Origin of the sequence: Flavobacterium cheongpyeongense (assembly GCF_003202435.1) — a bacterium.
Lineage (GTDB): Bacteria > Bacteroidota > Bacteroidia > Flavobacteriales > Flavobacteriaceae > Flavobacterium > Flavobacterium cheongpyeongense.
Genome location: NZ_QJHK01000018.1, coordinates 1 through 57,671 on the forward strand (window position 1 = coordinate 1; position 57,671 = coordinate 57,671).

Genomic DNA, 57,671 nt, shown 5'->3' on the forward strand with positions numbered 1-57,671 from the left:
GCATCCCTTATGTGATAACCGACGGTACAGCCACCGCTACCGCCAATGAATTGATTAGCGTAAGTCCTGCCAACGATGCACCGGTAGCCGTTGACGACAACTATACCGTAGCCGAAGAAGGCACCGTGACCCTGACCCCGTTAAGCTTAGATACCGATACAGATGGGGATACATTAAGCATCACCAGCATCAACGGCACAGCGTTAACCCCAGGCACGGCTCAGGTAATTGCCGTGACCAACGGAACGGTTAACATCACCGCAGCGGGCGTGATTAGTTTCACTCCCTCAGCCAACTATAACGGATCGGTAAGCATCCCTTATGTGATAACCGACGGTACAGCCACCGCTACCGCCAATGAATTGATTAGCGTAAGTCCTGTAGATGATCCTATTGTGGTAAATAATGATGGTTTGATTACGGTTGATGGAATTAATGGAGCATTGGAATTTATTAATATTTTAGATAATGATTCGTTATATCAATTACCATTAAATCTGCAAGATATCGTTGTTTCATACCCAACAAGTCTTTATTTTGAGTTTAACTCAGATGGAACAGTAAATGCAAAACCAAATATCCCGGGTGGTAATTATTCATTTACATATCAGGTATGCGAAAAAGCAAATCCATTAAATTGCGCTTCGGCAACATTAAATGTTTTTGTAGAAGTCCCAGCAATAGCAATTATAAAAACAGCCACGTTTAATGACATAGATAATAGTGGTTATGCAAATGCCGGAGAGACAATTACATATAATTTCAAAGTAACTAATACAGGTAACGTTCCATTATCCGAAGTAACGGTTACAGATCTTTTGCCAGGAATTGTATTGTCCGGAGAACCAATTAGTCTGGCAGTTAACGAATCTGATGAGCATACATTTACTGCAACGTATACTATTTTGCAAAGTGATATTAACAACAAGATGGTTACTAATCAGGCCAGTGTAACAGGAGTTAGTGCAATTGGGGTTACAGTAGAAGATAAATCAGATAATGACAACGATCTTGAAGATAATCCGACGGTTACAGATCTTGAAGGTTGTGTTATTAAAGTATTTAATGCAGTCTCTCCTAATAATGATGGTGATAATGATGAACTTTATATTCGGGGTATCGAATGTTATCCTGATAATATAGTAGAGATTTATAATCGTTGGGGCGTTTTGGTATTCGAAAAGAGTCATTATGATAATATAGATAATACTTTTAAAGGAATGTCTGAAGGTCGTACAACGATTAAAAAATCAGAAGGACTTCCTACAGGTACTTATTTCTACATTTTGAAGTATAAAGATAGTGATGCTAAGCAGCATGAATCATCAGGTTATTTATATCTAAGTAATTAATAAAATAAATGGCTTGCTGTTTTTTATATGGCAAGTCATTTAAATAAAAATAATTAAATGAAAAATTTAGTTTTAGTTTTCATGTTTTTTTCTGCTATAGGTTTTGCACAACAAGACTCGCAGTATACGCAATACATGTATAATACCATCACAGTTAATCCTGCTTATGCCGGATCCCGTGGGTTATTAAGTGTGTTTGGTTTGCATCGCTCGCAATGGATTGGTTTAGAAGGTGCTCCAAGGACAAATGCATTTTCGGTTAATACGCCTTTAAATGGCAATCATTTAGGGTTAGGAGTATCGGTTGTAAATGATAAAATCGGGCCTACAGTTGAAAATACATTTTCAGCAGATTTGTCTTATACTGTTCCTACTTCTGAAACATTTAAGCTTTCTTTTGGAATCAAAGGGACAGCGAATTTGTTTAATATTGATATGAATAAATTAGATATAAAGGATCAGGGAGATAAGAAATTTCAGGACTTAGACGGAAAGTTATCTCCCAACATTGGAGCCGGGGTATATTTGCATTCAGATAAGATGTATGTTGGATTATCTGTTCCTAATTTTATAGAGAGCGACCGATATAATGACGATCAGGTTACTATTTTTAAAGAAAAGATCAATTATTATTTTATTGCAGGGTATGTTTTTGATATAAATCCTTATGTTCAGTTTAAACCAGCATTACTCACCAAAATGGTACAAGGATCACCATTGCAGGTAGATGTTTCGGGTAATTTTATGTTTAATGAAAAGTTTGTTTTAGGACTGGGGTATCGCTGGAGTGCATCAGTAAGTGCAATGGCAGGATTTCAGGTTTCAGAAGGATTGTATATAGGATATGCTTATGACCATGAAACGACAAGGCTTCAAAAATATAATTCGGGATCACATGAGATTTTCTTACGTTTCGAGTTATTTAATAGTTACAGCAGAATTACTTCACCAAGATTCTTTTAATCAGGATAATATGAAAGTTAAAAAAACAGGATACACTGTATTATTATCATTATTTGTTTTAACAGCAGTTGCTCAAAAAACAAAGATCGAAGATGCAGATAAAAAATACGACAAATATGCTTATATAGACGCTGTTGACGTATATGAAAAGGTTGCAGAAAAGGGATATAAAGACGAAAAAATGTTTCAGCGTCTTGCAAATGCATATTATTTTAATGCAGAACTGATAAAAGCAGTAAAATGGTATGATCAGCTTTTTGCGTTGAATGTAGAACAAGATCCGGAATATTTTTATAGATATGCACAATGTCTTAAGGCAAATGGTAACTATGAAAAGGCAGATAAAATATTGGAGGAATTCAATAAAAAAGCAAGCACTGATAAGCGTGGAATATTATTTGAAGGCAATAAAAATTATTTAGAAGTAATTAAAGCAAATTCAAATCGCTTCGAAATTGCTGATGCTGGTATAAATTCGGTCTTGTCAGATTATGGAAGTGCTTTTTTTAATAATAAAGTAGTTTTTGCCTCTGCCCGTGACACAGGCGGTGTTTCCAAAAAAACGTTTAAGTGGACAAATAAATCGTTTACAAATTTATATAGTGCGGTTTTATTGGAAGACGGAAGCTTAGGTGCACCTGAACGTTTTCATAAAAACATTAATTCAAAATTTAATGAATCAACACCAGTTTTTACCCGGGATGGCAAAACGATGTATTTTACCCGAAATAATTTTTTGGACGGCAAGAGAAGAAGCGACGAAAAAAAAGTAACGCTTTTAAAGCTTTACAGTGCAACCCTGATTGATGAAAAATGGCAAAAAATAACCGAATTGCCTTTTAATAGTGATCAGTTTAGTGTGGCACATCCCGCATTGAGTCCAGATGAAAAAACGTTGTATTTTGCATCAGATATGCCGGGAACTTTCGGGCAATCGGATTTGTATAAAGTTCGTATAAACGAAGATGGTACTTTTGGAAAACCCGAAAATTTGGGTACTGAAATAAATACAGAAGGAAGAGAAACTTTTCCTTACATATCAGATGAAAATGAGCTGTTTTTTGCCAGTGACGGACGACCTGGTTTAGGCGGACTGGATATATTTGTTTCAAATATAAACCCTGATTCTAGTTTTGAAGAAGTTCAGAATGTGGGAGAGCCAATAAATACAAAGCAGGATGATTTTGCTTTTATAATCAATAGCAAAAGCAGAGAGGGTTTCTTTTCTTCAAATAGAGAAAACGGACATGGATTTGATGATATTTATCGATTTAAGGAAATTCGAAAACTTACATGCAAACAAATTCTGACCGGAATAATTTCTGATTCAGGAACCGGTGAAACACTTCCGGATTCTAAAGTAGTTTTGGTTGACGAACAATTTAAAACTATTGCAGAGGCAGTGTCTGATTCAAAAGGAAATTATACTTTTTCAGATGTGAATTGTGGAAAAAAATATTATGTAAGAGCCTCAAAAGTAGATTATGAGACAAAGGAAATTCCTGTGACAGTTATAAAATTATCAGGAGAAACCACAATCCCTATCCAATTAGAAAAAAGAATTAAGCCAATTGCAGTTGGAACAGATTTGGCAAAAATACTTGAGATTCCGATTATTTATTTTGATTTGGATAAAGCTACCATCAAAAAAGAATCTGCCTTTCAGTTAGAAAAAATAGTAGAGATACTAAACCAATATCCTAATTTTAAATTAGATGTCCGTTCTCATACAGATAGCAGGCAAACAGCAAGGTATAACGAAGTTTTATCTGAAAAGAGAGCTAAATCTACAATAAAATGGCTGGTTGAAAAAGGAATTGACCCGAAACGATTAACTGGTAAAGGTTATGGTGAAAACCAGCTTGTTAACCAGTGTGCAGATGGAGTTAAATGCAGTGAGGAAGAACATCAGCTTAACAGACGAAGCGAATTTATTATTACAAATTTATAAATGAAAGTATCGTAAAAAAGGGATTTTCTAAATGTAGAAAAGCCCTTTTTTTGTTTACAATAGTTCTGAAATTTGTGTTTAAGACAATGAGAAGACTTCGTAAATCATTTATCGCTTTCGCATTTTCAGGGTTTACAAATAAGATTTTATGAAGTTCAGTTAACAGTTCAAATTCATCAGTAGGAAACATTTTTAATACATTTCTAAGACGAGAGCTACATTCATCAGTAGATGGATTTAAGTAATGAACTAACGGTTAGCTAATTTTTTTTATCAAGTGTGTGAAAATTTTAAAGCAACATAACTATAGTGTTTTGAAGGTGATAAATAGAAAATGCAAATTGTATGAAACAAAAAAAGTGTATAAGTCAGAAGAATTAAAGTGTTTCGATACCCGAATTAAAGAACTTAGAAACCACAAAGTATTATTGCAAGCTAATTTATAGGATTACTGATACTTAAAGATTTGCAATCTATCCATAAGTGAGGCTGGGGAATTCAATCCTAATCACCCTTATCTAATTGAATGATGTAAAGCTTTAGAAATAGCTGTAAATGAACTACTTGTTTTTTCATTGCATTTACAATTAAAGCTATACACAGATGAAAAGTTAAAAATCTAACTTTTTAACAAAAAAGGGTTGTGATTTTTTTCTTTCTTTAGTGAATAGTTTTGTAAAATTAAAATATGATGTATTTTGTTTAAAATGAATAGATTGTGTATTAAAAAATGAAGGAAACCTGTTTTTTTGTGTTTAGTTTTTTTTAACTTTATAGTCCTAAAATTTTTCAGATATGACTGTAAATCAAATACTAAATGCAAAAGGGAAAAATGTTTATTCCGTAGGTTCAACAACAACTGTTTATGAAGCATTGAAAATAATGGGTGAAAAAAACATAGGTGCTATCCTGATTATCGATGGTTCTGAATTAAAAGGAATATTGTCTGAAAGGGATTATGCACGAAAAATCGTTCTAAAGGACAAATCATCTAAAGAAACTTTCGTTGATGAAATTATGGAAAGTACTGTTTTTACGGTAAAACTTTCTGATAATTTAGAAAACTGCATGGAACTCATGAGTTCAAAAAGAATAAGGCATCTACCGGTTCTGGAAGACGAGATTGTTGTAGGAATTATTTCGATTAGCGATGTTGTAAAAGCTATTATCGAATTGCAAAAAGATACCATAAATCATCTTAACTCTTATATTTCACAATAAAAATAAATAACAAGGTTTTAGAAATAGTCCGAAAGTATATCGGGCTATTTTTTTTATGAAAAATTTAAATATTCGTAGTAAAAGTACACGCAAGAACAAACAGTTTTGATCCAAGTCTTATATCTTTGTAAAGCACAATTAAAGTGAAAAGAATGAATAAAGATAGTAAAAGAAGAGAAGCGTTATTGTATCATGCAGAACCTACTCCAGGGAAAATTCAGGTAGTTCCAACAAAAAAATATGCCACCCAAAGAGATTTATCATTAGCTTATTCTCCGGGAGTTGCAGAACCATGTTTAGAAATTGCAGCAAACATTGAAGACGTCTACAAATATACAGCAAAAGGAAATTTAGTTGCCGTAATTTCAAACGGTACAGCAGTTTTGGGGCTTGGAGACATAGGTCCTGAAGCAGGAAAGCCGGTAATGGAAGGGAAAGGTTTGTTGTTTAAAATTTTCTCTGATATTGATGTTTTTGATATTGAGATAGGGACAAAAGATGTTGAAGAATTTATTCAGACCGTAAAAAATATTGCCCCAACATTTGGCGGAATTAATCTTGAAGATATTAAAGCACCAGAATCTTTTGAAATCGAAAGAAGATTGATAGAAGAGTTAGATATTCCGGTAATGCACGATGACCAGCATGGAACCGCTATTATTTCTTCGGCAGCTTTGATTAATGCACTGGAATTGGCAGGTAAAAAACCAGAGGATGTAAAAGTTGTGGTTTCAGGTGCCGGTTCTGCTGCTATAGCCTGTACAGATTTGTATGTTTTGCTGGGGGTCAAAGTTGAGAATGTTTTAATGTTCAACAGTAAAGGACTTTTAACAAAGGATAATCCTGCACTTTCAGAGTTGCAATTGAAATATGCTGTGAATGGTCCTAAAATTGAATTGGCAGAAGCAGTAAAAGGTGCAGATGTTTTTATTGGATTGTCTTCGGGAAATATTTTATCCTCAGAAATGTTGTTGTCAATGGCAGATAATCCTATTGTATTTGCGATGGCAAATCCAAATCCAGAGATTGATTACAACTTAGCGGTAGAAACACGAAAAGATGTTATTATGGCCACAGGGCGTTCAGATTTTCCTAATCAGGTAAATAATGTTCTCGGATTTCCTTACATTTTTAGAGGAGCACTTGACGTAAGAGCTACAAAAATCAATGAAGCTATGAAGATGGCGGCTGTAAAGGCATTGGCTTCCTTAGCAAAGCAATCTGTTCCGGAACAGGTAAATGTAGCGTATGGTGCTACAAAATTAGGTTTCGGGCGTGAATATATTATTCCTAAACCATTTGATCCAAGATTGATTGCAGTTGTGGCACCTGCTGTAGCAAAAGCTGCTATGGAATCAGGAATAGCTAAAAATCCAATTACAGACTGGCTTGCTTATGAGGAAAGACTTTTAGAACGTCTAGGCAACGATAATAAAATGGTTCGTTTAATTGCTAACCGTGCAAAAATGGATCCGAAAAGAATTGTTTTTCCGGAAGCAGAGCATCTTAATGTTTTAAAAGCTGCCCAAATTGTACACGAAGAAGGGATTGGCTTTCCGGTTTTATTAGGAAATAAAGAAATTATTTTAGAACTGAAAGAAGAGTTAGGTTTTGTTGCAGATGTTGAAATTATTGATCCGAAAATAAAAGAAGAAGAACAAAGAAGGGACAAATTTGCGAAGTCTTACTGGTCGACCAGAGAAAGACGTGGTATTTCATTATTGGATGCCCAGAAATTAATGCGTGAAAGAAATTATTTTGCAGCCATGATGGTTAACGAAGGTGAAGCTGATGCCTTGGTTACAGGGCATTCACGAAGCTACCCATCTGTTTTAAAACCAATGCTCCAATTAATTGGTAAGGCAAATGGAGCCTCACTTGTAGCAACGGCAAACATGATGCTTACAGCCAGAGGTCCAATGTTCTTGTCGGATACAGCCATTAATATCAATCCTTCTGCAGAAGATTTGATAAATATTGCTGTTATGACATCAAAAACAGCTAAAATCTTTGGAGTTGAACCAGTAATAGCAATGGTTTCTTATTCTAATTTTGGATCATCAACGCATCAGAATGCCTCAAAAGTAAGAGAAGCAGTTGCTTACTTGCATAAAAATCATCCTGATATGGTTGTTGACGGAGAAATTCAGGCTGATTTTGCCCTAAATCCAGAAATGCTTCAGGAGAAATTTCCTTTCTCTAAATTGGCAGGCAAAAAAGTAAATACATTAGTTTTTCCTAATCTTGAATCTGCAAATATTACCTATAAGCTGTTAAAAGAATTGTATCAGGTAAACTCTATTGGTCCAATTATGATGGGAATGGGCAAACCCGTTCATATTTTTCAATTAGGTGCAAGTGTTGAAGAAATGGTAAACATGGCTGCTATTGCAGTTATTGATGCTCAGGGAAAAGAATTGAAGAAAAATAAACAGGCTATATAACAGGATGTATAAGTAGTTATTAAGATTGTCTTAATTTTATTATATTTGGCACCACAAATAATATTATGATAGCACATTTGCAAGGAAAATTAGTAGAAAAAAACCCAACAGAGGTCATTATTGATTGCGCAGGAGTTGGTTATCAGGTCAATATCTCCCTGCATACTTTTTCGTTGATTCCAAATACTGATTTTATAAAATTATATACACATCTTTTAATCAGGGAAGATGCTCATACATTATATGGCTTTGCTGAAAAATCAGAAAGGGAAATATTTAGGATGCTAATATCTGTTTCGGGAATCGGTGCTAATATTGCCAGGACAATGCTGTCATCGATAGAACCAAGACAAATTATAAATGCAATTGCTTCGGGAGATGTAGGAATTATTCAGTCTATCAAAGGAATTGGTAATAAAACAGCTCAAAGAGTAATATTGGATTTGAAAGAGAAAGTCTTGAAATTATACGATTTAGATGAAGTTTCTATTGTTCAAAACAATACAAATAGAGATGAAGCGTTATCTGCTTTAGAAGTTTTAGGTTTTGTTAGAAAAACTTCGGAAAAAGTGGTGGAGAAAATTGTAAAAGAGGATCCGGACGCTACTGTAGAAACTATTATCAAAAAAGCTTTAAAAGCTTTATAAATCACTATTAAGACACCTGAATTGTATGCGTAAAATTTTACTTTTTTTACTGGTTTTAATGTGTGGTAATGCTTTGCATGCACAGGTAAATCCAACAATTCAGGATACTACCAAAACAGGGTTTTCTGTTGGGAAATTAGAGTTGGAAAATCCATCAAGCGTACTTTCGGCATACAAGTACGATCCAATTACAGACCGTTATATTCATACCAGTACAGTTGATGGTTTTTCTATAGACTATCCTTTGGTCTTAACACCAAAAGAATATGAGAACTTACTGCTTAAAGAATCCAGAAGGAATTATTTTAGACAAAAAATGATTGCTATTGACGGAAAAAAAGCAGGAAGTGAAGAGGCAAAGAAAGATTTGTTGCCAAGATATTATATCAATTCAAGTCTTTTTGAATCTATTTTTGGAAGTAATACAATTGATGTAAAACCGACAGGTTCTGTTGAAATGGATTTGGGGTTGCGGTATAGCAAACAAGACAATCCATCCTTTTCACCAAGAAACAGATCTAGCCTGACTTTTGATTTTGACCAACGAATTAGCATGAGCTTAATGGGGAAGGTGGGAACAAGATTAGAAGTAAATGCTAATTATGACACCCAGTCTACCTTTGCTTTTCAAAATTTATTTAAACTTGCTTACACTCCCACAGAAGATGATATTGTTCAAAAAGTAGAAGTAGGTAACGTAAGTATGCCCTTAAATAGTACTTTAATCCGTGGAGCACAAAGTTTGTTTGGTGTCAAAACCCAACTGCAATTTGGAAAAACAACAGTAACAGGTGTATTCTCTGAACAAAAGTCACAAACAAAAAGCATAGTTGCCGAAGGTGGTGGGACAATTCAGAATTTTGATTTGTATGCACTGGATTATGATAACGACAGGCACTTCTTTCTATCGCAATATTTTAGAAATAAATACGATGCTTCATTAAAAAATTATCCTTTTATTGATAGCAAGGTTCAGATTACAAGGTTGGAGATTTGGGTAACAAACAAGCAAAATCGTGTGAGTACAACAAGTAATAACCTGCGAAATGTTATTGCGCTTCAGGATTTAGGAGAAGCACAGCTTACAGGACTGTCTGATTCAGAAATAGTTATTAATACTTCTGCCGGTTTTTTTAATGTGAATGCTGACTCACCTACAGATAATGGAAATAACAAATATGATCCGGCTGTAATTGGTCAGCCCGCCTCTTATCTAAATTCAAAAATAAGAGAAATTGTAACAGCCAAATCTGGTTTTAATCCTGCAGATGTTCCTAATGTTAACGAAGGAACGGATTATTCTGTACTGGAAAATGCCAGAAAATTAACGGCGACTGAATATACTTTTAACCCTCAGTTAGGTTATATTTCTTTACAGCAGCGTTTAGCCAATGATGAAATTTTAGCAGTAGCGTATGAATATACTGTTGGTGGAGTTGTATATCAGGTAGGAGAATTTGGTAGTGACGGTGTTGATGGAACGGTGGTAACAGGAAGTACTCAGAATAATAATCAGGCTGTTATTACGCAAAGTTTGATTTTGAAAATGCTGAAAAGTAGCTTAACAAATGTTAATAATCCGGTTTGGAACCTGATGATGAAAAACATTTATCAAATACCGGGTGCTTACCAGGTAAAACAAGATGACTTTAGATTCAATATCCTTTATGCAGATCCTTCTCCAATAAATTATATAAAGCCTGTTGATGATGCAAACCCTTTTCCTTCAAATCCTGCGGTAGGTAATGAAGTAACAGAAACACCATTGTTGAAAGTTTTTAATCTGGATAAATTAAATTATAATAATGACCCGCAGGCCGGTGGTGATGGTTTCTTCGATTATCTTCAGGGAATCACCTTTGATGCACAAAACGGACGAATTATTTTTACGACTAAAGAGCCTTTTGGGAAGTTGTTATTCGATAAATTGAATACAGGAACGGGAGAAAACTACAATGTTCCGTCTACATATAACCCCAATCAAAAGAAATATGTGTTTCAAAACATGTATAAAACTACACAGTCAGGTGCTTTACAAGACAGCGATAAAAATAAGTTTTTATTAAGAGGAAAATATAAATCATCAGGAAGTGATGGAATTCCGATAGGTGCTTTTAATGTTCCGCAAGGTTCTGTAGTAGTTACTGCCGGAGGAAGAGTTCTTGTTGAAGGAGTGGATTATAGTGTCGATTATCAGTTAGGACGAGTTCAGATTTTGGATGCATCCTTACAGGCTTCTAATACACCAATAGAAGTTTCCTTAGAAAATAATTCGGTTTTCGGTCAACAGACCAGAAGGTTTATGGGATTAAATGTTGAGCATAAAATTTCGGATAAATTTATAGTTGGCGGTACCTATTTAAAAATGACAGAAAAACCGTTTACTCAAAAATCGAGTTACGGACAGGAATCTGTAAATAATACAATTTTTGGATTTAATGGAAATTATTCAACGGAAATTCCATTTTTTACCAGATTAGTAAATAAACTGCCTAACATTGATACAGATGTTCCTTCTAATCTTTCGATAAGAGGGGAAGTTGCTTTTTTAAAACCGGATGCACCAAAAGCAAGTGATTTTGAAGGAGAGGCTACTATATACGTAGATGATTTCGAAGGATCACAATCAACAATAGATATGCGATCTGCTTATGCCTGGAGCCTGTCTTCGACACCATATATTAACTCAACAGGGGATAATACTTTTGGAGCAGATTTTAATACTCTGAATTATGGATATAAAAGAGCAAAATTATCATGGTATTCTATCGATCCAATTTTTTACACTCAAAAACCATCCGGAATATCAAACGATGATTTGTCTTTGAATACTACAAGAAGAATTTACAGCAAAGAGTTATATCCAAATACAGATATTGCTCAAGGACAATTGCAGGTAATCAATACGCTTGATTTGAGCTATTATCCTTCTGAAAGGGGGCCTTATAATAATAATCCAGATTTTGGAACAAGTGCTGCAAATGGTAATTTCGGTGGAATTATGCGTTCTTTAAATTCAACGAATTTTGAGCAGAGTAATGTAGAATATATTCAGTTTTGGGTACTCGACCCGTATGTAGGAAATGCATCTGCACAGCCTTCTAATGTTGGAAAAATATATTTTAACTTAGGAGAAATCTCGGAAGATGTTTTAAAAGACGGAAGAAAGCAATATGAAAACGGACTTGGTCCGGATCAGGTCTTAGTAAACCCGCAGCCAATTTGGGGAGATGTTCCGGCTTCGCAATCCTTAATTTATGCATTTGACAACAATGCGGGTAACAGAACCAATCAGGATGTTGGTCTGGATGGTTTGCCAAATGGAAAAGAAGCTACTATTTATAATAATTATGCTTCAGAATCTGATCCGGCGGCAGATGATTATACCTATTTCTTAAATACTGACGGAGATGTTCTGAATCGGTATAAAAAATATAATGGTGTTGATGGAAACTCTGCCGTAGATATAAATTCTGCCAATAGAGGATCAACTACGCTTCCGGATGTAGAAGATATCAATCGGGACAATACCATGAACACGATTAATGCTTATTATGAATATAGTATTGATATTAAGCCCAATATGAAAATTGGAGAAAATTATATAACAGATATAAGAGAACCCGAGACAGTTGGAACTATAAATTTGCCTAATGGCGGAAACACAACAGCCAGATGGATCCAGTTTAAAATACCGGTTGCAGAATATAAAAATAAAATTGGAACTATTTCTGATTTTAGGTCTATCCGATTCATGAGAATGTTCATGACCGGTTTTAATGATCAGGTTACAGTACGTTTTGGAGCATTGGATTTGGTTAGAGGAGAATGGAGAAAATATGATGGGAATCTTGATGCAGCAGATGATAATCTGAGCAATAGTAATGATGGAACAGACTTTAATGTTCAGGCGGTAAATATTCAGGAAAATGATACTAAATGCCCAGTTAATTATGTTATGCCGCCAAATGTTCAAAGAGAACAGCTGTATAACAATAATACAGTAATCAATCAAAATGAGCAGTCATTGGCATTACGTGTTTCCGGAAATGGATTAGAAAAGCAAGATTCAAGGGCGGCGTTTAAAAACGTAAGTCTTGATATGCGTCAGTACAAAAAACTAAAAATGTTTCTGCATGCTGAATCATTAGATAATGAAGTGGCTCTTGGGGAGGACGAAATGATAGCATTTATTCGTTTTGGAAATGACTTTACAGAAAATTTCTATCAGGTTGAAATGCCATTAAAAGTTACTCCAACAGGAGGTGGTTGTACTATCAATCCAAATCAGGTTTGGCTCGACGCTAATCAAATGGATTTGGCTCTTGCGTTATTGACAAAAATGAAGATTAAGGGGATGAGTGTTGATTTTAACTCCCCTAAACGTGATATAAACGGAATTTATTATCCGGATAATGATCCTGAACTGATTCCTGAAGGAGGTGATGGAGACAGTAAATTGAAATTAGGAATAAAAGGGAATCCTAATTTTGGGTTAGTGCGAAATTTAATGGTAGGTTTAAAGAACAATACTACTGATAAAAAGATAAAGGGGGAGGTCTGGTTCAACGAACTTCGCTTGTCTGATATGGATAATAAGGGTGGTATGGCCGCCATATTAAGTATTGATACGAACATGGCGGATTTCGCTACAGTTTCAGCAACGGGCCGAAAAAGCACCATTGGTTTTGGATCTCTCGAGCAAGGTGCAAACGAAAGAGATCGTGAAGATGTTCAGCAGTATAATATTGTTACGAATTTGAATTTAGGAAAATTATTGCCACCAAAATGGGGCATTAACCTTCCGTTTAATTATGCAATTGGAGAAGAGGTAATTACACCTGAATACGATCCTTTTAATCAGGATATTAAATTAAAACAATTGCTTGATGAAACAACAGATCAGGCAACAAAAGAGAATTACAAAAACAGAGCAATAGATTATACCAAGCGAAAAAGTATCAACTTTATTGGAGTTAGAAAAGACAGGGCGCCGGAACAAAAACCACATGTTTACGATGTAGAGAATTTTACTTTTTCTCAATCCTACAATCAGGTCGAACGGCATGATTATGAGATTGAAGATTATGAAGATCAACTGTCAAATTCATCAGTAAATTATACTTATACATTTCAGCCGAAAGAAGTAGTGCCTTTCAAAAAGACTAAATTCATGAAGAAAAGCGAATATTGGAAACTGTTAAGCGACTTCAATTTTAACTATTTGCCTTCTAATATTTCATTTAATTCAAATATTATAAGACAAAGCAATAGCCAGCAATTCAGACAGGTTGAAGATGTTCCCGGAATTGGTCTGGAAACCCTTTACAGAAGAAACTTTGCACATAATTATCAATATGGATTTGGATTCAATCTGACCAAATCTTTGAAACTAAACTATACGGCTGCTTCAAATAATATTGTTAAAAATTATTTGAATGATGACAATACCCCAAAAGACGATTTTAATTTCTGGGATGATTATTTTGATCTCGGTACACCAAATCAGCATACACAACAATTAGTTTTAAATTATGATATTCCAATCAATAAATTGCCAATTTTTAGTTTTGTAAAGGCAAATTATTCGTACACGGCAGATTATAACTGGCAGCGTTCTTCATCTGCAATGTCTCAACTTGAAGTAGAAAATACTGACGGATCGACCACAATCAATAATCTGGGAAATACAATTCAAAATGCAAATTCAAATACATTAAGTACAACCTTTAATATGGGAACGTTGTACAAGTATTTAGGGCTAACGCCAGGAGTCAAAAAAACAGCAAAACCAAAATCTGTTGCCCCTCCAAAACCCGGAGAAAAAGTAGTAAATACGAATAAAGCACCAACAGCCAAAAGTCCGTTTTATGATGGTTTAATTGGAGTTTTGACCAGTGTAAAAAATATTCAGGTAAATTATACAGAAAACAGTGGGACAGTTTTACCGGGCTATACACCAAGCATTGGGTTTTTAGGAACTTCAAAACCAACGTTAGGTTTTATTTTTGGAAGCCAGGATGACGTACGTTATGAGTCAGCTAAAAATGGCTGGCTAACGACTTCTGATAAGTTCAATCAAAATTTCACACAAGTCAATAATAAACTATTAAAGATAACAGCGAATGTTGATTTGTTTCCTGATTTTAAAATAGATTTAACAATGGACAGGTCGTATTCTGAAAACACTTCAGAACAGTATAGCGTTACCAATGGAGTATATAAGCCGTTGTCCCCGTATACATATGGAATGTTTTCTATTTCTACCGTATTAATCAAAACAGCATTTTCTGCCAGTGATGAAAATGTATCAGCAGCTTTTGATGATTTTAGAGAGAATCGATTAACAATAGCTAATCGCTTAGCAGAAGATCGATATGGTACTGCTATTCCAAGATATGATGCAGCAGCTCTTCCTGTTGAAGATGTAAATGTGCCTATAGATAATCTCGCAAACCCAAATAATACTGAAAGGAAACAAATTATAGCAAATGATGGCTATCCTGTGGGATATGGTAAAAGTAATCAGGCTGTTTTATTGCCTGCTTTTTTAGCTGCTTATTCAGGCGGTGATGCCTCTAAGACCTCGACTGGGATTTTTAGAAATTTCCCGATTCCAAACTGGAGTATAAAATACAATGGACTGATGCGTTATAAGTATTTCAAAGACAGGTTTAAACGCTTTTCTTTACAGCATAATTACAGAGCTTCCTACACAATTAATCAATTCAGATCAAATTTTGATTATAATGAAAATCCAGATGGCACGGATGTAAATGGTAATTTCTTCAATAAGACGATCATGTCTAATGTGAATTTGGTAGAACAGTTTAGTCCGCTGCTTCGTGTTGATTTCGAATTGAAAGGATCTTTAAGAGTGCTTACAGAAGTTAAAAAAGACAGGGCTTTATCAATGAGTTTTGATAATAATTTATTGACAGAAGTAAAAGGTATTGAGTATGTTGTTGGTTTAGGATATCGTTTTAAAGATGTTATTTTTTCATCGACTTTGGCAGATAATCCTACCGGAATTATAAAAAGCGATATTAATATCAAGGCAGATTTCTCCTATCGAAATAACCAGACTCTGGTTCGTTATTTAGATTATGACAATAATCAATTGGCAGCCGGGCAAAATATCTGGTCATTAAAACTTACTGCCGATTATGCTTTTAGCAAAAATCTTACGGCAATATTCTATTATGATCATTCGTTCTCTAAGGCTGTAATATCGACATCATTTCCATTGACCAATATTCGATCTGGATTTACCCTTCGCTACAATTTCGGAAATTAATTTTGTGATTATAAACTAATTTTTATTAGAAGATTGTTACATTTGTTGCTTTAAAATAAATTATCAATTTCAAACATAGTAATATGAGCATACCGGCAAATTTAAAGTACACAAAAGATCACGAATGGGTTAGCATCGATGGAGATGTTGCAACTGTAGGAATTACTCATTTCGCTCAAAAAGAATTGGGAGACATCGTGTACGTTGAAGTAGAAACTTTAGATCAGACATTAGGTAAAGATGAAGTTTTTGGAACTGTTGAGGCTGTAAAAACAGTTTCTGATTTGTTTCTTCCCTTATCAGGAGAAATCATTGCTTTTAATGGAGATTTGGAAAGCACACCGGAGGCAGTAAATTCTGATCCTTACGGAGCAGGATGGATGATTAAAGTAAAAATAGCTAACGCTTCAGAAATTGATACATTATTATCAGACGAAGCATACAAACAACTAATAGGTGCCTAAACAACTTCTTTTATTGTGGGCTATAATTTGCTCAGGAATCATTACCTATTTTTGTCTGACAGACTCAGGTAATGTTCCCGCAGTAAGTTTTCCCAGTATCGATAAAATAGTACATTTTTGTTTCCATTTTGGTTTTACGTTTTCGTGGATTTTGTTTTTTAAAAAAGAATTTAAAGGAAAGGTACCAGATGATTATAAAGTCTATTTAATTTCATTTATATTTTCAGTTTTTTTTGGAATAACCATTGAAATATTACAAGGTGTTTTTACTAAAACAAGATCGGCAGATGTAACGGATATTTTAGGAAATGCAATTGGTGCCACAGCAGCTGTTTTTGCTGCAATGGTTTTTAAAAATCAGATCGATAAAATATAAAAAAAGAACTCCCACTTCGGTGGGTTTTTTATTTTCTGAATTTTAAATGTATTTTTGTCACAATACCGTAATTTTAAAATCATGAATATTAAACAATATTTAGATTCTACTTACTTAAAGACTGCCTCTCAGTCCGGTCTTTCGGAAACAGAAAATACTGTTTTGGTTAAAAATGCAATTACAGAAGCGATTACGGAAGATTTTAAGTTGATTATGATCCGGCCGGAACATGTTGGTTTAGCTAAAGAAATGATTTTGAAAGCAAATTCAAGTTTGCTTGTGGGAACTGTTATTGATTTTCCTGAGGGTAAATCAGCCCTGGAAACCAAAAGCAAAGAAGCAAATAAAGCAATTGAAGACGGTGCAGATGATTTGGACTTTGTCTGTAATTACGAAGCTTTTAAAAATGGAGATATTGAACTGGTAAAGAAAGAAATTTTAGCAGGGACACAAATAGGACTTACCCATAATAAAACAGTCAAATGGATTATTGAAGTTGTGGCTTTAGATGATAAAGAAATCATTCAGCTTTCAGCTTTAATAAAAAATATTGTTATTTCGAATTTTGATGAAGAAGATTACGCTTCGGTTTATGTGAAATCATCAACGGGATTTTATAAAACTCATCATAATTTGCCTAATAATACAACCCTTCCGGCTATTGTTATGATGCTCGAAAATGCCGCACCCTTGCCGGTAAAAGCATCCGGAGGAATTAAGTCATACACAGAAGCAATAGAGATGATCCGTTTAGGGGTTAAACGAATCGGGACTTCATCTGCAAAAGCAATAGCAAATGGTGAAAATACCACAAATCAATATTAATGAAAATCAAAAATATTTTGAATAAAAGTTTTATAGCTTTCAGTCTGGCGTTATTATCATTATCTGTTTTCTCACAGGAAACTCATAATTCTTCTGTGAAACCAGGTTTTTATGCAGAAAGGTTTCCGGTATTTCCGGGGTGTGAAAATTTAGAAACTAAGCATTTAGAAAATTGTTTTTATAAAGAAGTCCAGGATTTAGTTTATCAAAATTTTCAAATTCCTGAAAATTTAAAACAGGCAAATTACAAAGGTGAAATTAAAGTGCTGTTCGAAGTAGATGAAAACGGCGTTTTTAAAGTAATTTACGTAAATGCCTCAAATGATGATTTAGCTAAGGAAGCCAAACGTGTTTTTGAGAAATTCCCAAAAATCAAGCCTTCTACTTATAATGGTGTTGCAACTTATTCAAAATACACTATTTCAATAAATATACCTTTAAAAAGTACGGAGCAAATTGCCGAAGAGGCTTTGGCAGCAGCCGGGATTTTAAAACCAGCCAAAAAACCAATGACAGAACTGGATAGCATTGTATATAAAAAATATAATAATCCTGAATTCGAAAGTCATTTAAATATGCCCTTTTCACATAGTTATTATGCACAATTTGACGAGGCTATGAATCAGGTAGGAAGTAATAATCACACGTCTTCGAAACCTTATACTTATGCAGAAGTTTCAAAATATTATGATTTAAAAGCCGTAAACGAATCGCTTCAGAAAAAAGCTTCAGGCTGGTTGGGGAGAAAGTGGTGGAATGAGAATATGGTGCAGATTCAGGGAGAAGATTATTGGTTATCACTAAATCCAATTGTCGATTTGCAAATGGGTAAAGCTTCGGATCTGGATTCCTATACTTATGTAAATACCAGAGCTGTTAATTTTAGGGGTGGGTTAGGAAAACAAATTAATTTTACTACGACTATTTTTGAAAGTCAGGGCAGGTTTGCAGGATATTTTAATGATTATGCAAATTCTTTAAAACCTTCAGGGGGAAATCCTGCTATAATTCCGGGTATGGGGATTGCAAAACAATTTAAAACCGATTCGTATGATTTTCCTTTAGCAGAGGCCAATATAACATACACCCCAAGTAAAATTTTTGATTTTCAATTGGGTTATGGAAGAAATTTCATTGGTGATGGATACCGTTCATTACTGGAAAGTGACGGGGCAAGTCCCTATCCTTATTTTAAAATCAATACAACTTTCTGGAAAATAAAATATACGAATACGTATATGTGGCTCAAAGATGTTCGTCCGGATGCTACGGTAGATAAGACGTATGCTTCAAAATATATGGCAAATCATTATTTGAGCTGGAATGTTTCAAACAAACTGAATTTAGGTTTCTTTGAATCAGTAGTCTGGACAGATACTAATAATAGAGGATTTGATGTGAATTTTGTGAATCCGATTATTTTTTATCGTTCTGTTGAATTTGCTTCGTCTTCTAAAAGCGGAAATGCTCTTTTAGGTATCACATCAAAATTTAAATGGAATAATCAGATTAATTTATATGGGCAGTTTTTAATTGATGAATTTTCATTTGGAGATATAAAGTCAGGTGATAATAGCTGGAAAAACAAACTGGGATATCAGTTGGGGGCTAAATATTTTAATGCTTTTAAAGTTAAAGATCTGCTTCTTCAGTTAGAGTACAATCATGTAAGGCCGTATGTGTACTCTCATAGCGCAGCTATTACTAATTATGCACATAATAATCAGAGTATTGGTCATCAGTGGGGCGGTAATTTTGAAGAACTCATTGCCATAGGACGTTATCACAAAGGTCGTTATTTTGCTGATGCAAAGTTGACAGTGGGTAAAAGAGGTTTTGATTTTGATACCGCCGGAGACTCATTTAATTATGGAGGCAACATTTATAAAAGTTATGATGAAAACCGACCTTACGATAGTGGGGTAAAGGTAGGTCAGGGTAACACAACCAATATTTTTATTGCTGATGTTCAGGCAGGATATTTAATAAATCCAATGACTAATTTAAAGTTTTTTGGAAGTTTTATCTACAGGAATTTTGATCCTGTTCAAAATACGGCAACTACTTTTAAGCAAAGTACAACCTGGTTCACAATTGGATTGCGTTCGGATGTCTTTAATTGGTATTTTGATTATTAAAATTAATAAGATTTTTCAAAACAATTGTATTGAAAGATAGCAAGTCCTTATTTTATAATGGTTTTAATGAAAAAATCTAATTTTATAGGTCAGAATTCTATAATCTAATTTGTACATTTGCACCACTCAAAAAAACAGACAAATAATTACCGTATTGAACGCTATTAAAAATACAATTTCACTCAAATCAATATTTCTGGATTTCAAAGAAATTACTAAGGCTGGTTTAGCTATCAGTGTTTTGTTTTCTTCTATTGCGGGTTATTTATTAGGTGTGAACAATGAAAATCCTTTTGAATGGAGTGTTTTAGCTGTTTTAATGATTGGGGGGTATTGTATGGTTGGGGCTTCTAATGCGTTTAATCAGGTCATAGAAAAAGATATTGATTCTTTAATGGACCGTACCAAAAACCGACCAGTTCCTTCGGGGCGGATGTCTCCAAAAGTGGCTTTGCTGGTTGCTGGTTTGCTTACAGTTATTGGTATTACTTTATTGTATACGATAAATGCAAAATCGGCCATGTTTGCGGCAATTTCGATATTTTTATATACAAGTATTTATACACCTTTAAAAACGGTAACATCATTATCTGTTTTTGTAGGTGCTTTTCCCGGGGCGATACCTTTTATGTTAGGATGGGTTGCAGCAACAGGAGAATTTGGAATAGAAGCAGGTACTCTGTTTTTAATTCAGTTTTTCTGGCAGTTTCCTCATTTTTGGGCAATTGGATGGTTCTTGTATGGCGATTATGAAAAAGCCGGAATCTTTATGCTTCCAACAGGAAAAAAAGATAAAGGAACAGCTTTGCAGATTATATTATATACGATTTGGCTTATTATAGCTTCATTATTGCCAGTTTTAGGGTATACGGGGCAGTTATATATTTCGACAATCGCAGCAGTTTTGGTATTTGTACTTGGTTTGTGGATGTTGTTTTATGCAGTTCGTTTGTATCAGTTAAGGACAGCGAAATCTGCGAGAACCTTAATGCTGGTGAGTGTTTCGTATATTTCTTTATTACAGATTGTATATATAGTAGATAAATTTTTAAGATAGTTATGGAAATGACAATGAAAATAAGTGAAGAGCAAGTGCAAAAATCAAAATCTGCCAAATTGATTTTGTTGTTCGCAATGGTTAGTATGACCATGATGTTTGCAGGGCTTACAAGTGCATTTGTAGTTAGTAAATCAAGAGCAGACTGGCTGAAGGATTTTCAAATCCCAACTGCTTTTTATTTTAGTACAGCAGTCATTATTGGCTGTAGTGTTGCTTTTTATTTAGCAAAAAAAGCAATTGAAAAAGGAAATAGAAGTGCAACTACTGCATTTCTTTTAGGGACATTTGCTATGGGAATTGCTTTTGTGGTTTTACAATTCAGAGGTTTTGGACAAATCATCGAAAGTGGTTATTATATGACAGGACAGGGTAGTTCAATTACTACAACTTTTCTTTATGTAATTGCACTTATGCATCTGTTACACCTGGCCGGCGGATTAATTTCACTTTTAATTATAATTTATAATCATTTTAAACAAAAATACAATCCGGCCCAAACTCTTGGAATAGAACTAGGTGCGATGTATTGGCACTTTTTGGATTTATTATGGGTATTATTATTTTTATTTTTATATTTCTTTAAATAAGAAAAAAACGTAAATTTGGGAACTTTTTAATGAATAATTTTTATGGGAGCGACAGTTACTACTGCAAATAACGACGAAAAAACTTGGGGAGGCGGAGGAGATATCCAGCCATTAGGAGCAAGTTATGGTAAAATGATGATGTGGTTTTTTATCGTATCAGATGCCTTGACATTCTCAGGATTCCTTGCGGCTTATGGATTTTCTAGATTTAAATTTATTGAAACATGGCCCTTGGCTGATGAAGTGTTTACCCACTTTCCTTTTATGCACGGTGTTTCTGCTCCGATGTATTATGTAGCCTTAATGACTTTTATTTTGATTTTCTCATCTGTGACAATGGTTTTAGCTGTTGATGCAGGGCATCAGTTAAAGAAAACAAAAGTTGCGGTCTATATGTTCTTAACTATTATTGGAGGTTTTATCTTCGTTGGTTCTCAAGCCTGGGAGTGGAAAAACTTCATTAAAGGAGAATATGGTGCCGTTGAAACAGCAGGTGGAAGTTTGTTGCAATTTGTTGATGCAAGCGGAAAAAGAGTAGCTTTGGCCGATTTTGCAGTAAAATTACCGGAGCAAAGAGAAGCTTTGACAAGAAGTCATTCAACTTGGTTTGTTGAAGATGCTGAAACACAACCAACTTTTACAGTTGCCGAAGTTCAGGCTGGTTTTAAAGCACATCCTGAATTATTAATAAGAACCGAACAGCTTACTGCAAAAAAGAAAAAAACAGTATTGACCAGAGCAGAATCTGAGTCTCGTTTAGGTACTGCAAAATATGTTGTAGAAGGAGCTAACCTTACAAGAAATGAATACGGAAGCAAACTATTTGCAGATTTCTTTTTCTTTATTACAGGATTCCACGGTTTCCACGTGTTTTCGGGAGTTATTATCAATATCATTATTTTCTTTAATGTATTATTAGGTACTTACGAAAAGAGAAGAAGCTACGAAATGGTAGAGAAAGTTGGTTTGTACTGGCACTTTGTCGATCTTGTTTGGGTGTTTGTATTTACAGTTTTCTACTTAGTTTAATTTTACATTTTAATTATTATGTCACACGAGCACGTATCAAATACAAAAAGAATCTGGTTAGTTTTTGGTTACCTGTCAGTAATAACTACAGTAGAAGTTATTTTAGGTATCATTAAACCAGAATCATTAGAGTTTACGCATTTTATTGGTTTAAATTTGTTAAACTGGATTTTTTATATTCTAACACTTGTTAAAGCTTATTTTATTGTATGGGCATTTATGCACATGGAAGGTGAAAAAAGCAGCCTTAGATGGTCTGTTGTTTCGCCTGTTATTTTCCTGGTTTTATATTTATTGTTTATTCTGCTTACAGAAGGACATTATATTTATGGGGTTTTTAAAGATTCTACTATTAAATGGAATTTTTAACATGATATTAATTCGAAAAGAGGCTCCGTTTAACGGAGCTTTTTTTATTTTTGTACTCCAATAACTTCCCTACTTACAATGAAAAAAAATATAGTTCTCTTTGTACTTTTTGTTTTGCCAATTGTAGCCTATTTATTTTTTGCTTCAGGTGTTAATAGTTTTACAACATTACCTGTAATTACACCTAAAATTGCTGATTTTGGTAATTGGAAATCCCTAAATGGCAAAGAAGTTCTTCTGGATAAAAAGATAACTGTTTTGGGTTTTTCAGGATCTGATATTTTGAGTAACAGAGGAAATTATTTCAATCTAAATGAAAAAATTTACAAGCGTTATAATGGTTTTGAAGACCTTCAGTTTGTAGTTATATGTCCGCTTGGGACAGAGAAAGAGGCTCAGAAAATAGTGGATGCTTTATCACCTTTTACAGATGTAAAAAACTGGAATTTTGTTTTTGCATCAAATCAAGAGATTCAGAAGTTTTACGATCAATTGCATTTAAAAGGGAAACTGGATAAAAATCTTGGTACTTCTAATGTTTATATTGTAGACAAAGAACGAAACTTAAGAGGTAGAAAAGGTGTTGCTAAAGATCAAAAAGAAGAATACAAAGAAGGTTATAATACTTTTCATCCTTCTGAATTGAGCAACGAGATGTTGGATGACTTTAAGATTATTTTGTATGAATATCGTGCTGCTCTTAAAAAGAATCATAATGCTACTAAACAACTCTAAATTGAACTCATAATGTTTAAAAATAAATCATATATCGGTATTTCGTTTATTATTTTAATTTTCGGAATCTATGCAGTGCCAAAAATCGTAGACAGAATAAAAAATGGAGACGTTGTAAAAAACGATCGGCTGGATAATGCAGATTTGAAAAATTCAAAATCGGATACAAAGTTGTTGACCATTGGTTCGGCACCAAAATTTGAATTAACCAATCAGGACAATCTGAAAATTTCTAATGAAAGCTATAAAGGAAAAGTATATGTATTAGAATTTTTCTTTACTACTTGTCCGTCTATCTGTCCAAAAATGAATTTAAGCATGTTAGAGATTGAAAAAACTTTTTTCGGGAATCCTAACTTTGGTATTGTTTCCATAACGATTGATCCAACTCATGATACTCCGCAGGTTTTAAAAGATCACAGAAAATTGTTAGGCGTTAAATCATCAAACTGGAATTTTTTAACCGGAGATAAAGCAACTATTATGGATTTGTCAAACAAGGGTTTTAATTTGTACGCAGGAGAAAATGCGAAAGTAAATGGTGGTTTTGAACATTCGGGATTATTTGCATTAATTGATAAAGAAGGGAATATTCGTTGCCGTAAGGACGATTTCGGAAATCCAATTTTATATTATGACGGCTTGGACAAAAAAGGCGTTAGAGACATTCAGCAGGATATTAAAATATTATTAGAAGAATAAAAATGGAAGATCATTCATTAGAAAAAAAGTACAACAAGTTTATTATTGCTGTTTCAATCGTTATTCCTGTTGTAGTGGCTATTTTATTTGGTGTCAAACTTAAAGATTTCGGTTACAATGTAGAACCATTTTCATTTTTACCTCCTATATACGCAACTATAAATGGTATTACTGCGGTAGTTTTGATTTTGGCAGTAATTGCTATTAAAAAAGGGAATCAGAAACTACATGAAAGGTTAATGACAACTGCCATTGTATTATCTGTTGCTTTTTTGGTAATGTATGTAGCGTATCATATGACGGCTGACTCAACTAAGTTTGGAGGGGAAGGAATCATTAAATATGTTTATTTCTTTATTTTAATAACCCATATTCTATTATCAATTGCGATTATCCCTTTAGTTTTAATTACATATGTTAGAGCTTTAGCACAGCGTTTTGACAGGCATAGTAAGATAGCCAGAATAACTTTTCCGCTTTGGTTGTATGTTGCTGTGACTGGTGTTGTGGTTTATTTAATGATTTCTCCTTATTATGCATAAAATAGAAAATAGAATAAACAATAAAGAAAATAGAATAGAAAATAGAATTCTGTTTGGGAGTTTATTCTCCAATAAATATTTCTATATTCTGTTCTCTATATTCTTTTCTCTTACTGCGAATGCTCAATGTGCGATGTGTCGTGCTGCTCTTTCTGGAGAATCAAACATTAAAAAAGCTGAGGCAGTAAATGATGGAATCGTTTATTTAATGGTAATTCCGTATTTGCTGGTTGCAATCATTGGAGTTTTGATTTACAGAATGTACAAATCAAAAAAGCAAGCCCAATAAATTTTTATTCGGCTTGCTTTTTTACTTCAATCCATCAACCGAAACATTTACAGTTCCGTTTATTTTGATAAATGCAATAATTGCCTGATTGGTTAATTGAATTCTGTCAAATTGAATATCTTCCATTTTTCCATTAATGAAAACACCAGGCATTGGGGAATAATTTTTAAGATAAGCGGTCATGTTTTTTTTGCCTTCTTCTAAATTAGGTTGTATCGAATATCTGCAGTTTTCTTCCATTTTTTTCAGTATATAACCTTGGGCAAGCCAGTTTGCTGTTCGTATTAATTTGCTTTTCGTATCTAAAACATAATCCAGTTTCTCAAAATAAATTTCTTTTGTTTTAGGATTATATTGAGGAAAACCGTTTAAATAAATAGTTCCGTTTACAGATCCCAATACATCGAGTGCAATAACCATTTTACCATCTTTATGCCAAATTTCAACGTTTTTCACAGTCACTTTTTTATTGCCGGAACCAAACTCCTGTCCAGCAAAATTTTTAGTCATGATTTTTGAAGCGTCAACATAACTTGATATTGCGGCAATATTAGCAGTTATCTGATTTGGAATCTTAGCAACTGGCTTCACAGTAATTTTGGAGGTGTTAAACTTAGATTCGGGTTGTTTGCCAATTATTGTTTCCATATTGCATTTCATTCCCATATTTAGCAAAAACAAATCATTTTTTAGTTTTGCATTTGTTGAATATATTTCTAAAGGAACAATTAGTAACCAGCTATCATAAGTGTCACTCATTTGAAAAGGAGTGCATATTTTTTCTAAAGCAGATAAAACATTTGGTTTGAAATCCGTTGATTTTTCAATTGCTTCGTCTATGCTTTTTTCAATTTTTGATTTAAAAATAGAGATTGCCGGATTTGCCAAATAAGTTATAGGTATGTTTTTTCCTAAAACGGTCATGGTTGGACTTTCGCTCCAGTCAAGAGATTTAAATTCTGTTTTTGTGTTGAGTTTCCAATTCGTTAAAGCAACTTCACTCAATAAAGTTATTATGCCATTTAAGTTAAACTCACGGGTGTCATAAAGTTCAATACCCAGTTTTTTAGTGCCAATTCTATATTTGATAGTTACTTTTAAAGGTAAAATTGTTTTTATTCTTTTATCTGCATTTGTTGGATCATTTTGAATTTTTATTGGAGCCTGCTTCCAGATGCTTATTTCAATGTCATCGTCTTCAATATTGTTATCTTCGTAAATCAATCCGTTTAAAAGAGTGTTTGTTTGGTTTTCAACATCTTTTAATTTTACAGTAATTGGCAAATTAATAAAAGATGGATTGCTGTCGTAAAGTAAAGGGCTGGCATCGTCCGGTTCGGGTTTTAGAGTTGCTAATTTTTGGGAAGTTGAGCAGCTGATTAGTGTTGCTATTGTAAAAGAAGCCAAAAAAGAAAAAAATTTCATTTGTACAGTTTTGCAACAAAATTAAGAAAACAATTATATTCTTTGAAAAAAGTGTAACAATTAGTGAATAATGTAGTCTTATTCTAAAAGTCAGATTAAATTTATTAACTTTTCGTTACCATAAAATACGTAATTAAAATGGTATTATTGTCTTAAAATTCATCGGTATTATGATTGAAATCAAAGATTTGCATAAATCCTATAAAATGGGTAGTTCGGAATTGCATGTATTAAAAGGAATAAATTTTAATATAGAAGAAGGAGAACTGGTAGCCATAATGGGGTCTTCTGGCTCAGGAAAATCTACGCTTCTTAATATTTTAGGGATTTTGGATGAAGCTGATTCAGGGAGTTATGTACTTGATAAAACCCCAATAAAGAAACTTAACGAAACGATAGCATCAAAATATAGGAATAAATTTCTGGGATTTGTTTTTCAGTCTTTCAATTTAATAAATTACAAGACAGCATTAGATAATGTTGCAATGCCTTTGTATTATCAAGGTATCAAGAGAAAGGAACGTTATGAAATTGCAATGAGATACCTTGAGAAAGTTGGTTTAGGGTCCCATTCACATCATTTGCCAAACGAACTTTCAGGGGGACAAAAACAACGTGTGGCCATTGCAAGGGCTTTGGCATCCAATCCTAAAGTTTTATTGGCCGATGAACCTACCGGAGCCTTAGATACTAAAACCTCTTATGAAGTCATGGAACTTATTCAGGGAATTAACGATGAAGGAAAAACAATTTTGATCGTTACTCACGAACCTGATATTGCAGCAATGTGCAAAAGAAATGTAGTCCTGAAAGACGGATTAATTATTGACGATAAAATAGTAGAACAAGTTAGAGCTTCATCTTATGTTTAATATTGAGCGTTGGCAGGAAATTTTTGAAGCAATCTCAAAAAACAGGTTAAGAACATTTCTTACAGGGGTTTCTGTGGCTTCAGGAATTTTTATTTTAGTGATTTTACTGGGCGCTGGAAAAGGACTTCAGAACGGAATTGAAAAGCAATTCGAGAATGATGCCGAAGGAATAATTGAAGTTTGGTCCAATGTAACGACTAAAGAATATAAAGGGTTAAATCCGGGAAGACAAATTCAGTTAAGAAATAGTGATTTTGAACTTCCTGTAAAAAAATATAACGACGAGATCAGTAAAAAATCATCTACGCGAAATACCTGGGGAGGAACTGTGACTTACGGAAAAGAATCAGGAAATTATCAATTTAGAGGTGTTAGTCCTGATTATTTAGACATTGAAAATGCAACGATTATTCAAGGACGATTTTTGAATAGTAATGATTTAAAAAGTAATGAAAAAGTTGTTGCAATTGGATTAAAAGTAAAACAAGATTTGTTTAAAGAGGAGGATGCAGTTGGGAAAATAATTTTGGTTAATGGTGTTAATTTCAAAATAATTGGTGTTTTTACAGATCCTTCCGGGGAAAGGGAAGAATCAAGGGTATACATGCCAATGACGACTAATCAGCGTGCGTATGGTGCCGGAGATAAAATTAGCGGAATGATGTTCGTTTTAAATAAAAAAACGAATTATGATGAAGCACTGGCGCAATCCAAAAAATTTACTGAGGGTGTAAAAGAGTTATTAAAGAGTAAAAATATTATTGCTCCTAATGATGATAGTGCGATAGGGGTTTATAATTCTGTAGAAGAAGCAAAGCAATTTTATGATTTAAACCTTTATATCAGGTTGTTCTTTTGGTGGGTTGGTATTTGTACCATTATCGCCGGTGTTGTTGGGGTAAGTAATATTATGCTCATTATTGTAAAAGAAAGAACAAAAGAAATTGGAATTAGAAAAGCATTGGGAGCGTCACCGTTTTCTATTATTTCTATGATTCTTCATGAATCAATTTTTATTACAACCATTGCCGGTTTTTCGGGGTTGATAGCAAGTTTGTTATTACTGGAATTTGTTGGGCCAATGGTGCAAAGTGAATATTTCAGAAATCCTGAAGTCGATTTTAGTGTGGCTTTAACAACACTTGTTTTGCTTGTATTTGCAGGGGCAATAGCTGGTTTTTTTCCGGCATACAGGGCTGCAAAAATAAAACCTATTGTAGCACTTAGAGACGAATAGTTATGTTTAAAAAAGATAATTGGGATGAGATTTTACAGGCTTTGACAGCCAATGTATTCAGGACAATCCTGACTGCATTTGGTGTGTTCTGGGGAATTTTTATTTTGGTAATATTACTTGCAGCAGGAAATGGTCTAGAAAATGGTGTTAAAAAAGGCTTTGACGGAATCGCTACAAACACCATGTTTATGTGGAGCCAAACCACATCAAAGGCCTATAAGGGTTTACCAAAAGTACGTCGATATGATTTTAGAAATAGCGATGTAGCATCTTTAAAAGAGGCTTTTCCGGATTTATTATATGTTTCACCCCGAAACCAATTGGGTGATTTTAACGGAACCAATAATGTGGTCCGGGGAACAAAAACGTCAGCATTTACCATTTACGGAGACTACCCTGAACTGATCAGGCAGCAGCCCATGGACATTATAAAAGGACGTTTTGTAAACCAACAGGATATTCTTGATCAAAGAAAAACAGCTGTTATTGGAAAAGGTGTTATCTCTGAACTTTACGGAAAAGAAGAGGAGGCTGTTGGTACGTATATAAAAATCAACGGCATTAATTTTATGGTTGTTGGTGTTTATAAATCTAAGCAACAGGGAGGAAATGCTGAACAGGAACAAAAAAATATCTTTATTCCTTTTACCACTTTTCAACAGGCTTTTAATTATGGTGATAAAGTAGGATGGATGGCACTTACGGCGAAAGATGAAACATCTATTACAGATTTAAAACCAAAAATTTTAGAGAAAATAAAAGCACTTCACTCTGTTAATCCTGCTGATGAAAGAGCGGTTGGTAATTTTGATTTGTATGAACAATTCAATAAAGTGCAAAGTCTTTTTAATATTTTAAAAATCATTGCTTATTTTGTAGGAACTTTGGTTTTGATTTCAGGTGTAATCGGTATTTCAAACATTATGCTTATTGTGGTGAAAGAACGTACAAAAGAAATTGGAATTCGAAGAGCTTTAGGTGCCACTCCTGCAGCTATCAGAGGACAGATTTTATCTGAGTCTATATTTTTGACCATCATTTCAGGTATGTTGGGCATCGCAGTTGCAACCGGAATTATTGCACTTTTAAATATGGCCTTAGATTCAATGCCACCAGATAGTAATACAATGTTTGCCAACCCAAGTGTGGATTTATCAGTAGTATTTGTGGCTTTATTAATATTGGTTGGTTCAGGGTTACTGGCAGGATTAATACCGGCACAGACTGCAATTAATGTAAAACCAATTGACGCTTTACGTACAGAATAAATTATCAGTCACAATATAATCGAATTAAACAAAATCAAAATGAAAAAAGGAGTAACTGTAACCATTTTAATCTTTATAGCTATCGTTTTCTTTGGCGCACTTTACTATCTGTATGCAAAGAATCAGGAGTCGCCCATTGTTTTTAAAACAGAAAAAGCTGAGATTAAAACAATTGTTAAAAACACTATTGCAACCGGAAATATTCAGCCAGATGAGGAGGTATTAATCAAACCAAACATTTCAGGTATTATTGAAACTGTTTACATCAAAGCAGGTGAAAGAATCAAAGCAGGTGATATGATTGCGAAAATTAAAGTTGTTGCTAATGTTTCAAACGTAAGCAGTACTCAAAATCAGGTTCAGACAGCTAAAATTGCTTTAGATAATCAGGAAAAAATCTATCAGAGACAAAAAACCTTATTTGAAAAAGATGTAATTTCTGCAAATGATTTTGATGCAGCTCAATTAGCTTATAAGCAGGCAAAACAAAACTATCAAGCTGCAAAACAAAGTCTGGATATCGTAAAAACAGGGACAACATCGTCATTAGGAAATTATGCAAATACACTCATTCGTTCAACAGTAAACGGAATGATATTAGACGTACCTGTAAAAGTAGGTAATCAGGTTATTGAAAGTAATAATTTTAACGAAGGAACTACAATAGCAAGTGTTGCGGATGTTGGAAGGATGATTTTTGTTGGAAAAATTGACGAATCAGAAGTTGGTAAGATAAAAGAAAAAATGCCAATTGAGATTACTGTGGGAGCTATTGAGAATAAAAAATTCAATGCAGTTCTAACATATATAGCCCCAAAAGGAGTAACTGAAAATGGTGCTATACAATTCGAAATTAAAGCTTCTTTAGAGAATAAAGATGCGACTTTTATAAGGGCTGGCTTAAGTGCGAATGCTTCTATTATTTTAGAAAAAGCAGACAAGGTTTTGGCAATCAAGGAATCATTGATTCAGTTTGATAAAAAAACAGAAAAACCTTATATTGAAATTGAAACTGCTCCTCAAAAGTTCCAGAGAAAGAATGTAACCTTAGGAGTAAGCGACGGAATTTACGTTCAGGTTAAAAGTGGTGTTAAGGCTTCGGATAAAATTAAAATCTGGAATCAGGGGCTTATTAATGAAGGAGAAGGTGAAAAGAAATAATTTGATTGTTTAAAGGAATTTTTGAGTTTATAAAATAGCTAAATTTGCATGGTGTTTTTTTGCTGTGCCTTCATTTCAAAATATATGAAAATAAATAAATATAATTGTCTTGTTTTACTTTTCGTGTTTGGATTATCAGCTCAGGCACAAACAAAACAATGGACACTAGAAGAATGTGTACGATATGCACTAGATAATAATATCACAATTAAACTATCGGAACTCGATGTTAAAAATGCTGCAATAGATAAAAAAGATGCTTTTGGAAATTATTTGCCTTCTGTAAGCGGAAATGCTCAGCACTCGTGGAATATTGGTCGAAATACTAATCCTATCACCAATGCTAATACTACAGAAACGACACAGTATACACAATTAGGAGTCAGTGCTGGTGTAGATATCTACAAAGGTTTGCAAAATCAAAATATATATAGGAGAACAAAGCTTTCTATTATAGCATCTCGATATCAATTACTTAAGATGCAGGAAGATGTCTCATTGAATGTAGCCAATGCGTTTTTGGAAATTCTTTTTAATAAAGAGAATTTAAAAGTAAGAAAAGAACAATTAGCGATTGATGAAAAACGTTTTACGCGTTCTGAAGAAATGGTTAACGCCGGAACCATACCCCGCGGAGATTTATTTGATTTAAAGGCTACAGTTGCAACTGACAAACAAAATATTATTGTTGCAGAAAATGCTTTGTTAATTTCTAAATTAAGTTTGGCTCAGTTGTTACAATTGAAAGATTTTACGGATTTTGATGTTATTGATGATACAAATGTTAAGGATGAAAATGGAATCTTATTGCAAAATCCAGTTGATATTTATAATAAGGCGAAAGAAATAAGAACAGATTTAAAAATAGCACAAACAAATCTGGAAATTGCTGAAAAAAACGTTGTCATTGCAAAAGGAGCCTATCAACCGACACTTTCAGGTTTTTATGGTTTTAATACAAGAGCAGGTTATAGTGATCAGGTTAAATTGGACGAAAATAACATTCCCTATACTACAGGTCCTGATCCAGTATTTAGACAATTTAGTGATAATAAAGGGCATAACTTTGGTTTCCAGTTAAATGTTCCAATTTTTAACGGTTTTTCAGTAAGAAATAATGTAGAGCGTAATAAAGTCACTTTAGAAAAATCTAAAATAGATTTAGAACAAAAAAGTTTAGATTTACAGCGTAATGTTTACACGGCTTTTACAGATGCAAAAGGGGCATTAAATGCTTACGAATCTTCGACTGTAACATTAGAGGCAAGACAACAGTCCTATAATTATGCAAAAGAAAAGTATGATGTAGGTTTAATGAACTCATTTGATTTTACACAGGCACAGACATTATTAACAAATGCACAATCAGATGTTATTAGAGCGAAATACGATTATATGTTCAAAATAAAGATACTTGAATTCTACTTTGGAATTCCGATTGTTCCAATTATTACAAAATAATTTATTATGTCAAAAAAAACAATTTATTTCCTGACTGGTAGTGCCTTAATCATTATTGTAGCCTTAGTAGCACTTTCAAAATCAGGAGTTATAGGAAATAAGGACGAAGGTAAAGAAGTAGAAATTTCAAAAGTAATGGCTTCTACAATTATTGAAACCGTTTCGGCTACAGGTAAAATTCAGCCTGAAATTGAGGTGAAAATTTCACCAGAAGTTTCAGGAGAAATCATTTTGTTGAATGTAAAAGAAGGCCAGGTTGTTAAAAAAGGAGATTTGTTAGTAAAGATAAATCCGGATCTATATACTTCCAGCTATAATCGTTCGGTTTCCAATTTATCGGGAACCAAGGCGGGTCTGACACAATCTGAAGCCAGTTTTAAAGAAGCAAAAGCAAATTATGAGCGAAATAAAACGCTGTACGATAAAGGCGTTATTTCAAAGTCAGACTGGGATAAGGCAATTGCTTCTTTTGAAGTCGCTAAAGCTACCAGACAAAGTTCTTACTATAATGTGCAAAGTGCCTCTGCATCGGTAAACGAAGCAAAAGACAATTTAGGACGTACGACTATATATTCTCCTGCAGACGGAACTATTTCGGTATTAAATGTAGAATTGGGAGAACGTGTATTAGGGACTCAGCAAATGGCCGGGACAGAACTTTTAAGAGTAGCAAATCTTAATAATATGGAGGTTGAAGTTGATGTAAATGAAAATGATATCGTTAAAATAAAAATCGGTGACGAAGCAAATGTTGAAGTTGATGCTTATCTGAAAAAGAAATTTAAAGGCGTTGTAACGAGTATTTCCAATTCTGCCAGCAGCACATTGACTTCAGATCAGGTTACTAATTTTAAAGTAAAAGTTCGTATTTTAAAAGAATCATATCAGGATTTACTGGAAGGTAAACCAAGTGCTTATTCGCCTTTCAGACCCGGAATGACAGCTACTGTAGATATAATTACGACAACTAAAACAAATGTTTTGGCAGTGCCAATTAGCTCTGTTGTGGTAAAATCAGATACTACAGCGGTTAAAGATTTTAAGGTTGAAGATCCGAACGAAGATAAAAAAGCAGCACCCAAAATGGATAAAAAATTCGAATGCGTTTTTGTAAAAGTGGGCGATAAAGCAAAAATCAGAATTATCAAAACCGGAATTCAGGATGATACCAATATCGAAGTAATGTCAGGATTGAAACCCGGAGATGTTGTTATTACCGGACCTTATACGACTGTTTCGAAAGAATTAAACTCGGGAGATAAAGTAAGACTTAAAAAGGCTGAAGTTCCAAAAAAATAAATTAATAGTATGATTTCACTATGCGGAAGTCCTCCCTTAGGTTTTATTCTGGCATTAATTACCGGACTCATAATAGCATTAGGCTTTCTTTTTATTAGTCATTATAAAGCCTATAATAGTCGATACTTCAAAGAAGAGTATGTTTATTTTCCTGTTACCAAGAAAGTGATACTCTATATTAGTTTTCTGGCTATTAATTTATGTATTTTGCCACTATTACTTTTAATATGTGTCATTCTTTTTTCTTGATTTATCGATAATAACAATTAAAATTAAACATTTTGTCTTTCATTCTCAATATCGAAACCGCTACTAAAAATTGTTCAGTATCCATTGCTAAAGATGGAAAAACGATTATTTGCAAAGAAATTGCTGAAGAAGGTTATTCGCATGCCGAAAAACTGCATGTTTTTATTGAAGAGGTAATTGCTGAATCCGGTATCTCTGTTCATGATTTAGTGGCTGTTGCGGTAAGTCAGGGACCCGGTTCTTATACGGGACTTCGAATTGGTATTTCAGCTGCAAAGGGGTTATGTTTTACTTTAAATATTCCACTGATCGCAATAGATACTTTACAAACTTTAGCATCTCAGGCCAAAGTTTCTGAAGGTAAAATAATTCCAATGCTGGATGCCAGAAGAATGGAGGTTTACAGCGCAATTTTTGGTGTCGACTTAGAAATTGAAAGACCAATCCTTGCAGAATTGATTGATGAAAATTCATTTAAAGAATTTACAGAAACACTATATTTTGTTGGCGATTGTGCAGAGAAATGCAGACAAGTACTGACGAAAGAAAATTTTGTGTTTTTAGAGGATATAAAATATCCTTCAGCCGCTGCAATGAGTAAGATCAGTTATGATAAATATCAAATAAGCGACACTGTTGATGTCGCTTATTTTGAACCGTATTATTTAAAAGATTTTATGATTACTGCTTCAAAAAAATGAGAAAATCATGAATTTTTTTTACTTAGTTCCTGCAGGTAAGGCTGAATTCTGATGCCTTCTTTGTCGAAAGCGATTTTACAGTTTTCTAATGTTTCTGAACTAACCTCTCCGAAGTCAGTATTATTAGCCCAGGGCCTAACAGCAAAGATGACAGCACTATCAGTTAAGCTTTGCACAAAAACAGCAGGAGCCGGATTTTTTAAGACCTTTGGGTTGTCATTTAAAATTTTAAGTAAAATTTCTTTCGCTTTTTTTAAATCCGTATCATAAGAAACGGCAAAAGAAAAATCGGCTCTTCTTTGTCCCTGCATAGAGTAATTCATAATATTACCATTAGATAATGCTCCATTGGGTACAAAGACGGTCTGGTTATTTGCGGTCAGAATTTTTGTTACAAAAATTTGAATTTCGCTTACAGTCCCAGTAACGCCCTGAGCTTCAATTGTATCTCCTAGTTTAAAAGGCTTAAAAAGAATGATTAACATTCCGCCGGCAAAATTAGAAAGCGAACCTTGTAGTGATAACCCGACAGCGAGTCCCATAGCTCCTAAAATAGCCACAAAAGACGAAGTTTCGATACCTAATTTTGAAATAAAGGTTACAAATAATAAAACCCGTAAAGCCCAAAGTAAAAAATCTGCCAGGAATTTTGTCAGTGTAGGATCCAAATTTCTTTTAAGCATTATTTTTCGAATAACTCTGTTGACGAGTCTGATAGCATATAACCCGAAAAATAAAATAAGTATTGCCGAGATTAATTTAGGAGAATAATCAATTAAAATATTGATGAATTTTGTTGCGTAATTCGTGATTTCATTTGGGTTGACTTCCATTTTTTCTGATAAAAAAACCTTCTCATTGAGAAGGTTATGAATTAATGATGCAAATATAGAAACATTTATTTTTATATGGAAAGTTTGTGATGTTATTGTAGTGTTAGTTTAAGCATTCAAAGCCTCAACAGTAATTTGCTCGTCATTAAGCATACTTTTCAGCATGTTTTCAATACCGCTTTTCAAAGTAAAAGTAGATGAAGGACAACCACTGCAGGCTCCCTGCAAAATTACTTTTACAACCTTGTTGTCTTCATTATAAGAATCAAAAGCAATGTTTCCGCCATCAGCAGCAACAGCAGGCTTTACATATTCTTCGAGTATGTTGATGATTTGTTGTGATGTTACATCTAACTTTTCAAAAGCGTCATCTTTAGAGACATCATTTTTATTGACAGTCTCAATTAAGCTTTCATCTAGGACAGTCCCGCCATTTTCAATATATTGTTTGATAAAAGTCCTGATTTCCAAGGTGATTTCCTGCCAGTCATTAATGTCGTATTTAGTGACAGAAATGTAATTTTCATCAATAAAAATTTCTTTGACATAGGGAAACTTGAATAACTCTTTTGCTAATGGAGAGGAAGCGGTCTGATCAATATTTTTGTATTCGACAGCATTTTTAGTCAACATTCTGCTTACCACAAATTTTAAAGCAGCCGGATTAGGTGTTGTTTCTCCGTAAACAGTAATAGGTTGTTTTTTAGGCTTGTTTTCATCAATATTTATGATAACACCGCCATTATTTACAAAAGTTTCAATTTGTTCAGCAACGGCATCCTGAACATTTTCCCATTCTACAATACTGAATCTTTCAACGGCAATAAAATTTCCTGAAATATAAACTGTTTTTACAAAAGGAAGGTAGAATAATTGTTGTGCCAATGGTGATGATTTTGCTTCATCGATATTTTTGAATTCAAAATTTTGATTTTGAGTAATGAAATCATCAAACTCGAATTTTATGATCGTCGGATTTTGAGTTTCTTTTATAGTGATTTTTACCATGTCTGTATATTTTTTGTAAATTTAATAAAGTTATTTTCTACTAATGGCTATATTTGGTATTTTAATAAAACAATTAAGATTCTTTTTGTAATCAGTCTTGTTAAAATCTATAGGCATCTAAATATGTTTACTTACATGAAATTGAAAATCAGGATCTTATTAATTTGTATAGTCACTTCACTTTATTCCTATTCGCAAGAAGGAATTCCTGTGTATTCTGATTATTTATCGGATAATTATTATTTGATTCATCCTTCGATGGCTGGGGCTGCGAATTGTGCCAAGATAAGGCTGACAGCCCGAAAGCAATGGTTTGGACAGGACGATGCGCCTTCTTTACAAACCTTAAGTTTCAACGGAAGAATAGGTGAAAGATCAGGGGCTGGTATTATTGTTTTTAATGATAAAAACGGTTATCATTCGCAAAAAGGGGTAAAACTTACTTATGCACATCATATTATGTTTTCAAGAAACGAACTGGATTTAAACCAGCTTTCTTTTGGTATAAGCGGAGGTGTAATTCAAAGTCAGTTGGATGAAACCTCTTTTGGAGGAACTTTCGATCCAATCGTTTTCGGATCAGTTCAATCAGATTCGTACTTTAATGTTGATGTAGGTGCTTCATATAATTTTTTGAATTTTTATGCTCATGCAACTGTTCAGGGACTGATTGAAACCAGAAGAAAATTATATACGGATTATGAGAGCGATAATTTGAGAAAATTTCTTTTGAGCGCAGGATATGTTTTTGGAAAGTCAGAAAATATTACATGGGAACCTTCGATTTTATTTCAGTATTTTGATAAAACGAAAGAAAAGTCGGTTGACCTGAATTTAAAAGCTTATAAAAACATGGATTTCGGTAGTTTATGGGCGGCATTGTCTTACAGAAGAAGTTTTGATGGGGCAAGATATAATGCAGGAAGTGGAGTAAGTAATCAAAAATTGCAGTATATAACACCAATTATTGGACTTAATTATAAAAAATTCATGTTTGCCTATACTTATACAAACGTTACAGGAGATGTGAAATTTGATACAGGAGGATATCACCAAATTACCCTGGGGATTAACTTGTTTTGTACCAGAGAACGTTATGATTGTAAATGTCCTGCCGTTAATTAAATTTAGAATATCATGTTAATAAAAGCTGTAAACGGGAAATCTCCTTTAATTCCTGATGATTGTTATGTTGCTGAAAATGCTACTATTGTTGGAGATGTAACATTTGGTGATTCATGCAGTGTCTGGTTTAATGCAGTGATTCGCGGGGATGTCAATTTTATTAAAATAGGAAATAAAGTCAATATTCAGGATGGTGCCATTGTTCATTGTACTTATCAAAAGCATCCTACAATTATTGGCAATAACGTTTCGATAGGACATAATGCTATTGTTCATGGTTGTACTATTCATGATAATGTATTGATTGGAATGGGCGCTATCGTAATGGATAATTGTGTTGTCGAAAGCAATTCAATTATCGCAGCCGGGGCAGTTTTAACTCAAAACACAGTGGTAAGCTCAGGAAGTATCTACGCAGGTGTTCCAGCCAAAAAGGTAAAAGATATTGATCAGTCAGATTTTGCTGGTGAAATTGAACGTATTTCTAATAATTACGTAATGTATTCAGGCTGGTTCAAAAAGGAAAAATAGATTATAAATTGATTCTTTCGAAAAAAGCATTTTTATAGCTTTCACTGATCGGAATTCGTTTGTCACTAATCAAAACCTTATTTTTTTGTATTGATTTGACATGTTTGATGTTGATGATATAGGATCTGTGAATTCTCGAGAATCCTTTGCTGAAAAGTAAATTTTCTAATTTTATCAGGCTAATCAGTGTCAGGGTAAATTTATTATCAGTAGTGTAAATTTTCACGTAATCTTTTAAGCCTTCGATAAATAAAATATCTGCAAAATTCATTTTCACGTTTTCATATTCAGCCCTTACAAACATAAAATCCTGCTCTAGTTCAGGAAAAGTTGTGCTTTCAGAAATAGTCTGAACGGCAGCGGCTGTCGGAATTAAAATTTGCTGGGCTCTTACTACCGATTTTAGAAACCGGTGAAAAGGAATTGGTTTGACCAAATAATCTACTGCACCAAGATTAAAACCTTCGACAGCATAATCAGAATAGGCTGTGGTAAAAATAATTAAAGGTTTTTTTTCGATCGTATTTAAAAATTCAATCCCTGAAAAATGAGGCATTTGGATATCAAGGAAAATTAAATCCACATTATTTTGATTAATAAAAGATACTGCATCGATAGCATTGTTGAAAGTGGTAATTAATTCTAATGATTCAACTTTGCTAACAAAATCTTTTAGCAAATCTACTGCTAAAGGTTCATCATCTATAATTACGCATTTCATCTTTTTAGATTTAAATTTTAATAAATTGGTCAGGTCAAAAGTAGCTTTAAACGAAAGACTTACATTTTAAAATTTAGTTAAAATATTGATTTAGTCTATTTGTTTAATACTGTTTTAATGAATGTCAGTTTGAATTTTATCTAATTTCAAGTTCAGGTGTACACGATAGTACTGGTTGTCTTGTTTTATAGTCAATTCATGTGCATTCGGGTATAATAAATCGAGTCTGTTTTGAATGTTTGCTAATCCGATGCCTGAATTTTCGGGATCTTTTACATAGTTCTCGATGGCATTTTCTATCCAGAAATCGAGATTATTCTCCAGGATGAAAATTTTAATTTTTACGTGAGCAGCTCCTTTATAATCTGTTCCGTATTTAAAAGCATTTTCAATAAACGAAATTAATAACAAAGGTTCGATGAATTTATTTTTAGTATTTCCGTGAACGTTTATAACGATGTCTTCAATATTGTTAAGCCTTAGTTTTTGTAATTCAATATAATTCTGAATATAATTGATTTCTTTTTCTAAAGCCACCGTTTTATTATCCGTTTCATACAGCATATACCGCATTAATTCAGATAATGTCACGATGGCATCAGGGACCAAATCAGATTTTTTGTGAGCCAGAGAATAGATGCTGTTAAGAGAATTAAATAAAAAATGGGGATTAGTCTGTTTTCGTAAATAATTCAATTCTGTATTTGTTCTATGTGTTTCGGCTTTTAATTTATTTTGTTGATTTTGATAAAATTCGGTTAAGGTTCTAATAATAGTACTAATTGCTGTAATAAGAAGATAGAAAAAAGAAGGGCCTATTTTAAAAAAAAGGGGCGGTTTATGCATACGGGCTTTCATTCTTCCTTCTTTAAAAAGCATCTTTGCTTCCTCGGGATTCATCCTTGGAGGCATTATATCGGTCATAAAATAATTAATTCTGATGAACATAAAAAATGAAATAAGCCCCAGAATAAAAGTAAAATAGAGCCAGTATTTTTTTTCTAAAAGTAAAGTAGGTACCAGATAAAAATAATTCAGATAAAACAAAATAATTCCTGTTCCCCATTGTACATAGAAATCATTGTTGATTCTAAAGGGACTTTCATAAAATTGAATCAAGGATGTCAATATAAAGAAAGTCCAAATAGTGATATGAAATAGAATTTTATTTGAATTTGTATTTTTAAGGGTACCGATATTCATTTACAGTTTTATTTTTAATAAAATTAAATCATTTTTGGTTACCGATGGAGACGTATTATGTTTGAGTTTTTTTATAACCAAATCAGCAACTTTTAAGGCATCACCTTCTGAGTTAAAACTTTTGGTATCACTAATAACAGGTATTATAGTTTGTCTGATTACAATTTTATTATCGTATAAAATTGTATAGCCCCACCCAGATGCTGTTTTGATAGATTGAGCCTGGAGTTTTTCTTTTTTTGAACAGGCTGTCAGCAAAAGCAAAAATAAAATAAGAAATAAATTCTTCCGGAAAATGTTCCGGAAGAATTTTAGATTTGGGGCATTAATTATCATCGTCATTTTGTTCTTCTAATGGTTTGAATTCCCAGGCATCATCAAAATAAGTTGAACCGATTCTTCCTAACATTAAAAAACCTCTATTGTTAATTGCAAAACCTACAGCGTCAGTTCTGGTAGCTCCTTCAAGCGCAGTTCTTTCTTCCCAGAGGTCAGTTGTAGGGTTGTATTCCCATACGGTTTTGATCCCTTCACCGCCTACAATATAACCCAATCCGTTTAAGCTGAAACTGGAGGCATTGGTTCGGGTTATCGCATAGTCATCGTTCCAGCTGTAATCATCATCATCATCCTGATCGATATCACGTTTTCTGGTCCACACATCTGTTGATGGATCAAATTCCCAAAAATCTACCTGATTGGTTCCGTTATTGACACCGGTTCCTAAATAGGCTTTATCATTAATGACAAAAACTGTAGCATGACGTCTTTTGTTTCCGCTAAACCCGCTGACAAGTGTCCAGGTGTTGTCGGTATCGTTATACTGATAAAAATCTTTCAGATAGTTTCCATCGTAACCCGTTCCAAAATAAGCTTTTCCGCCTACCTGAAAACCTACAGCACCATAGCGTCCTGTACCGCCAAAGTCAGCCTTTGCTTCCCAACTATTGCTAACAGGGTCATACTGATAAAAATCTTTCAGTTTATTAGTCCCGTCATATCCAAGACCTATGTAGCCTTTACCATTTAGTTCAAAGCTAGATGCAGAACTTCTTGCTGATCCGGTGAAATCAGCTTTTTGTTCCCAGTAATCTCCATTCGAGTTGTAGGCCCATAAATCTTTTAAATATTCATCTCCAGTGTAACCCGTTGTGATATAAGCATAATCTCCAATTACAAAACTTGTTGAGCTGGATCTGGCAGGTCCATCAAATGAAGATTTTTTAATCCAGTTTCCTATTAATTCATCATCATCATCATCGTTACTGCAGCCTATAAAAAACAGGCTTGAAAATAGTGCCGCGAATAATATTCCTTTTTTTAAATTATTCATAGTGTATTAAATTTATTTATTGTTTGTATTTGATCCCAATGCTTAAAACAGAACCGTTGCCGGTATTAAAATCATATAGTTTGTGGTTGTTTTTATCCAGAAGATTGTACTTTTTGTCAAAATCATAACCTGCTTTAAAATTGATAAACCAGTTTTTATCCACATTTCTTTCGTATTCAATTGCAGTTGTTACTTGCGAAGTACTAATTTTTGTTGCTGTATCGTATATCGTATGAGGTTTATCCAGATTATAAAAACTACCGTTAAAACGATTACTCAGGCTAAATTTATTTCGTTCATTATTAGAATACGATATTTTTGAATCCGGAAAACCTATTAACAAGCTGCTTTGATTGTTTATTTTTCCTGAAAATGATAATGTAGGTATGAATTTGGGAGAACCGAAAACTGTTGATCTCTCAAAACCAATGTTTAAAGCTATTTTTGAATTTAATTGTTGATTCAATTGAAAACTTCCTAAAACATTTGCATCTGAAATGCCCAAATTTTGTTGAAAATTAATTGTTGGCGTAATGGCTAAATTTAATTTTGCTGCATCAGAAACGGTATGTGAAATCTTAAATTCGTTTTGAATCCGGTTAAACTGATTCAGATTTTCAAAAGAATCATAAGCTCCCATTTCATATTTTATTCTAAGATTTGTATATTCAAGTTTATTTGTAATTTCATTTTTATCGTTTAATTTAGCAGTAACCGATATAACGCCATTTGCTTCATTAAATTTAATTTCATCTGTTGCTTCATTCTTTAAACTAAAATCTACAGAAATTTTTTCTTGTGACTTACTACTTAAAGTACAAACTAAAAATACCAACCAAACTAAAACCTTTATTTTCATTCCTTATTTAATTGATTCAAAAGTAGGGGGCAACCTGTCTTAAAAAAAAGAAGATATATGTATTGGGTTTTTTGATAGACTAATTGGCGATTTTTACAGTTTAATCAAATATTAGTTTGTTAAAGCCAGTTGTAGATTGTTTTGTACTATCTATAGTCTAAAAAAGGGGTATTGTATATGTTATAGTGTTGTCCAGAAATGTGCCTTTTATATTTGTTCAAAAAATTGGATTATGTATAAGTTTATATTGATGTTGTTTTTTGCTTTTGGGATAGTTTCATGTGGGACGGATACAGATGCAGGAGAGTTTGTTGTGGGATCTGATTATCTGGCAGTAAACAACAAGGTAATTTTAATTGATACGGTAACAGTCGAAATGTCTACCATAAATTTTGATTCTCTTATTACATCTAATCAAAGCAGAATTTTAATTGGCAGTTATGAGGATCCTTTATTTGGCAAAGTAAAATCAAACAGTTATTTTCAATTGGCATCAGATTCCTATAGTCTGATTAACAGTTCATCTGATACAGAAGGGACAAATTATGTTTTTGATTCTATTTCCATGATTTTAAAATATGATAATTATTATTACGGAGATACGACTAAAGTACAAACATTTAATATTCATCAATTACTGCAGAAGGTAAAACCCAATACAGATGATGACTACTTTTATAATAATTCGGCTTTGAATTATAGTTCTGAAAGTTTAGGAACTATTTCGTATAAACCGAGGCCTGTTGAAAAAGATTCTATAAATATTAAAATGAATGCTGCTTTTGGCGAAGCTCTTTTTCAAAAATTTAAGAAAAGAGATATTACAGATTTTGATAATTTCACTGAATACTTAAAAGGATTGGTACTTGTGCCGTCAACAGAAAATTCCTCAAGTATTATTGGATTTGGTTTAACGAGTAAAGTGCGACTTTATTATTCAAAATATTTAGGTGATGATATTGATTCTTATGTAAAAGATTTTTCCATTGTAGATGCAACCAAACAATTTAATGCTATATCGTTGGACAAAACGGGTACGCTGATTCAGAATCTACCTGTTTCAAATAGCAGATTATCCAGCCTTTTGACCAATAATCAGAGTTATATTCAATCGGGAACCGGGGTAGCATGCCGAATCGATTTTCCAAACATAAAACAACTTAAATATATATCTGATAAAGGGGCTATTGTTGATGCTAAATTGATTTTAAAACCTGTTAATAATACATATTCTGAGAAATTTCCTTTATCGGACTCATTACGTGTTTATGTCGCTGATAAACTCAACAGGATTAGTGGTACCCTAAACACAACATCAGGAACGCCTTTATATGCTATGCTGAATAAACAAAGTGATGAATTCAATGAAAATGTTGGGTATTCATTGTCAGTTGGTGGTTTTCTGCAAAAAGAAATGCTAAAACAATCAGATTCCAGATCTTCATTGATTTTTGTTTTACCAAACATCTATAAAGCAGTTAACAGGCTGGTTTTGGGTGATCAAAAACATCTGAATAATAAAATTCAATTGAAAATTTATTACCTCTCTTATTAAATGAAAAATAAAATCACCTTTTTAAGTTGCTTCATTTTAATGTATGTAACCTCGTTTTCGCAAAGTATTTCCAGTTCCCCGTATTCATTGTACGGTGTGGGTAGCCTATATGATGCAGATTATGGTTCAATCCCTTCCATCGGTTCTTCAGGAATTGCATTGCCATCAGATACTTTTATCAATAATCTCAATCCGGCTTCACTAGGTTATATCCCATTGAATCATTTTATGTTTGAAATAGGAGGTAAAGCGATCGGAACAACGTTTCAGAGCAGTACTAAATCTGAAAAACGCAATAATTTTCAGTTTTCACATATTGCTTTTGCATTTCCGGTAACTAAAAAATCTGCTTTCAGTATTGCTTTACGACCTTATTCAAGCGCTTCGTTTAAAATTTCAGATTTAAAATTACCTATTTCGAATACTTCGGAATATTATACTTTAAATGCTGAGGGGGCAGGAGGATTGAATAATTTTGATCTTTCATACGGGTATCGTGTAAACAAAAAAATAGCAATAGGGATTTCGGGGACTGTACTTTTTGGAAATACGACTGATGAGAGAAGTTATATCATTTCAAATTCACTGACAACAATTAACAAAAAAACAACTTATAGCGGCTTACGGGCAACTTTAGGGACTCAGTATAAAATAGATTCGACCTTTACCATTGCATCAACTTTTAAATTGCCTGTCCAGGTTAAGGCTTCTAAAGTGCAGTCGGTAGAGAATGTAAACGATTCAAATGAGAGTGCTTTTGAGTCAGATGTAGCTTCCGATACAGATGATTATTATATACCCTTGGAAATAGGTTTTGGTGTTAGTAAACGTTTCAAAAACAATTTCACGATGACTCTTGATTATGAAAAAAGTTTATGGAATGAAACCAATCAATCCAAATTATATGGCGATTTTGTTAATCAGGATCGTTTTGCTTTGGGGTTTAGTTTTAGAAAAAATAAAAACATCAGAAGTTATTGGGATGGCGTTCAATATGGAACAGGCTTGAATTTTGATACCGGTTATCTTGAAGTCGATGGGAAAAGGGTCAATAATGCAGCAATTTCTTTTGGAGTTTCCTTACCGGTTGATAACACTTATTCAGTTCTTAATATTTCGTATTCTTACGGACAAAAAGGCAAAATTGGTGATGGGTTAATAAAAGAAAATTACCACAAACTATCACTAAATTTATCATTAGACGGAATTTGGTTCGTCAAGCGAAAGATAGAATAACAGTTTAAAATTCTTTTTGTATGACGTCATACTTATTATTTAAAATTGATTTTAAAACGGCAGGATTTGAATTGACATAAAATACAGGTTCGCTTTTTTCTCTATCAGAGAAACCTACTTTTTCGCGTAAAATATTTTTGGTTTGCCGGGCTACCGCTTCTCCTGAATCAATAATCTGAATATGTTCAGGTAGTATTTTTTTAATCTGCGGAATCAGGTAAGGATAATGACTGCAGCCTAAAACCAGATAATCAATATTAGCATCAATCATAGGTTTAAGATATGACTCTAACAACTGAGTCATCTCAGGAGAATTCAGGTTGCCATCTTCAATGAGCTGCACCAGTCCGTGGCCTACTTGTTCTATGATTTTTGTGTCATGAAACATTTCGGCAGTTTTGTTGAAAAGCTCGCTGTTCAGTGTGCCTTTTGTAGCCAGAATGCCAATAACCTGTGTTTTCGAATTATTGGCGGCTGGTTTAATGGCAGGTTCAATTCCAATAAACGGAATGTCATAATTGGCACGAAGTTCACTAATTGCATTTGTTGTGGCAGTATTGCAGGCTACGACAATTAATTTACAGTTTTTTGCTATTAAAAAATCAGTATTTTTTTTGCTCAAAGCAACAATTTCTTCTTTGGTTTTTTGACCATATGGAGCATTTTTGCTATCGGCTAAATAAATGGTCTTTTCGTTCGGAAGCAGTTCGTGAATGGCACTCCATATTGAAGTCCCCCCAATTCCGGAATCAAAAACACCTATAGGATTGTTGTTTGTCATAAAACAAAGTTACATTTTTTCGGAAATCTAAATTCGTACTTTTTATTGAATTTTAGGTTAAATAAATCAGAAATTTATAGATATGATCTGCATTTTTATAAGACAAACAGTGAAAGATTTCTCTATATTTACAGCATGAAATTAACCTGGTTTTTGCTTGCAGTTTATCTTATTTCATTGTCATTACTTCCTTGTAATGACATAGATGATTGTACTGATTTTGCAAAAACTGAACTTCATAAGAATCATTCCCGAAATAAAAAAACAGAAACTCAAAACGATCTGTGTGCTCCTTTTTGTTCTTGTGCCTGTTGTGGAGTTCATGGTTTTCAATTTCAATACCAGATTTATAAAGAAGAAAAGAACCTGAGTTTTGCTACTAAAGAGCAAACGGTTTTTTATGTCTACAATAACTACAAAACAATTTATTTAGGAATCTGGCAGCCTCCAAAATTAAGTTAAATCAATATTGACATTTCCCATCGTATTTACTTGGGCAATTTATTATTTATTTAATTTAATATGAAAATGACAAAATATGTAATTATTTTGGCTGCATTTATATGTTCGTTCGCATATAGCCAAAACACTTTAAGAATTATCGTAAAAGATAGTGAAACCCTGAAAAGTTTAGCAGGTGTTTCAGTTAGTATTCATAATAGTACTATTTCCGGAATAACAGATGACAAAGGTTTTTTAGAATTAAATCCTATTGAAAATGGGGAGCACAAAATTAATTTTGTTCTTTTAGGGTACGAAGAATTTTCATTAAATGTAATTCTTCCAAAGCAGAATGGAGAACTTGTAAGCGTTCAGTTGAAATCGAGTGAAGAAGAAGAACTGGATGCGGTTGTTGTTCAGTCAACACGAACCAGCAGGACAATCAAAAATACACCAACAAGAATCGAATCCATTGATGCCGAAGAACTTGATGAAAAGGCCAATATGAAACCAGCAAATGTAAGTATGGTGTTGCATGAAAGCACCGGTTTGCAGGTGCAGCAAACATCTGCCACCAGTGGTAATGCAAGTATCAGGGTACAGGGGCTTGACGGCCGCTATACGCAATTATTGAAAGATGGATATGCTAATTTTGGGAATTTTGCAAGCGGTTTAAGTATTCTTGAAATTCCACCTTTAGATTTGCAGCAGGTTGAGGTAATCAAAGGACCTTCTTCAACATTGTACGGAGGAGGAGCAATAGCAGGTGCGATTAATTTTATTTCAAAGACACCAAAACAAAAAGGAGAATATAATTTTATACTGAATCAATCCAATATCAATCAAACGAATATTGGGGCGTATGCATCACAACGAAAAGGCAAATTTGGGTATTCGATATTAGGGTTGGTTAATTTTCAAAAAGCTTTTGATGTCGATGATGATGATTTTTCAGAGACTCCAAAATCGCATAATTTTACCATAAACCCCAGATTGTTTTATTATCCTTCAGAAAATTTGAGTTTTATGTTGGGTAATAGTTTTACCAAGACTGACATCGAAGGAGGGGATATGCATGTTATTGAAGGTTATCCCGATGCGTATCATGTTTATTTCGAAAAAAACAAAACAATACGCAATACAACTACTTTTGAACTGGATAAGAAATTTGATAATCAAAATAGTTTGAAATTAAAACAGAGCCTGAGTGTTTTTGACCGAAAAATCAATATTCCGGATTATGAGTTTTCGGGAGTAAATACCAATTCTTTTACTGAAGTATCCTATGTCGTAAACAAATCAAGATATACTATTATTAGTGGTTTGAATTTAGTTTATGATAAATTTAAACAAAGAAATTCCGGTATTTTGGATGCTCAATCTTTTACTACGGGTGCATATTTTCAGCATACGTGGGATGTGACTGAAAGGGTAAAGTTAGAGAATGGTTTAAGATTGGATAATGTATCGTATTCGAATACTAATTTTTCAAAAAATCAGACTTTCTTTTTACCAAAAGTGGCCGCATTGTTTAAAATAAATTCACAATTAAGCAGTAGAGTTGGTGCTGGTCTTGGATACAAAATTCCAACTGTTTTTACAGAACAAACAGAATCTGTTCAATATCAAAATCTCCTGCCTTTGCAAAATGTAGTTGCAGAAAAAAGTATCGGAGGAACGGCAGATATAAATTACAAAGTAAATATTTTTTCTGATTTGAAATTTTCTGTTAATCAGATGTTTTTTATAACAGAAATTAGCAAACCATTGGTTTTGGAAAATGAGGCAGATTATTCATTCTTTGTAAATGCATCAGATCCTGTTGTTAGTAAAGGTTTTGAAACTAACATTAAGTTTGTTTATAAGGAAGATCTAAAACTTTTTGTTGGGTATACTTTTACTGACGCACAGGCTCAATATTTAACAGGAAATCAATTTTTGCCTTTATTACCAAAAAACAAAGTAAACCTGGCACTGATTTATGAAAAGGAGACCAATTTTAAAATAGGATTGGAAGGTTATTTTACAGATGAACAATATTTATATAACGGTGATAAAACGCCAACTTATTGGGAATTTGGTTTTATGGTAGAGAAAACACTATGGGATAAATTTGCTTTTTTTATCAATTTTGAGAACTTTACGGATACACGACAGAGTACTTATAAGAGAGTGGTCAATGAGCCTCACAACAAACCAACATTTGATGATATCTGGACACATACAGAAGGATTTACAATTAATGGTGGCGTAAAAATAAAATTATAAAAACAAAAATGGCTTAGTTTTTTTAAACTGAGCCATTTTTTGTAATAAGAAATTTGTTCTTAGAATCCTAAATCTTTTTTAACATCAGCAGTAATGTTTGGACCATCAGCTAATAAAAGAGTTGAACCGTCTAATACGTACTGGAAACCTTTTGCTTTTCCAATTTTTTGGATAGAAGCTCTTACTTTTTCCATTAAAGGTTTTACTAAATCAGTTTCTTTTTGTTGAAGTTCTTTTTGAGCATTGTCTCTGTAATCCCCAATTCTCTTTTGCATATCCTGAACTTCTTTGGCACGCTCAGTATTTACTGCTTCAGTTGCAGTTGCAGATTCAGCATCATACTTTTTGATTTTTGTTTGGTATTCTTCGATCATTTTTTTGTATTCTGCATCGTATGTTCCACTTAATTTTTGTAATTGAGTTTGGGCATCAAGCATAGCTGGCATCTTCGACATAATCTCGCTAACATCAACATGAGCTGTTTTAGCCTGCGCATTCATTGTATTGTTTGCAGTTAAAAAAAGCACTGCAGCAATTACTAAAGTTTTGATTTGTTTCATCATTTTAAAAATATTAATTAATTATTGGTCGTATTTGTTTTTTGTGTTTCTGCTTCTTTAGCTTTTTTAGCGGCTTCTCTTTCTTCTAAAATTTTCTTTCTTTTTTCTTCTAATTCTTTTTTACGCTGGTCATAAAGTTTCTGCCTTTCTTCGGCCTTATTGACTGCAGGCTCAGCAGTTGTTTGTTCTGTACTTACAACAGGTTTAGCAGTTTGCGTTGTCTCTGTTGTTTTTGTTGTTTCAGAAACTGTGCCATTTTTCTTGGCAGCTTTTTCAGCGGCTATGGCGTTTCTTTTATCTTCGTATTCTTTTCGTTTTGCTTCCTGTTCTAGTTTTCTGTCAGCAACTAATTTATCTCTTGCTGCTTTTCTTGCATCCAGGGCTTTTTGTCTGTCTGCCATTGCCGGATTTTCATCAATTTCGTTTTCACGATTTTCTTTGGCTTCTTGTTCTTTTAATTGTTTTTTAGTGAGCTGTTCTCTTTTATCTGCTCTGTTTAAAATACGAATAACCTGATCGCTTATATCAAATCTCTTAGCTGAAAATAGCATTGTCAAATCAGATGATTTATCAAATATAAAATCATAGTTTTTAGCTTCGGCAATGTCCTGAACAGCAGTAAAAACCTGATCTTGTATTGGTTTTGCCAAAGATGCTTTTTGATGCATTAAATTTCCGTCAACTCCAAATTGTTTTTGTTGATATTCCAGCATCTCATTTTCCAGAAATTTAATTTCTGTTTCTCTTTCCTCGATAAGTTCTTTTGTAAGTAAAGCTTTTTCAGTTTTGAGAGTTTCTTTTAATTTATTTATTTCTAATTTTTTGATTTCAATTTCCTGTTTCCACTTAGTTGCTTTTAAGTCTAATTGAGATTTGGCTTCTTTGTAATCAGAAACATTTTCTAAAATATATTCCATGTCGATGTAGCCAATTCTGGTCGATCTTGTCTGCGCCTCATTTGTATTTGCTACAATCAGGGATAAAAATATAAATAAAAACTGTTTTCTCATACCATTACTTTATTTCCAAATTTTAACCAAATATCATCTTTTTAAAATTGTTGTCCAATAATAAAGTGTATTTCCTGACCGTGTGCTTTTGTTTCACCTGTCTGAGCATCAAATCCGTAACCAAAATCAATACCTAATAATCCAAATGCAGGCATAAATACACGCAAACCAAAACCTGCAGAACGATACAAGTCAAAAGGATTGTAGTTTTTAAATCCATCGTAAGCAGCACCAGCTTCAAGAAAAGTCAAAGCATATATTGATGCTGATGGTTTCAGTGTAATAGGATAACGTAATTCCATAGAGAATTTGTTATAAATCGTAGCACCAATTTGTTGACCGTTTTTTATTGGAGTCAAAGAATTATTTTCGTATCCTCTTAATCCAATAGTTTCCCTGCCATCCATCGAGTAGTTAGCCATACCGTCTCCACCTAAATAAAAACGTTCAAAAGGAACAATACCTCTGTCCTGATTATAAGCACCCATGAAACCAAATTCAGTTAATGTTCTTAAAACTAATTTTCCATATACTTTATTATACCAGTCTGCTTTAAATTTAACTTTATAATATTCGAGCCAGTTGTATTTTTCCTGATCTACTTTTGCCGGATCAGCGGCAGCTTCCTGAGGAGTACTTACTTTGTTTCCGGATGAATCAAGATAGTCACCCTTTTCAATCATTTGTCCATTTGCATCTGGTACTGTTGAATCAGCGCTTGCTCTTAATTTATATTCTTCTTTGTCACCTAAGGTTGCATAATCTACATTGTTAAATAAAGAGTAAGGAGGTGTTACTTTTGCTGAAACACTGAACTCAGAACCGTAAGTTGGGAATATAGGATTCACCCCTTTATTACTTCTCGTAAGACCAATTGTATAGGCTAAATTTCTTGAAGTTCCATTACCAAAAGTAAAAAGACCCGTAAAATAATTATTCAAGTCATAGTGCTGATAACTTACAGACTGCGATAGTACGAAATAATCATCCGGAACAGTTAATCTCTTTGCAAGTCCAACTTGTAAAGTTAGAATGTTAAAGCTTTGGCTTTTGTCTACATTATTTCCATAGCTGTAATTGAACTGCTTACTGTATGAAATAGATGAACTAAATTGTACCGGTTTTTTTCCTCCAAACCAAGGTTCTGAGAACGATATACTATAAGTTTGAAAATAAGTACTTCCTTGTAAACGAAGGGAAACTTTTTGGCCATCTCCCATAGGCAATGGTTTGTAGGCTTCTTTTTTAAACATGTTCCTTGCCGAAAAGTTATTGAAAGATAATCCTAAAGTCCCTATGAAACCTCCTCCACCGTATCCTCCTTGTAATTCTACCTGGCTGGAACCTTTTTCGACTAGGTTGTACTCAATATCTACTGTTCCGGCTGCGGCATCTACATTTTTAAATTTAGGATCAATTGCTTCAGGGTCAAAAAAGCCTAACTGCCCAATTTCACGAATGGTTCTTACTAATAACTCTTTACTGTATTTTTCACCCGGTTTAGTTCTTAGCTCACGATAGATAACATGGTCATTCGTTTTATCATTTCCTACTACAGATATTTTATTGAAATAGGCGATAGGTCCTTCGGTGATTCTAATTTCAAAATCAATTGTATCATTTACTGTTTTAACCTCTACTGCATTAATATTTGAAAATAGATACCCGTTGTTTTGGTATAGGTTTGTAATGTCTTCGCCGTCAGGTTTTGTTTTGTCTGCTATTCTTTTTTCAAGTAATACTCCGTTGTAGGTTTCTCCCTTTTTAATTCCCAGATAACGATTAAGCTGTTGGTCAGAATAAACGGTATTTCCTAAAAATTTAATATTTCCGAAGTAATATTTATTTCCTTCTTCCAGATTAATTTTAATAGCAAGCATGTTTTTTTCTTTATTATAAGTGACAGAGTCATATATAATACGTGCATCACGATATCCTTTTTCTTTATAGGATGCAATAACTTTTTCTAAGTCGGTTTTGTATTTTTCAGGAATAAATTTTGAGGCTTTCAGTACACGCAATATATTTTTTTGTTTGGTGTCTTTCATGGCACTTCTTAGCTGATTGTCTGTAAGTTGCTTGTTGCCTGTAAAGTCAATACTTTTGATTTTTACTTTGTCTCCTTTGTCTATGCGAACCAGCATGTTTACACTGTTTCCTGCAGTAGCGTCTGGAGTAGTTGTGATAGTTACTTTTGTATTGTAAAAACCTTCTTTTTTGTATTTGTTTTCGATGTAATTTTTTGTCGTAGTGATTAGATTTTCGTTTACAATCTTACTTTTTGTCAGGTTGTTATCTTTTATAAGACCTTCTACTTTACCCTTTTTTATACCAACAAATTTTACTTCGTTTAGTTTAGGAAGTTCAACTATATTTAAGTCCAGGTATATACTGTCATTTTCGGCTTTATTTACGTAAAATGAAATTTCATCAAAAAGGCCAAGCTTTCCTAATTTCTTAATCGCTCCACTAATTTCTTCACCAGGAACAGTAATTTCCTGTCCTTTTTGCAGGCCAGAAAATGTTACAACGGTTTGTTCATTGAAGCTTATTTTACCAACAACAGAAACTTTTGCAAGAATATATTTTTTTCCCTGATCAAAAGGGATTCTTTCTTGAGCTTTAATTTGAGAAAAACTACCCAAAAGAAATAGGGTAAGTACTATTTGTATTCTTTTTTGTAACACTAAAATATTATTTAATTTGTTCACTGGTTTTTCCAAATCTACGTTCTCTTTTTTGATAACTAATGATAGCCTCATATAAATCTTGTTCTTTAAAGTCGGGCCAGAGTACATCAGTAAAATATAATTCTGCGTAGGCAATCTGCCATAACAGGAAATTACTTATTCTGTGTTCTCCACTTGTTCGTATTAATAAATCTACATCAGGTAAATTTTGCGTGTAAAGATGCTCATTTATAATTGAATCGTCAATAGCGTCTAATGAAATTATATTATTTTTAACTTTATCACTGATGATTCTCACGGCGTTTACCAATTCTTCTCTCGATCCGTAACTTAAGGCTAATGTTAGTGTTAATCGGGTATTGTTTTTCGTCTTATCGATAACATCCAATAATTCTGTTTGAGCAGATTTTGGTAATTTGTCAAGATTTCCAATAGCATTAAGTCTGATGTTGTTTTCTTGTAAAGTAGTAAGTTCTTTTCTTAATGAATTGATTAGTAATTTCATTAAAGTATCTACTTCTACTTTAGGCCGGTTCCAGTTTTCGGTAGAAAAAGCGTATAAAGTTAAAAATTCAACACCAAGTTTAGCACATGTTTTAATAGTTTCCTTAACTGATTTTGCGCCATTTTCATGTCCAAACGTGCGAAGAAAGCCTTGCTGTTTCGCCCAACGACCATTTCCATCCATAATAATGGCAAGATGTTTGGGTAAATTTGTTTTATCTATGGATTCTAGTAAATTCATTTTATTCTGCGCAATAGCAAGGTTTTTGTCCAAAGGTATATGTTAATGTTACTCCCGTAAAAACATACCAATCATTATTATTTAAATTGCCAAACTGATTATTTTTGAAAGAATCGTTTTCAGGATTGCTTCCGTCTATGTTGTCCGTGAAAGCATATCGTGCTCCAATTTCAGCTGCTAAAATAAAATTGCGGTTAATATTTGATTTTATTCCTAATATTATAGGTATAGCAAAAGAACCAGATTTTTTGTCTTTTTTAGTTATCCCGTTTTCAATATATAATTCATCATACCTGAAATAATTTAGACCTGAAAATATATAGGGTGTAATTTTTAGATCTTCATCGTGTAAATTAAAGTCAAAAAAATTAAACTCCAGACCGGCAGAAAGTTCTTTTACATCGTTTTTAAAGTTGTAGCCTCTTTTGTTTCGGCCGGGTTCTTCAGATTTTGAATCATTTCCTGTTACAGTTGATTGGGTATAGGAAAACCGATACGAATGACGAGGGCTTTTATTCCATTTGTATAGTATTCCGAAAGCAAGATTTTCGGGTGCTATATAAGTGGTTTTTCCAACATCTCCTACAAAGTTGCTTCCGCCTAAAAAAACACCAATCTCATTAATTTGAGCATTGAGTGTAATAAAAGGGAAAAAACATAACAATAAATTAAAAATTTTCTTCATTTAATTCAAAATTGCGTGCAAATATAATAATTATCAATACGAATCAAAGTTCCTTTGGCTAAATGTGTCTTTTTTTAAATTTACTATATGATTTTGAGACATTTAATGAAGATTCGATATATGCTAAACGAGAAAAGCACTATTATCGTATAGTTAAGATTGGTAAAAGAGATTAATTCCTTTTGTCCTCTCCCCAAAGCAATTTTTTTCTGAGTGTTTTTAAAAAAGTTTCACCTGGAATTTCAACCATTTTAATTTTAAAATCTGTTTTTTTAATAGTTAGAACGGATTCATTTTTAATGGACGCAATTCTTGAGTCCAATGATACTAAATATTGATCCTCCCTTCCGGAAACACGAAGTTTTATTTCGGTATCATCAGGTATAACCAATGGTCTTGCGTTTAAATTATGAGGGGCAATAGGGGTAATTACTAAACTTTTTACATCTGGTGTTAGTATTGGCCCGCCACAACTTAATGAATATCCCGTGGAACCTGTTGGTGTTGAAAGAATGAGTCCATCAGCCCAATATGAGTTTAAATACTCATTGTTTAAATAGGTTTCAACGGTAATCATCGAAGTGGTGTCTTTCCTGCTGACTGTAACCTCATTCATTGCGAAATTTAAGTCATCTTCTATTGCATCACTTTTCGGATCACAGGTAAGACTTAGCAAGGCTCTTTCAGATACACTGTAGTTTTTATCAATTACGAATTGCAAAAAAACATCAATGCTCTCTTTTGGGACAGTTGCAAGAAAACCTAATCTTCCGGCATTGATCCCTAAAATCGGGACACCGGAATTACGAACTAAACTGGCGGCTCTTAAAATGGTTCCATCACCTCCAATACTAAGTAACATTTCAAAACTATTATCAAGTTTTGTTTTTGCTGAGAAAGTTTTGTATTCTTTTTTTATCAATTGTTTCTCATACAGCATTTTCAAAAAGTTTTCTTCAATGACCATTTCGACATTATTGTTGTTAAAAAACACAAAAATATCCTTGATAATGGGTTCGGTACTGTTTTGATAATATTGTCCGTAAATTGCTACTTTCATTTTTTTGAATTACATAATGAGAAAACTAGATAATGTGCTAATGCGAAAATCTATTGACTCATTTTCTGATTGCCGTATTAAGGATTATATATTAAGGTATTTGTCTAAATAGTCAGAACGCTCTTTTAAACTGTTAATATAGGTGTCTTCCTGATGTTCTGAAATAATTTCGTAATTGTATCTTCTAAAAGTCTGAATGATTTCATTCATTGGCCCAACGCCAATTTTTATTGTAATGTGAACATTTTCTAAATCGGCTTCGGATATAAAGCAACCCAGGATTTTACCATTATTACTTTCTACGATTTGGGTTACCTGACCCATAGAATAATCTAAAAGTCCTTTTTGTACAATAATAATGCCGCCTTGTTCTTTTAAAAATGGAGTTTCCTGAAAAAATTTCATAATATCTTCCATTTCATAATAACCAGTATAAGTATTGTTTTCGTCAAGTACCGGAATTACATTGGTATGATTTTTAGCGAAAATTTCTAAAACATCCAGCCAGATCATTGATTTTCTTGCAAAAAAACGTTCTAAAGTATATTTGTAATCAATGGTTTTTTTATCAGTATCAAATGTTTCAACATCATCTGAAGCAATGCTTCCTATGAAAATTCCGTTTTCTAAAACAGGGAAATGAGAAAAACTTAAATCGGCAAAAAAGTCCTGAACTGAGGCTATCGTTTCCTGACTGTCGATTGCTCTAAAATCGTTGGTGATATAGTTGGTGATTTCTGTCATAAGTCGGTTGAAGATATTGGATGCAAAATAATCAAAAAATAGCAAAAAACGCTACGTTTTACTTTGTATTTTTGTCCTTACAAATATAATGTTATCAGAATTAATAATCTATTTATATGACAAAGTTAAGTGTAAATATCAATAAAATTGCTACCCTGAGAAATGCACGTGGAGGCAATGTACCTGATTTATTAAAAGTTGCCACAGATATTCAGAATTTTGGGGGTCAGGGAATCACAATTCATCCACGTCCGGATGAGCGTCATATCCGTTATAAGGATGCCCGCGATTTAAAAGCAATTGTTACTACAGAGTATAATATTGAAGGAAATCCGCAGCATAATTTTATTGATTTGGTTATAGAATGTAAGCCGGATCAGGTAACATTAGTCCCGGATGCAATTGGTGCTATTACTTCTTCTGCGGGTTGGGATACCATTAAAAATCAGGCTTATTTGACTGAAGTTATTCAGGAATTTCAACGAAACGGAATCAGGACTTCCATTTTTGTTGATCCGGTTCTGGAAATGATAGAAGGTGCCAAAAAAACAGGCACTGATAGAATCGAATTATATACGGAAGCTTTTGCTCACGAATATGCTTTGGGAAATAAAAACGGAATCGATCCTTATATGAAAGCAGCCGAATTAGCAAACCAATTAGGTTTAGGTATCAATGCCGGACATGACTTGAGTCTGGATAACATTCAGTTTTTTAAACAAAATATTCCCGGATTATTAGAAGTTTCTATTGGGCATGCCTTGATTGCAGAAGCGCTTTATCTTGGTTTGGATAATGTAGTGAATATGTATTTAAATAAACTGAAATAATATGCTTTATTCAAAAATAGAAGGCAAAGGAAAACCATTCATCATCATGCACGGATTTCTTGGAATGTCTGATAACTGGAAAACCCTCGCAGGACAATATGTTGAGACCGGATTTCAGGTTCATATTTTAGACCTGCGAAATCACGGACGAAGTTTTCATTCAGATGAATGGAGTTATGAAGCCATGGTGCAGGATGTTTTCGAATATTGTCAGGCAAATCAGTTAAATAAAATCGATATTTTAGGACATTCTATGGGCGGAAAAGTAGCGATGCTTTTTGCAGCTACTCATTCAGATTTAGTTGATAAATTAATTGTAGCAGATATTGGCTCTAAATTCTATAAACCACATCATCAGGATATTTTGGAAGGATTAAATGCGGTTGATTTTTCTGTAAAGCCAAGCCGGAATGATGTCGAAGCAATTGTGGCGCAATATGTGCCAGATTTTGGAACACGCCAGTTTTTATTAAAAAATCTATATTGGAAAGAACCAGGGCAACTAGCTTTTAGATTCAATCTGGAAGTTTTTAATAATAACCTGGATGCTATAGGAAAACCTTTGGCAGAAGGTTTAGTTTTTGATAAGCCAACTCTGTTTATAAGAGGAGGGAATTCAGGATATATCCCTGATTCGGATATTGAAGATATTCAAAAACACTTTCCGGATTTCAAATTAGAAACAATTCCAAATGCCGGACACTGGCTTCATGCTGAAAACCCGAAAATGTTTTTTGAGTTGACTAACGCATTTTTGAAATCTTAAATTTGATAAAAATTTTAGTACTT

Annotated in this window: 50 protein-coding genes; 34 read left to right on the top strand and 16 right to left on the bottom strand. The window is 33.4% G+C overall.

Features of this window, described 5'->3' with window-relative positions:
• The 19 genes from DMB65_RS17395 to DMB65_RS17490 form a co-directional block, all read left to right on the top strand.
• On the top strand, positions 1–1,352 hold a 1,352-nt coding region (locus DMB65_RS17395), incomplete at its 5' end, for a T9SS type B sorting domain-containing protein (RefSeq protein WP_123955359.1).
• A gap of 57 nt (positions 1,353–1,409) precedes the next feature.
• Positions 1,410–2,315, top strand: coding sequence for a PorP/SprF family type IX secretion system membrane protein (locus DMB65_RS17400; protein ID WP_110307893.1), 906 nt, complete (start codon positions 1,410–1,412; stop codon positions 2,313–2,315).
• Positions 2,316–2,325: 10 nt separating this feature from the next.
• Entirely contained in the window at positions 2,326–4,266 is a 1,941-nt protein-coding gene (locus tag DMB65_RS17405) for an OmpA family protein (RefSeq protein ID WP_110307966.1), read from the top strand.
• Between the two features lie 795 nt (positions 4,267–5,061).
• The gene (locus DMB65_RS17415; RefSeq protein ID WP_110307895.1) at positions 5,062–5,487 is read left to right on the top strand and encodes a CBS domain-containing protein; all 426 of its coding nucleotides are present in this window, start codon (positions 5,062–5,064) and stop codon (positions 5,485–5,487) included.
• Between the two features lie 152 nt (positions 5,488–5,639).
• Positions 5,640–7,931, top strand: a complete 2,292-nt coding sequence (locus DMB65_RS17420; protein WP_110307896.1) for an NADP-dependent malic enzyme — start codon at positions 5,640–5,642, stop codon at positions 7,929–7,931.
• A 65-nt stretch (positions 7,932–7,996) separates the two neighbouring features.
• A complete protein-coding gene (ruvA, locus tag DMB65_RS17425; protein ID WP_110307897.1) occupies positions 7,997–8,578 on the top strand; it encodes a Holliday junction branch migration protein RuvA in 582 nt (193 codons plus the stop codon).
• Between the two features lie 25 nt (positions 8,579–8,603).
• A complete protein-coding gene (gene sov, locus DMB65_RS17430; RefSeq protein ID WP_110307898.1) occupies positions 8,604–15,875 on the top strand; it encodes a T9SS outer membrane translocon Sov/SprA in 7,272 nt (2,423 codons plus the stop codon).
• Between the two features lie 83 nt (positions 15,876–15,958).
• The gene (gcvH, locus tag DMB65_RS17435) at positions 15,959–16,339 is read left to right on the top strand and encodes a glycine cleavage system protein GcvH (protein ID WP_110307899.1); all 381 of its coding nucleotides are present in this window, start codon (positions 15,959–15,961) and stop codon (positions 16,337–16,339) included.
• On the top strand, positions 16,332–16,715 hold the full coding sequence (locus tag DMB65_RS17440) for a VanZ family protein (RefSeq protein ID WP_110307900.1): 384 nt from the start codon (positions 16,332–16,334) through the stop codon (positions 16,713–16,715). The genes gcvH and DMB65_RS17440 overlap by 8 nt, the downstream gene beginning before the upstream one ends.
• 81 nt (positions 16,716–16,796) lie before the next feature.
• Entirely contained in the window at positions 16,797–17,540 is a 744-nt protein-coding gene (gene deoC / locus DMB65_RS17445; RefSeq protein WP_110307901.1) for a deoxyribose-phosphate aldolase, read from the top strand.
• Positions 17,540–19,678, top strand: a complete 2,139-nt coding sequence (locus DMB65_RS17450) for an energy transducer TonB (RefSeq protein ID WP_110307902.1) — start codon at positions 17,540–17,542, stop codon at positions 19,676–19,678. Before deoC ends, DMB65_RS17450 begins: the two co-directional genes overlap by 1 nt.
• 154 nt (positions 19,679–19,832) lie before the next feature.
• Positions 19,833–20,735: a heme o synthase gene (cyoE, locus tag DMB65_RS17455; protein WP_110307903.1), complete on the top strand. Its 903-nt coding sequence runs from the start codon at positions 19,833–19,835 to the stop codon at positions 20,733–20,735.
• A gap of 2 nt (positions 20,736–20,737) precedes the next feature.
• Complete coding sequence (locus DMB65_RS17460) at positions 20,738–21,325, top strand: cytochrome c oxidase subunit 3 (RefSeq protein WP_110307904.1); 588 nt, start codon at positions 20,738–20,740, stop codon at positions 21,323–21,325.
• A 42-nt stretch (positions 21,326–21,367) separates the two neighbouring features.
• Positions 21,368–22,354, top strand: coding sequence for a cytochrome c oxidase subunit 3 (locus DMB65_RS17465; RefSeq protein WP_110307905.1), 987 nt, complete (start codon positions 21,368–21,370; stop codon positions 22,352–22,354).
• 18 nt (positions 22,355–22,372) lie between these two features.
• Positions 22,373–22,723, top strand: coding sequence for a cytochrome C oxidase subunit IV family protein (locus tag DMB65_RS17470; RefSeq protein ID WP_110307906.1), 351 nt, complete (start codon positions 22,373–22,375; stop codon positions 22,721–22,723).
• Between the two features lie 78 nt (positions 22,724–22,801).
• Positions 22,802–23,458, top strand: a complete 657-nt coding sequence (locus DMB65_RS17475; RefSeq protein ID WP_110307907.1) for a hypothetical protein — start codon at positions 22,802–22,804, stop codon at positions 23,456–23,458.
• A 12-nt stretch (positions 23,459–23,470) separates the two neighbouring features.
• A complete protein-coding gene (locus DMB65_RS17480) occupies positions 23,471–24,160 on the top strand; it encodes an SCO family protein (protein ID WP_110307908.1) in 690 nt (229 codons plus the stop codon).
• Positions 24,161–24,162: 2 nt separating this feature from the next.
• Positions 24,163–24,702 carry a DUF420 domain-containing protein gene (locus DMB65_RS17485; protein WP_110307909.1) on the top strand — a complete coding sequence of 180 codons (540 nt, stop codon included), beginning with the start codon at positions 24,163–24,165 and terminating at the stop codon, positions 24,700–24,702.
• A complete protein-coding gene (locus tag DMB65_RS17490; protein WP_110307910.1) occupies positions 24,695–24,991 on the top strand; it encodes a hypothetical protein in 297 nt (98 codons plus the stop codon). The genes DMB65_RS17485 and DMB65_RS17490 overlap by 8 nt, the downstream gene beginning before the upstream one ends.
• A 21-nt stretch (positions 24,992–25,012) precedes the next feature.
• Here the strand turns inward: DMB65_RS17490 and DMB65_RS17495 are convergent, their stop codons facing one another.
• Complete coding sequence (locus DMB65_RS17495) at positions 25,013–26,416, bottom strand: DUF4403 family protein (protein WP_110307911.1); 1,404 nt, start codon at positions 26,414–26,416, stop codon at positions 25,013–25,015.
• Between the two features lie 170 nt (positions 26,417–26,586).
• On the opposite strand from DMB65_RS17495, the gene DMB65_RS17500 reads away from it, so the two are divergent.
• The 7 genes from DMB65_RS17500 (at position 26,587) to tsaB (ending at position 34,664) form a co-directional block, all read left to right on the top strand.
• The gene (locus DMB65_RS17500) at positions 26,587–27,288 is read left to right on the top strand and encodes an ABC transporter ATP-binding protein (protein WP_110307912.1); all 702 of its coding nucleotides are present in this window, start codon (positions 26,587–26,589) and stop codon (positions 27,286–27,288) included.
• Positions 27,281–28,525, top strand: coding sequence for an ABC transporter permease (locus tag DMB65_RS17505; protein WP_110307913.1), 1,245 nt, complete (start codon positions 27,281–27,283; stop codon positions 28,523–28,525). Before DMB65_RS17500 ends, DMB65_RS17505 begins: the two co-directional genes overlap by 8 nt.
• 2 nt (positions 28,526–28,527) lie before the next feature.
• The gene (locus DMB65_RS17510; protein ID WP_110307914.1) at positions 28,528–29,793 is read left to right on the top strand and encodes an ABC transporter permease; all 1,266 of its coding nucleotides are present in this window, start codon (positions 28,528–28,530) and stop codon (positions 29,791–29,793) included.
• A gap of 39 nt (positions 29,794–29,832) precedes the next feature.
• Positions 29,833–30,954: an efflux RND transporter periplasmic adaptor subunit gene (locus tag DMB65_RS17515; RefSeq protein WP_110307915.1), complete on the top strand. Its 1,122-nt coding sequence runs from the start codon at positions 29,833–29,835 to the stop codon at positions 30,952–30,954.
• An 84-nt stretch (positions 30,955–31,038) separates the two neighbouring features.
• Entirely contained in the window at positions 31,039–32,415 is a 1,377-nt protein-coding gene (locus DMB65_RS17520; protein WP_110307916.1) for a TolC family protein, read from the top strand.
• Between the two features lie 6 nt (positions 32,416–32,421).
• The gene (locus tag DMB65_RS17525) at positions 32,422–33,714 is read left to right on the top strand and encodes an efflux RND transporter periplasmic adaptor subunit (RefSeq protein WP_110307917.1); all 1,293 of its coding nucleotides are present in this window, start codon (positions 32,422–32,424) and stop codon (positions 33,712–33,714) included.
• Positions 33,715–33,995: 281 nt separating this feature from the next.
• Complete coding sequence (tsaB, locus tag DMB65_RS17530; RefSeq protein ID WP_110307918.1) at positions 33,996–34,664, top strand: tRNA (adenosine(37)-N6)-threonylcarbamoyltransferase complex dimerization subunit type 1 TsaB; 669 nt, start codon at positions 33,996–33,998, stop codon at positions 34,662–34,664.
• Positions 34,665–34,669: 5 nt separating this feature from the next.
• Here the strand turns inward: tsaB and DMB65_RS17535 are convergent, their stop codons facing one another.
• Together DMB65_RS17535 and DMB65_RS17540 are read right to left on the bottom strand one after the other, a co-directional pair.
• Positions 34,670–35,497: a mechanosensitive ion channel family protein gene (locus tag DMB65_RS17535; protein ID WP_110307919.1), complete on the bottom strand. Its 828-nt coding sequence runs from the start codon at positions 35,495–35,497 to the stop codon at positions 34,670–34,672.
• A gap of 108 nt (positions 35,498–35,605) precedes the next feature.
• On the bottom strand, positions 35,606–36,505 hold the full coding sequence (locus tag DMB65_RS17540) for a NifU family protein (protein ID WP_110307920.1): 900 nt from the start codon (positions 36,503–36,505) through the stop codon (positions 35,606–35,608).
• 135 nt (positions 36,506–36,640) lie between these two features.
• Between DMB65_RS17540 and DMB65_RS17545 the strand changes: the two genes are divergently transcribed.
• The gene (locus DMB65_RS17545) at positions 36,641–37,630 is read left to right on the top strand and encodes a PorP/SprF family type IX secretion system membrane protein (RefSeq protein ID WP_110307967.1); all 990 of its coding nucleotides are present in this window, start codon (positions 36,641–36,643) and stop codon (positions 37,628–37,630) included.
• Positions 37,631–37,642: 12 nt separating this feature from the next.
• Positions 37,643–38,161, top strand: a complete 519-nt coding sequence (locus tag DMB65_RS17550; protein WP_110307921.1) for a gamma carbonic anhydrase family protein — start codon at positions 37,643–37,645, stop codon at positions 38,159–38,161.
• A 1-nt stretch (position 38,162) separates the two neighbouring features.
• Here the strand turns inward: DMB65_RS17550 and DMB65_RS17555 are convergent, their stop codons facing one another.
• From DMB65_RS17555 to DMB65_RS17575, 5 genes are all read right to left on the bottom strand, one after another.
• Positions 38,163–38,882 carry a LytR/AlgR family response regulator transcription factor gene (locus tag DMB65_RS17555; RefSeq protein WP_110307922.1) on the bottom strand — a complete coding sequence of 240 codons (720 nt, stop codon included), beginning with the start codon at positions 38,880–38,882 and terminating at the stop codon, positions 38,163–38,165.
• Positions 38,883–38,996: 114 nt separating this feature from the next.
• Positions 38,997–40,085, bottom strand: coding sequence for a sensor histidine kinase (locus DMB65_RS17560; protein WP_110307923.1), 1,089 nt, complete (start codon positions 40,083–40,085; stop codon positions 38,997–38,999).
• Positions 40,086–40,343, bottom strand: a complete 258-nt coding sequence (locus tag DMB65_RS17565) for a DUF4907 domain-containing protein (protein ID WP_230470709.1) — start codon at positions 40,341–40,343, stop codon at positions 40,086–40,088.
• Positions 40,344–40,410: 67 nt separating this feature from the next.
• Positions 40,411–41,418 (bottom strand): Kelch repeat-containing protein, encoded by a 1,008-nt coding sequence (locus DMB65_RS17570; RefSeq protein WP_110307924.1) that lies wholly within the window; start codon positions 41,416–41,418, stop codon positions 40,411–40,413.
• A 16-nt stretch (positions 41,419–41,434) separates the two neighbouring features.
• Positions 41,435–42,277, bottom strand: a complete 843-nt coding sequence (locus DMB65_RS17575) for a DUF6268 family outer membrane beta-barrel protein (protein WP_110307925.1) — start codon at positions 42,275–42,277, stop codon at positions 41,435–41,437.
• A 232-nt stretch (positions 42,278–42,509) separates the two neighbouring features.
• On the opposite strand from DMB65_RS17575, the gene DMB65_RS17580 reads away from it, so the two are divergent.
• Positions 42,510–43,832, top strand: a complete 1,323-nt coding sequence (locus DMB65_RS17580) for a DUF4270 family protein (RefSeq protein WP_230470710.1) — start codon at positions 42,510–42,512, stop codon at positions 43,830–43,832.
• Entirely contained in the window at positions 43,833–45,068 is a 1,236-nt protein-coding gene (locus tag DMB65_RS17585; RefSeq protein WP_110307927.1) for a PorV/PorQ family protein, read from the top strand.
• Positions 45,069–45,072: 4 nt separating this feature from the next.
• On the opposite strand, the gene murI is transcribed toward DMB65_RS17585, so the two are convergent.
• Positions 45,073–45,849, bottom strand: a complete 777-nt coding sequence (murI, locus tag DMB65_RS17590) for a glutamate racemase (RefSeq protein ID WP_110307928.1) — start codon at positions 45,847–45,849, stop codon at positions 45,073–45,075.
• A 135-nt stretch (positions 45,850–45,984) separates the two neighbouring features.
• On the opposite strand from murI, the gene DMB65_RS17595 reads away from it, so the two are divergent.
• Both DMB65_RS17595 and DMB65_RS17600 read left to right on the top strand, forming a co-directional pair.
• Positions 45,985–46,311, top strand: coding sequence for a DUF6660 family protein (locus DMB65_RS17595; protein WP_110307929.1), 327 nt, complete (start codon positions 45,985–45,987; stop codon positions 46,309–46,311).
• A gap of 66 nt (positions 46,312–46,377) precedes the next feature.
• Positions 46,378–48,558, top strand: coding sequence for a TonB-dependent receptor (locus DMB65_RS17600; protein ID WP_110307969.1), 2,181 nt, complete (start codon positions 46,378–46,380; stop codon positions 48,556–48,558).
• 59 nt (positions 48,559–48,617) lie between these two features.
• Here the strand turns inward: DMB65_RS17600 and DMB65_RS17605 are convergent, their stop codons facing one another.
• The 7 genes from DMB65_RS17605 to DMB65_RS17635 form a co-directional block, all read right to left on the bottom strand.
• Positions 48,618–49,121 (bottom strand): OmpH family outer membrane protein, encoded by a 504-nt coding sequence (locus DMB65_RS17605; protein WP_196239578.1) that lies wholly within the window; start codon positions 49,119–49,121, stop codon positions 48,618–48,620.
• A gap of 14 nt (positions 49,122–49,135) precedes the next feature.
• Complete coding sequence (locus DMB65_RS17610) at positions 49,136–50,128, bottom strand: OmpH family outer membrane protein (RefSeq protein ID WP_110307930.1); 993 nt, start codon at positions 50,126–50,128, stop codon at positions 49,136–49,138.
• A gap of 41 nt (positions 50,129–50,169) precedes the next feature.
• Complete coding sequence (locus DMB65_RS17615) at positions 50,170–52,890, bottom strand: BamA/OMP85 family outer membrane protein (RefSeq protein WP_110307931.1); 2,721 nt, start codon at positions 52,888–52,890, stop codon at positions 50,170–50,172.
• Complete coding sequence (locus DMB65_RS17620; RefSeq protein WP_110307932.1) at positions 52,823–53,563, bottom strand: isoprenyl transferase; 741 nt, start codon at positions 53,561–53,563, stop codon at positions 52,823–52,825. The genes DMB65_RS17615 and DMB65_RS17620 overlap by 68 nt, the downstream gene beginning before the upstream one ends.
• 1 nt (position 53,564) lies before the next feature.
• Entirely contained in the window at positions 53,565–54,248 is a 684-nt protein-coding gene (porG, locus tag DMB65_RS17625; protein ID WP_110307933.1) for a type IX secretion system protein PorG, read from the bottom strand.
• A gap of 172 nt (positions 54,249–54,420) precedes the next feature.
• Entirely contained in the window at positions 54,421–55,308 is an 888-nt protein-coding gene (locus tag DMB65_RS17630; RefSeq protein WP_110307934.1) for an NAD kinase, read from the bottom strand.
• Between the two features lie 84 nt (positions 55,309–55,392).
• Positions 55,393–56,052, bottom strand: a complete 660-nt coding sequence (locus DMB65_RS17635; protein ID WP_110307935.1) for a CBS domain-containing protein — start codon at positions 56,050–56,052, stop codon at positions 55,393–55,395.
• Positions 56,053–56,168: 116 nt separating this feature from the next.
• Between DMB65_RS17635 and DMB65_RS17640 the strand changes: the two genes are divergently transcribed.
• Together DMB65_RS17640 and DMB65_RS17645 are read left to right on the top strand one after the other, a co-directional pair.
• The gene (locus tag DMB65_RS17640; RefSeq protein ID WP_110307936.1) at positions 56,169–56,882 is read left to right on the top strand and encodes a pyridoxine 5'-phosphate synthase; all 714 of its coding nucleotides are present in this window, start codon (positions 56,169–56,171) and stop codon (positions 56,880–56,882) included.
• 1 nt (position 56,883) lies between these two features.
• Positions 56,884–57,648: an alpha/beta fold hydrolase gene (locus DMB65_RS17645; RefSeq protein WP_110307937.1), complete on the top strand. Its 765-nt coding sequence runs from the start codon at positions 56,884–56,886 to the stop codon at positions 57,646–57,648.
• Positions 57,649–57,671: the final 23 nt, after the last annotated feature.

Excerpts from the sequence above, each read along its gene's own strand:
- DMB65_RS17585 (WP_110307927.1), top strand. The coding sequence starts at position 43,833 with ATGAAAAATAAAATCACCTTTTTAAGTTGCTTCATTTTAATGTATGTA.
- DMB65_RS17555 (WP_110307922.1), bottom strand. The coding sequence starts at position 38,882 with ATGAAATGCGTAATTATAGATGATGAACCTTTAGCAGTAGATTTGCTA.
- DMB65_RS17485 (WP_110307909.1), top strand. The coding sequence starts at position 24,163 with ATGGAAGATCATTCATTAGAAAAAAAGTACAACAAGTTTATTATTGCT.
- DMB65_RS17605 (WP_196239578.1), bottom strand. The coding sequence starts at position 49,121 with ATGATGAAACAAATCAAAACTTTAGTAATTGCTGCAGTGCTTTTTTTA.
- DMB65_RS17480 (WP_110307908.1), top strand. The coding sequence starts at position 23,471 with ATGTTTAAAAATAAATCATATATCGGTATTTCGTTTATTATTTTAATT.
- DMB65_RS17580 (WP_230470710.1), top strand. The coding sequence starts at position 42,510 with ATGTATAAGTTTATATTGATGTTGTTTTTTGCTTTTGGGATAGTTTCA.
- gcvH (WP_110307899.1), top strand. The coding sequence starts at position 15,959 with ATGAGCATACCGGCAAATTTAAAGTACACAAAAGATCACGAATGGGTT.
- DMB65_RS17615 (WP_110307931.1), bottom strand. The coding sequence starts at position 52,890 with ATGAGGCTATCATTAGTTATCAAAAAAGAGAACGTAGATTTGGAAAAA.
- DMB65_RS17500 (WP_110307912.1), top strand. The coding sequence starts at position 26,587 with ATGATTGAAATCAAAGATTTGCATAAATCCTATAAAATGGGTAGTTCG.
- DMB65_RS17560 (WP_110307923.1), bottom strand. The coding sequence starts at position 40,085 with ATGAATATCGGTACCCTTAAAAATACAAATTCAAATAAAATTCTATTT.
- DMB65_RS17400 (WP_110307893.1), top strand. The coding sequence starts at position 1,410 with ATGAAAAATTTAGTTTTAGTTTTCATGTTTTTTTCTGCTATAGGTTTT.
- DMB65_RS17595 (WP_110307929.1), top strand. The coding sequence starts at position 45,985 with ATGAAATTAACCTGGTTTTTGCTTGCAGTTTATCTTATTTCATTGTCA.
- DMB65_RS17495 (WP_110307911.1), bottom strand. The coding sequence starts at position 26,416 with ATGAAATTTTTTTCTTTTTTGGCTTCTTTTACAATAGCAACACTAATC.
- DMB65_RS17545 (WP_110307967.1), top strand. The coding sequence starts at position 36,641 with ATGAAATTGAAAATCAGGATCTTATTAATTTGTATAGTCACTTCACTT.
- DMB65_RS17525 (WP_110307917.1), top strand. The coding sequence starts at position 32,422 with ATGTCAAAAAAAACAATTTATTTCCTGACTGGTAGTGCCTTAATCATT.
- sov (WP_110307898.1), top strand. The coding sequence starts at position 8,604 with ATGCGTAAAATTTTACTTTTTTTACTGGTTTTAATGTGTGGTAATGCT.
- DMB65_RS17540 (WP_110307920.1), bottom strand. The coding sequence starts at position 36,505 with ATGGTAAAAATCACTATAAAAGAAACTCAAAATCCGACGATCATAAAA.
- DMB65_RS17630 (WP_110307934.1), bottom strand. The coding sequence starts at position 55,308 with ATGAAAGTAGCAATTTACGGACAATATTATCAAAACAGTACCGAACCC.
- DMB65_RS17515 (WP_110307915.1), top strand. The coding sequence starts at position 29,833 with ATGAAAAAAGGAGTAACTGTAACCATTTTAATCTTTATAGCTATCGTT.
- DMB65_RS17520 (WP_110307916.1), top strand. The coding sequence starts at position 31,039 with ATGAAAATAAATAAATATAATTGTCTTGTTTTACTTTTCGTGTTTGGA.
- DMB65_RS17570 (WP_110307924.1), bottom strand. The coding sequence starts at position 41,418 with ATGAATAATTTAAAAAAAGGAATATTATTCGCGGCACTATTTTCAAGC.
- DMB65_RS17645 (WP_110307937.1), top strand. The coding sequence starts at position 56,884 with ATGCTTTATTCAAAAATAGAAGGCAAAGGAAAACCATTCATCATCATG.
- DMB65_RS17465 (WP_110307905.1), top strand. The coding sequence starts at position 21,368 with ATGGGAGCGACAGTTACTACTGCAAATAACGACGAAAAAACTTGGGGA.
- DMB65_RS17490 (WP_110307910.1), top strand. The coding sequence starts at position 24,695 with ATGCATAAAATAGAAAATAGAATAAACAATAAAGAAAATAGAATAGAA.
- DMB65_RS17600 (WP_110307969.1), top strand. The coding sequence starts at position 46,378 with ATGACAAAATATGTAATTATTTTGGCTGCATTTATATGTTCGTTCGCA.
- DMB65_RS17510 (WP_110307914.1), top strand. The coding sequence starts at position 28,528 with ATGTTTAAAAAAGATAATTGGGATGAGATTTTACAGGCTTTGACAGCC.
- DMB65_RS17460 (WP_110307904.1), top strand. The coding sequence starts at position 20,738 with ATGGAAATGACAATGAAAATAAGTGAAGAGCAAGTGCAAAAATCAAAA.
- porG (WP_110307933.1), bottom strand. The coding sequence starts at position 54,248 with ATGAAGAAAATTTTTAATTTATTGTTATGTTTTTTCCCTTTTATTACA.
- DMB65_RS17475 (WP_110307907.1), top strand. The coding sequence starts at position 22,802 with ATGAAAAAAAATATAGTTCTCTTTGTACTTTTTGTTTTGCCAATTGTA.
- ruvA (WP_110307897.1), top strand. The coding sequence starts at position 7,997 with ATGATAGCACATTTGCAAGGAAAATTAGTAGAAAAAAACCCAACAGAG.
- DMB65_RS17470 (WP_110307906.1), top strand. The coding sequence starts at position 22,373 with ATGTCACACGAGCACGTATCAAATACAAAAAGAATCTGGTTAGTTTTT.
- deoC (WP_110307901.1), top strand. The coding sequence starts at position 16,797 with ATGAATATTAAACAATATTTAGATTCTACTTACTTAAAGACTGCCTCT.
- DMB65_RS17610 (WP_110307930.1), bottom strand. The coding sequence starts at position 50,128 with ATGAGAAAACAGTTTTTATTTATATTTTTATCCCTGATTGTAGCAAAT.
- DMB65_RS17620 (WP_110307932.1), bottom strand. The coding sequence starts at position 53,563 with ATGAATTTACTAGAATCCATAGATAAAACAAATTTACCCAAACATCTT.
- DMB65_RS17505 (WP_110307913.1), top strand. The coding sequence starts at position 27,281 with ATGTTTAATATTGAGCGTTGGCAGGAAATTTTTGAAGCAATCTCAAAA.
- DMB65_RS17420 (WP_110307896.1), top strand. The coding sequence starts at position 5,640 with ATGAATAAAGATAGTAAAAGAAGAGAAGCGTTATTGTATCATGCAGAA.
- DMB65_RS17405 (WP_110307966.1), top strand. The coding sequence starts at position 2,326 with ATGAAAGTTAAAAAAACAGGATACACTGTATTATTATCATTATTTGTT.
- DMB65_RS17640 (WP_110307936.1), top strand. The coding sequence starts at position 56,169 with ATGACAAAGTTAAGTGTAAATATCAATAAAATTGCTACCCTGAGAAAT.
- DMB65_RS17635 (WP_110307935.1), bottom strand. The coding sequence starts at position 56,052 with ATGACAGAAATCACCAACTATATCACCAACGATTTTAGAGCAATCGAC.
- murI (WP_110307928.1), bottom strand. The coding sequence starts at position 45,849 with ATGACAAACAACAATCCTATAGGTGTTTTTGATTCCGGAATTGGGGGG.
- DMB65_RS17535 (WP_110307919.1), bottom strand. The coding sequence starts at position 35,497 with ATGGAAGTCAACCCAAATGAAATCACGAATTACGCAACAAAATTCATC.
- DMB65_RS17450 (WP_110307902.1), top strand. The coding sequence starts at position 17,540 with ATGAAAATCAAAAATATTTTGAATAAAAGTTTTATAGCTTTCAGTCTG.
- DMB65_RS17550 (WP_110307921.1), top strand. The coding sequence starts at position 37,643 with ATGTTAATAAAAGCTGTAAACGGGAAATCTCCTTTAATTCCTGATGAT.
- DMB65_RS17575 (WP_110307925.1), bottom strand. The coding sequence starts at position 42,277 with ATGAAAATAAAGGTTTTAGTTTGGTTGGTATTTTTAGTTTGTACTTTA.
- DMB65_RS17415 (WP_110307895.1), top strand. The coding sequence starts at position 5,062 with ATGACTGTAAATCAAATACTAAATGCAAAAGGGAAAAATGTTTATTCC.